Source organism: Reyranella soli (assembly GCF_007992495.1).
In the GTDB taxonomy this organism is placed as follows: domain Bacteria; phylum Pseudomonadota; class Alphaproteobacteria; order Reyranellales; family Reyranellaceae; genus Reyranella; species Reyranella soli.
Genome location: NZ_BKAJ01000065.1, coordinates 55,515 through 109,996 on the forward strand (window position 1 = coordinate 55,515; position 54,482 = coordinate 109,996).

The 54,482-nt window shown below is 66.8% G+C and carries 64 protein-coding genes (2 of these 64 cut by a window edge); 17 read left to right on the plus strand and 47 right to left on the minus strand.

Going from position 1 to position 54,482, the window contains the following annotated elements; translation table 11 throughout:
* On the plus strand, positions 1-691 hold the 3' portion of the coding sequence (locus RSO01_RS17855) for a glutathione S-transferase family protein (protein WP_147150480.1). It extends 107 nt beyond the left edge of the window; the window shows 691 of its 798 coding nt (coding positions 108-798); the start codon falls outside the window, past its left edge; the stop codon is at positions 689-691.
* Positions 692-846: 155 nt separating this feature from the next.
* Here the strand turns inward: RSO01_RS17855 and RSO01_RS17860 are convergent, their stop codons facing one another.
* A complete protein-coding gene (locus tag RSO01_RS17860) occupies positions 847-1,647 on the minus strand; it encodes an SDR family NAD(P)-dependent oxidoreductase (RefSeq protein ID WP_147150482.1) in 801 nt (266 codons plus the stop codon).
* Positions 1,648-1,730: 83 nt separating this feature from the next.
* Here RSO01_RS17860 and RSO01_RS17865 point away from each other — a divergent pair, with 83 nt between their 5' ends.
* Together RSO01_RS17865 and RSO01_RS17870 are read left to right on the plus strand one after the other, a co-directional pair.
* Positions 1,731-2,495, plus strand: coding sequence for an SDR family NAD(P)-dependent oxidoreductase (locus RSO01_RS17865; RefSeq protein ID WP_147150484.1), 765 nt, complete (start codon positions 1,731-1,733; stop codon positions 2,493-2,495).
* A gap of 1 nt (position 2,496) precedes the next feature.
* Entirely contained in the window at positions 2,497-2,985 is a 489-nt protein-coding gene (locus RSO01_RS17870; protein WP_147150485.1) for a hypothetical protein, read from the plus strand.
* Positions 2,986-2,991: 6 nt separating this feature from the next.
* On the opposite strand, the gene RSO01_RS17875 is transcribed toward RSO01_RS17870, so the two are convergent.
* A complete protein-coding gene (locus RSO01_RS17875) occupies positions 2,992-3,576 on the minus strand; it encodes a T6SS effector amidase Tae4 family protein (RefSeq protein ID WP_170303153.1) in 585 nt (194 codons plus the stop codon).
* A 146-nt stretch (positions 3,577-3,722) separates the two neighbouring features.
* Between RSO01_RS17875 and RSO01_RS17880 the strand changes: the two genes are divergently transcribed.
* Together RSO01_RS17880 and RSO01_RS17885 are read left to right on the plus strand one after the other, a co-directional pair.
* Positions 3,723-5,417 carry an AMP-binding protein gene (locus tag RSO01_RS17880; RefSeq protein WP_147150487.1) on the plus strand — a complete coding sequence of 565 codons (1,695 nt, stop codon included), beginning with the start codon at positions 3,723-3,725 and terminating at the stop codon, positions 5,415-5,417.
* Positions 5,418-5,548: 131 nt separating this feature from the next.
* Positions 5,549-6,889, plus strand: a complete 1,341-nt coding sequence (locus tag RSO01_RS17885; protein ID WP_147150488.1) for an MmgE/PrpD family protein — start codon at positions 5,549-5,551, stop codon at positions 6,887-6,889.
* A gap of 61 nt (positions 6,890-6,950) precedes the next feature.
* Here RSO01_RS17885 and RSO01_RS17890 read toward each other — a convergent pair whose 3' ends face one another.
* From RSO01_RS17890 to RSO01_RS17910, 5 genes are read right to left on the minus strand one after another with little or no spacing between them, the layout of a single operon-like run.
* Positions 6,951-7,919 carry a Bug family tripartite tricarboxylate transporter substrate binding protein gene (locus RSO01_RS17890; RefSeq protein ID WP_170303154.1) on the minus strand — a complete coding sequence of 323 codons (969 nt, stop codon included), beginning with the start codon at positions 7,917-7,919 and terminating at the stop codon, positions 6,951-6,953.
* A 13-nt stretch (positions 7,920-7,932) separates the two neighbouring features.
* Complete coding sequence (locus tag RSO01_RS17895) at positions 7,933-8,451, minus strand: cupin domain-containing protein (RefSeq protein WP_147150492.1); 519 nt, start codon at positions 8,449-8,451, stop codon at positions 7,933-7,935.
* Between the two features lie 36 nt (positions 8,452-8,487).
* Positions 8,488-9,792, minus strand: a complete 1,305-nt coding sequence (locus RSO01_RS17900; RefSeq protein ID WP_147150494.1) for a methyltransferase domain-containing protein — start codon at positions 9,790-9,792, stop codon at positions 8,488-8,490.
* Positions 9,793-10,389, minus strand: coding sequence for a glutathione S-transferase family protein (locus RSO01_RS17905; RefSeq protein ID WP_147150495.1), 597 nt, complete (start codon positions 10,387-10,389; stop codon positions 9,793-9,795).
* Entirely contained in the window at positions 10,386-11,114 is a 729-nt protein-coding gene (locus tag RSO01_RS17910) for an SDR family NAD(P)-dependent oxidoreductase (RefSeq protein WP_147150497.1), read from the minus strand. The genes RSO01_RS17905 and RSO01_RS17910 overlap by 4 nt, the downstream gene beginning before the upstream one ends.
* 69 nt (positions 11,115-11,183) lie before the next feature.
* On the opposite strand from RSO01_RS17910, the gene RSO01_RS17915 reads away from it, so the two are divergent.
* Entirely contained in the window at positions 11,184-12,449 is a 1,266-nt protein-coding gene (locus RSO01_RS17915) for an LLM class flavin-dependent oxidoreductase (RefSeq protein WP_147150500.1), read from the plus strand.
* A 25-nt stretch (positions 12,450-12,474) separates the two neighbouring features.
* Here the strand turns inward: RSO01_RS17915 and RSO01_RS17920 are convergent, their stop codons facing one another.
* The 5 genes from RSO01_RS17920 to RSO01_RS17940 form a co-directional block, all read right to left on the minus strand.
* The gene (locus RSO01_RS17920) at positions 12,475-15,456 is read right to left on the minus strand and encodes a tyrosinase family protein (RefSeq protein ID WP_147150501.1); all 2,982 of its coding nucleotides are present in this window, start codon (positions 15,454-15,456) and stop codon (positions 12,475-12,477) included.
* A 346-nt stretch (positions 15,457-15,802) separates the two neighbouring features.
* Positions 15,803-17,857 (minus strand): molybdopterin-containing oxidoreductase family protein, encoded by a 2,055-nt coding sequence (locus RSO01_RS17925; RefSeq protein WP_147150503.1) that lies wholly within the window; start codon positions 17,855-17,857, stop codon positions 15,803-15,805.
* A gap of 185 nt (positions 17,858-18,042) precedes the next feature.
* Entirely contained in the window at positions 18,043-18,501 is a 459-nt protein-coding gene (locus RSO01_RS17930) for a YybH family protein (RefSeq protein ID WP_147150505.1), read from the minus strand.
* Complete coding sequence (locus tag RSO01_RS17935; RefSeq protein ID WP_147150507.1) at positions 18,498-19,670, minus strand: M23 family metallopeptidase; 1,173 nt, start codon at positions 19,668-19,670, stop codon at positions 18,498-18,500. Before RSO01_RS17935 ends, RSO01_RS17930 begins: the two co-directional genes overlap by 4 nt.
* Positions 19,671-19,677: 7 nt before the next feature.
* Entirely contained in the window at positions 19,678-20,523 is an 846-nt protein-coding gene (locus RSO01_RS17940; RefSeq protein ID WP_147150508.1) for an SDR family NAD(P)-dependent oxidoreductase, read from the minus strand.
* A 58-nt stretch (positions 20,524-20,581) separates the two neighbouring features.
* Between RSO01_RS17940 and RSO01_RS17945 the strand changes: the two genes are divergently transcribed.
* Entirely contained in the window at positions 20,582-21,457 is an 876-nt protein-coding gene (locus tag RSO01_RS17945) for an S-methyl-5'-thioadenosine phosphorylase (protein WP_147150509.1), read from the plus strand.
* 65 nt (positions 21,458-21,522) lie between these two features.
* Here RSO01_RS17945 and mtnN read toward each other — a convergent pair whose 3' ends face one another.
* On the minus strand, positions 21,523-22,284 hold the full coding sequence (gene mtnN, locus RSO01_RS17950; RefSeq protein ID WP_147150511.1) for a 5'-methylthioadenosine/S-adenosylhomocysteine nucleosidase: 762 nt from the start codon (positions 22,282-22,284) through the stop codon (positions 21,523-21,525).
* 117 nt (positions 22,285-22,401) lie between these two features.
* On the opposite strand from mtnN, the gene cysQ reads away from it, so the two are divergent.
* The 7 genes from cysQ (at position 22,402) to RSO01_RS17985 (ending at position 29,400) form a co-directional block, all read left to right on the plus strand.
* Positions 22,402-23,121, plus strand: a complete 720-nt coding sequence (cysQ, locus tag RSO01_RS48445) for a 3'(2'),5'-bisphosphate nucleotidase CysQ (RefSeq protein ID WP_373867927.1) — start codon at positions 22,402-22,404, stop codon at positions 23,119-23,121.
* The gene (locus RSO01_RS17960) at positions 23,118-24,071 is read left to right on the plus strand and encodes an L-threonylcarbamoyladenylate synthase (RefSeq protein WP_147150513.1); all 954 of its coding nucleotides are present in this window, start codon (positions 23,118-23,120) and stop codon (positions 24,069-24,071) included. Before cysQ ends, RSO01_RS17960 begins: the two co-directional genes overlap by 4 nt.
* A 24-nt stretch (positions 24,072-24,095) precedes the next feature.
* A complete protein-coding gene (locus tag RSO01_RS17965) occupies positions 24,096-25,565 on the plus strand; it encodes an FAD-binding oxidoreductase (RefSeq protein WP_147150515.1) in 1,470 nt (489 codons plus the stop codon).
* A 157-nt stretch (positions 25,566-25,722) separates the two neighbouring features.
* Positions 25,723-27,159: an FAD-binding oxidoreductase gene (locus RSO01_RS17970; protein ID WP_147150517.1), complete on the plus strand. Its 1,437-nt coding sequence runs from the start codon at positions 25,723-25,725 to the stop codon at positions 27,157-27,159.
* Between the two features lie 13 nt (positions 27,160-27,172).
* Positions 27,173-27,730: a GNAT family N-acetyltransferase gene (locus RSO01_RS17975; RefSeq protein ID WP_170303155.1), complete on the plus strand. Its 558-nt coding sequence runs from the start codon at positions 27,173-27,175 to the stop codon at positions 27,728-27,730.
* A gap of 18 nt (positions 27,731-27,748) precedes the next feature.
* Positions 27,749-28,657 carry a polysaccharide deacetylase family protein gene (locus tag RSO01_RS17980; protein ID WP_147150520.1) on the plus strand — a complete coding sequence of 303 codons (909 nt, stop codon included), beginning with the start codon at positions 27,749-27,751 and terminating at the stop codon, positions 28,655-28,657.
* Entirely contained in the window at positions 28,654-29,400 is a 747-nt protein-coding gene (locus tag RSO01_RS17985) for an SDR family NAD(P)-dependent oxidoreductase (protein WP_147150521.1), read from the plus strand. Before RSO01_RS17980 ends, RSO01_RS17985 begins: the two co-directional genes overlap by 4 nt.
* Before the next feature lie 148 nt (positions 29,401-29,548).
* On the opposite strand, the gene RSO01_RS17990 is transcribed toward RSO01_RS17985, so the two are convergent.
* From RSO01_RS17990 to RSO01_RS18020, 7 genes are read right to left on the minus strand one after another with little or no spacing between them, the layout of a single operon-like run.
* Positions 29,549-29,839 (minus strand): hypothetical protein, encoded by a 291-nt coding sequence (locus RSO01_RS17990; RefSeq protein ID WP_147150523.1) that lies wholly within the window; start codon positions 29,837-29,839, stop codon positions 29,549-29,551.
* The gene (locus tag RSO01_RS17995) at positions 29,836-30,702 is read right to left on the minus strand and encodes an isocitrate lyase/PEP mutase family protein (protein ID WP_147150526.1); all 867 of its coding nucleotides are present in this window, start codon (positions 30,700-30,702) and stop codon (positions 29,836-29,838) included. Before RSO01_RS17995 ends, RSO01_RS17990 begins: the two co-directional genes overlap by 4 nt.
* 26 nt (positions 30,703-30,728) lie before the next feature.
* Positions 30,729-32,816, minus strand: coding sequence for a serine/threonine protein kinase (locus RSO01_RS18000; RefSeq protein ID WP_147150527.1), 2,088 nt, complete (start codon positions 32,814-32,816; stop codon positions 30,729-30,731).
* A gap of 59 nt (positions 32,817-32,875) precedes the next feature.
* A complete protein-coding gene (locus RSO01_RS18005) occupies positions 32,876-33,421 on the minus strand; it encodes a glycine zipper domain-containing protein (RefSeq protein WP_170303156.1) in 546 nt (181 codons plus the stop codon).
* Positions 33,418-35,295 (minus strand): serine/threonine-protein kinase, encoded by a 1,878-nt coding sequence (locus tag RSO01_RS18010; protein ID WP_147150529.1) that lies wholly within the window; start codon positions 35,293-35,295, stop codon positions 33,418-33,420. Before RSO01_RS18010 ends, RSO01_RS18005 begins: the two co-directional genes overlap by 4 nt.
* Before the next feature lie 6 nt (positions 35,296-35,301).
* Positions 35,302-36,207 (minus strand): adenylate/guanylate cyclase domain-containing protein, encoded by a 906-nt coding sequence (locus RSO01_RS18015; protein ID WP_147150530.1) that lies wholly within the window; start codon positions 36,205-36,207, stop codon positions 35,302-35,304.
* A 6-nt stretch (positions 36,208-36,213) separates the two neighbouring features.
* Complete coding sequence (locus RSO01_RS18020) at positions 36,214-36,987, minus strand: enoyl-CoA hydratase/isomerase family protein (RefSeq protein WP_170303157.1); 774 nt, start codon at positions 36,985-36,987, stop codon at positions 36,214-36,216.
* 73 nt (positions 36,988-37,060) lie between these two features.
* Between RSO01_RS18020 and RSO01_RS18025 the strand changes: the two genes are divergently transcribed.
* From RSO01_RS18025 to RSO01_RS18035, 3 genes are all read left to right on the plus strand, one after another.
* A complete protein-coding gene (locus tag RSO01_RS18025) occupies positions 37,061-38,851 on the plus strand; it encodes an acyl-CoA dehydrogenase (RefSeq protein WP_147150532.1) in 1,791 nt (596 codons plus the stop codon).
* A gap of 203 nt (positions 38,852-39,054) precedes the next feature.
* Entirely contained in the window at positions 39,055-40,092 is a 1,038-nt protein-coding gene (locus RSO01_RS18030; RefSeq protein ID WP_373867926.1) for a cytochrome P450, read from the plus strand.
* Between the two features lie 25 nt (positions 40,093-40,117).
* Positions 40,118-40,711 (plus strand): hypothetical protein, encoded by a 594-nt coding sequence (locus RSO01_RS18035; RefSeq protein WP_147150533.1) that lies wholly within the window; start codon positions 40,118-40,120, stop codon positions 40,709-40,711.
* Here the strand turns inward: RSO01_RS18035 and RSO01_RS18040 are convergent.
* From RSO01_RS18040 to rplC, 27 genes are all read right to left on the minus strand, one after another.
* A complete protein-coding gene (locus tag RSO01_RS18040; protein ID WP_147150534.1) occupies positions 40,708-41,193 on the minus strand; it encodes a GNAT family N-acetyltransferase in 486 nt (161 codons plus the stop codon). The genes RSO01_RS18035 and RSO01_RS18040 overlap by 4 nt on opposite strands.
* Positions 41,194-41,265: 72 nt before the next feature.
* Positions 41,266-41,688, minus strand: coding sequence for a 50S ribosomal protein L17 (rplQ, locus tag RSO01_RS18045; RefSeq protein ID WP_147150535.1), 423 nt, complete (start codon positions 41,686-41,688; stop codon positions 41,266-41,268).
* A gap of 21 nt (positions 41,689-41,709) precedes the next feature.
* A complete protein-coding gene (locus tag RSO01_RS18050; protein WP_092829866.1) occupies positions 41,710-42,726 on the minus strand; it encodes a DNA-directed RNA polymerase subunit alpha in 1,017 nt (338 codons plus the stop codon).
* 103 nt (positions 42,727-42,829) lie between these two features.
* Positions 42,830-43,249: a 30S ribosomal protein S11 gene (gene rpsK, locus RSO01_RS18055; RefSeq protein WP_147150536.1), complete on the minus strand. Its 420-nt coding sequence runs from the start codon at positions 43,247-43,249 to the stop codon at positions 42,830-42,832.
* A gap of 18 nt (positions 43,250-43,267) precedes the next feature.
* A complete protein-coding gene (rpsM, locus tag RSO01_RS18060; RefSeq protein WP_147150537.1) occupies positions 43,268-43,645 on the minus strand; it encodes a 30S ribosomal protein S13 in 378 nt (125 codons plus the stop codon).
* 121 nt (positions 43,646-43,766) lie between these two features.
* Positions 43,767-44,417, minus strand: coding sequence for an adenylate kinase (locus tag RSO01_RS18065; RefSeq protein ID WP_147150538.1), 651 nt, complete (start codon positions 44,415-44,417; stop codon positions 43,767-43,769).
* Positions 44,418-44,428: 11 nt separating this feature from the next.
* The gene (secY, locus tag RSO01_RS18070; protein WP_147150539.1) at positions 44,429-45,772 is read right to left on the minus strand and encodes a preprotein translocase subunit SecY; all 1,344 of its coding nucleotides are present in this window, start codon (positions 45,770-45,772) and stop codon (positions 44,429-44,431) included.
* 21 nt (positions 45,773-45,793) lie between these two features.
* Positions 45,794-46,273, minus strand: coding sequence for a 50S ribosomal protein L15 (gene rplO, locus RSO01_RS18075; protein WP_147150540.1), 480 nt, complete (start codon positions 46,271-46,273; stop codon positions 45,794-45,796).
* 24 nt (positions 46,274-46,297) lie between these two features.
* On the minus strand, positions 46,298-46,495 hold the full coding sequence (gene rpmD, locus RSO01_RS18080; RefSeq protein WP_147150541.1) for a 50S ribosomal protein L30: 198 nt from the start codon (positions 46,493-46,495) through the stop codon (positions 46,298-46,300).
* A gap of 11 nt (positions 46,496-46,506) precedes the next feature.
* Complete coding sequence (gene rpsE, locus RSO01_RS18085) at positions 46,507-47,097, minus strand: 30S ribosomal protein S5 (protein WP_147150542.1); 591 nt, start codon at positions 47,095-47,097, stop codon at positions 46,507-46,509.
* Positions 47,098-47,108: 11 nt separating this feature from the next.
* The gene (gene rplR, locus RSO01_RS18090) at positions 47,109-47,471 is read right to left on the minus strand and encodes a 50S ribosomal protein L18 (RefSeq protein ID WP_147150543.1); all 363 of its coding nucleotides are present in this window, start codon (positions 47,469-47,471) and stop codon (positions 47,109-47,111) included.
* A gap of 9 nt (positions 47,472-47,480) precedes the next feature.
* Positions 47,481-48,014, minus strand: a complete 534-nt coding sequence (gene rplF / locus RSO01_RS18095) for a 50S ribosomal protein L6 (protein ID WP_147150544.1) — start codon at positions 48,012-48,014, stop codon at positions 47,481-47,483.
* A gap of 2 nt (positions 48,015-48,016) precedes the next feature.
* Positions 48,017-48,415: a 30S ribosomal protein S8 gene (gene rpsH / locus RSO01_RS18100; protein ID WP_147150545.1), complete on the minus strand. Its 399-nt coding sequence runs from the start codon at positions 48,413-48,415 to the stop codon at positions 48,017-48,019.
* A 15-nt stretch (positions 48,416-48,430) separates the two neighbouring features.
* The gene (rpsN, locus tag RSO01_RS18105; RefSeq protein ID WP_147150546.1) at positions 48,431-48,736 is read right to left on the minus strand and encodes a 30S ribosomal protein S14; all 306 of its coding nucleotides are present in this window, start codon (positions 48,734-48,736) and stop codon (positions 48,431-48,433) included.
* 14 nt (positions 48,737-48,750) lie between these two features.
* Entirely contained in the window at positions 48,751-49,293 is a 543-nt protein-coding gene (gene rplE / locus RSO01_RS18110) for a 50S ribosomal protein L5 (protein WP_147150547.1), read from the minus strand.
* Positions 49,294-49,304: 11 nt separating this feature from the next.
* On the minus strand, positions 49,305-49,628 hold the full coding sequence (gene rplX / locus RSO01_RS18115) for a 50S ribosomal protein L24 (RefSeq protein ID WP_147150548.1): 324 nt from the start codon (positions 49,626-49,628) through the stop codon (positions 49,305-49,307).
* Positions 49,629-49,631: 3 nt separating this feature from the next.
* Complete coding sequence (rplN, locus tag RSO01_RS18120) at positions 49,632-50,000, minus strand: 50S ribosomal protein L14 (protein WP_092829893.1); 369 nt, start codon at positions 49,998-50,000, stop codon at positions 49,632-49,634.
* 15 nt (positions 50,001-50,015) lie between these two features.
* On the minus strand, positions 50,016-50,264 hold the full coding sequence (gene rpsQ, locus RSO01_RS18125) for a 30S ribosomal protein S17 (protein WP_147150549.1): 249 nt from the start codon (positions 50,262-50,264) through the stop codon (positions 50,016-50,018).
* 10 nt (positions 50,265-50,274) lie between these two features.
* The gene (gene rpmC, locus RSO01_RS18130) at positions 50,275-50,466 is read right to left on the minus strand and encodes a 50S ribosomal protein L29 (RefSeq protein ID WP_147150550.1); all 192 of its coding nucleotides are present in this window, start codon (positions 50,464-50,466) and stop codon (positions 50,275-50,277) included.
* A 10-nt stretch (positions 50,467-50,476) separates the two neighbouring features.
* Positions 50,477-50,896 (minus strand): 50S ribosomal protein L16, encoded by a 420-nt coding sequence (rplP, locus tag RSO01_RS18135; RefSeq protein WP_147150551.1) that lies wholly within the window; start codon positions 50,894-50,896, stop codon positions 50,477-50,479.
* Between the two features lie 6 nt (positions 50,897-50,902).
* Positions 50,903-51,622 carry a 30S ribosomal protein S3 gene (rpsC, locus tag RSO01_RS18140; protein WP_147150552.1) on the minus strand — a complete coding sequence of 240 codons (720 nt, stop codon included), beginning with the start codon at positions 51,620-51,622 and terminating at the stop codon, positions 50,903-50,905.
* Entirely contained in the window at positions 51,622-52,008 is a 387-nt protein-coding gene (rplV, locus tag RSO01_RS18145; protein WP_147150553.1) for a 50S ribosomal protein L22, read from the minus strand. Before rplV ends, rpsC begins: the two co-directional genes overlap by 1 nt.
* Positions 52,009-52,011: 3 nt before the next feature.
* Complete coding sequence (gene rpsS / locus RSO01_RS18150; RefSeq protein ID WP_147150554.1) at positions 52,012-52,290, minus strand: 30S ribosomal protein S19; 279 nt, start codon at positions 52,288-52,290, stop codon at positions 52,012-52,014.
* 15 nt (positions 52,291-52,305) lie between these two features.
* A complete protein-coding gene (gene rplB / locus RSO01_RS18155) occupies positions 52,306-53,136 on the minus strand; it encodes a 50S ribosomal protein L2 (RefSeq protein WP_147150555.1) in 831 nt (276 codons plus the stop codon).
* Positions 53,137-53,152: 16 nt separating this feature from the next.
* Positions 53,153-53,485 carry a 50S ribosomal protein L23 gene (locus tag RSO01_RS18160; protein ID WP_092829901.1) on the minus strand — a complete coding sequence of 111 codons (333 nt, stop codon included), beginning with the start codon at positions 53,483-53,485 and terminating at the stop codon, positions 53,153-53,155.
* Positions 53,482-54,102: a 50S ribosomal protein L4 gene (gene rplD / locus RSO01_RS18165; RefSeq protein ID WP_147150556.1), complete on the minus strand. Its 621-nt coding sequence runs from the start codon at positions 54,100-54,102 to the stop codon at positions 53,482-53,484. The genes RSO01_RS18160 and rplD overlap by 4 nt, the downstream gene beginning before the upstream one ends.
* A gap of 10 nt (positions 54,103-54,112) precedes the next feature.
* Positions 54,113-54,482: the final stretch of a 50S ribosomal protein L3 gene (rplC, locus tag RSO01_RS18170; protein WP_147150557.1), read on the minus strand. The gene runs 377 nt beyond the window's last position; the window shows 370 of its 747 coding nt (coding positions 378-747); its start codon lies beyond the right edge, outside the window — the gene reads right to left on this strand; it ends in the stop codon at positions 54,113-54,115.

Here is a 54,482-nt window from a genome sequence, read left to right on the forward strand (position 1 = left end):
TGCCGAGCTGAAGGACTGGCTGTGGGACTTCGACGCCCGTCCCCTCTCCGAAGCCGATCGCCGCAAGACCAAGGCGCGCGCCGGCCGGGTCGGCTTCAAGGGCGGGCAGTTGGTCAAGACCGACGCCTTCCTGGCCGCCCACCCCTTTGCCACGGTGCCCGCGGCCTTCAGCCCGGACGGGACGACCGGCATCTTCGAATCCAACAGCATCATGCGGGCCGTGGCGCGGCTCGACCGCAAGCGGTCGAAGCTCTACGGCAGCACCCCCTACGAGGCCGCGCGCATCGACAGCTTCCTCGACGCCAGCCTGGTCTTCGCCCGCGATTCGCAGATCTACCTACTGGCCCTGCGCGACCCGGACTTCGCCGCCGACATCCATGCGCGGACAGCGGAGGCCTTTGCGATCTATGCCGCGGGTATCGACCAGGCCCTGCAGCCCGACCGCAGCTTCCTGGTCGGCGAGACGCTGTCGCTGGCAGACATCTGCTTCGTGGCCGAGCTCTGCCTGTTCCTGAACGAGCGGCACCATCGCCCGACGCTTGCCAAGCGTGGCCTGACGCCGATCGTGAACGAGCAATGGCGCGAGCAATTCCCGAACGCCTCCAGCCATTTCAACCGGCTGATCGCCCATCCGGCGTTTGCGCCGGATGTCGGCCCCTACCTGCAGAAGCTTTACGCGCGAGCGGCGTAAGGCGCTGACGTTAGGCGCCAAAATCCCGTCATCCCGACCGGAGCCTCGCGAAGCGAGGCGTAGTGGAGGGACCTGTTTTGTTGATGCGACGACAAAACAGGTCCCTCGACTGCGCCGCCCTTCGGGCGGCTCCGCTCGGGATGACGGGAAAGAAGCTACCGCGCCTTCATCGGCAGGCTGGCGAGGTGGATGCCGGCGTCGACGATCAGGAACTCGCCGGTGATGTTTGACGCGCTGGTCAGGAAGAACATCACCGCCTCGGCCATCTGCTCGGGCGTGCCGGCCTGGCGCAGCGGCGCGGTCTGCTCCTGGCTCTGCTTCAGCTTATTGTAGTTCTCCTCACCCATGCCGCCCAGCAGCCAGCGCGTCTGGATGAAGCCCGGGCACACGGTGTTGACGCGCGCCGACGGCGAGAACCAGCGGGCGAGCGTCAGGGTGAGCGTATTGAGCGCGCCCTTGGAGCAGGCATAGGGAATCGAGCTGCCGACGCCCATCACACCCGCGATCGAGGAGATGTTCACGATCGACCCGCGCTCCTGCTTCTCCTCCCACTGCTTCTTCATGGTCGGGAAGACGGCGCGGCTCATCATGTAGGGGCCGGTGACGTTGACCCTGAGGATGCGGTCGAAATCCTCGGGCGTGACGCCGTCGAGGTCGCCCTGGTTCTGGAACTTGGTGGTGCCGGCATTGTTCACCAGGCCGTCGATGCGGTCCCACTTCTTCAGGGTCTCGGCCGCGAGCTTCTTGCAATCGGCGTCCTGGCCCATGTCGGCCTGCACCAGGATCGCCTCGACGCCCTTGGCCTTGACCGCCTCATAGGTCTCGTCGGCTTCCTTTTTGCTCTTGGTGTAGTTGATGGCGACGTTCCAGCCGCGCTCCGCCAGGTCGATCGCACATGAGGCGCCCAACCCGGTCGCCGAGCCCGTCACGATCGCCACCTTGCCCGATTTCGCCATGTCGTCTCTCCCGATATCTACCGGCGCCTTTCATAGGCTAGGATTGGCCCCCAAGGCAAAGAACGGCAGGACACGGACAGGGCATGGCCGACCTCTTTTCGATGAAGAACCGCGTGGTGCTGCTGACCGGCGCCTCGCGCGGGCTGGGCCGCGACATGGCGCTGACCCTGGGGGCTGCCGGCGCCACGGTGCTGTGCGCTGGCCGCACGGTGAAAGAACTGGAGGTGACGGCGCGTGCCATCAAGCGCAAGGGTGGCAAGGCCGAGGTCACGCCGCTCGACATCACCGATGAAGCCGCCGTCCGCGAGCAGGTCGCCAGCATCATCGCCAGGCACCGCCGCATCGACGTGCTGGTCAACAATGCCGGCATCATCTACCGCGAGGCGATCGTCGACACCTCGACCGACACCTTCCGCTCCGCGATCGAGACCGACCTCGTCTCGCAGTTCATGCTGGCGCGCGAGGTCGGCCGCCACATGCTGGCGCGCAAGTACGGCCGCATCGTCAATATTTCCTCGATCATGGGCATCCTGGGGCGCGCCACGGTCGCGGGCTATGTCGCGGCCAAGCACGGCCTGATCGGGCTCACCAAGAACCTGGCGGCCGAGTACGGCCCGAACGTCACCTGCAACGCCATCGCCCCGGGCTATATCCGCACCGAGCTCAACGTCCCGCTGCAGCAGAACAAGGCCTTCAACGCCATGCTCGAGCAGCGCACCGCGCTGCATCGCTGGGGCAAGCCAGAGGACCTGCGCGGCCCCCTGCTGCTGCTGGCCTCCGACGCCGGCGCCTACATGAGCGGCCATACGCTGGTGGTCGATGGCGGCATGACCGTCATCCTGGGCTGACATGCTCTCGATCCCGCGTTGGGCGATCCTGGCTCTGGGCGCGGCCCTCCTGCTGTTCGGCCTTGCCGTGCACATGGGCTGGCTGCGCGATCCCTCGTTCGCCAAGTCCGACTATGTCGGCAGCATCGACGTGTCGGCCGACGACGCCAAGCTCTATCGCGCCGTGCCGTTCGAATGGCGCGTCACCTCCAACGCCGGCTCCTTCACCGGTACCGATACGGCCTACATCCGCATCAACAATTCCGGCGAGCGCCCCACCATCTGCGGCTGGCTGCGGCTCGACAAGGGCGGCAACTCGATCCGCGCCACGCGCTGGCTGAGCGAGGCCCGGCTGTTCGCCGGCGACATGAAGCTGACCGCATTGTTCGTCGCCCCCGTCGACAAGGCGCCGGGCGACGGCCTGACCGCAGGCTGCCTCAGGATCGACGAGCCCACGCGCCCGGCGACCGACGCGCCGTTCAAGCTCGAAGGCAGTCCCGTTCGCGAGTAGCCGCCCTCAGATGTCGATCAGGTTGGGATCGCCGATACTCCAGAACCACACCCTCGGCCGCGTAAGCGAGGCAAAGTTGTTTCGCATGAAGCCCTGATTGAAATTGTCGCCGGTCCAGATCTCGGTATGGATGCCGTAGGTCTGCTGGCCCATGAAGACCACGATGCCCGGCTTGTCCTCGATGTCGGCCCGGCTCGTGATCTCCACGCCTTCTTCGAAGGTGTTGTCGAGAAAATCCTTCATCTCGTCGACGGCGGCGATGTAGCGGAACACCCTGTTCGCTGCCGACCTGATCGCAAACCCATTGGTCCGGCGCCGGTAGCTCTGCTCGCCCACCATCTTCGTCTGATCCTCATGCAGGAAGGATACGTTGATGGCGTGCGACATCTGAATGCAGCACGTCGTGTAGCTGATGTTCTCGTTGATGAGCCCGGTGACCCAGCCATCGAGCTCTCCCGCCAGTGACCCGCCGGGATCCTTCAATTTGAGATCGATCCGGGGGCCGGCCTTGGTGTTTATCGACGTCTTGGTGAAGAGCGGATAGTTGTTCACGAAGGCGTCGATGCGAACAGGAATGGCGAAATGCGTCACGGCACAATCTCCTGTCTGGCCCATCCCCAGCGAAGGGATTTGGCGCCAACAATTTGGCGAATTCGCGACGCGCACTTGAGCTTGGTTGTTCACTCGTAGCGAAATTACAGATTCCCGAGTAACAAGTAGGACGTACGGAGGAACGCATGCCCACCTTTCGCGAATCCCGCGACTTCCTGCTGGCCAACCGCGCCGACTACGCCAAGGCGGTCGCGGGCTTTCGCTGGCCCGATCCTGTGCCGTTCAACTGGGCGATCGACTGGTTCGACGCCGAGCTGGCGAGCGCTGCGAGCAAGGACCGCTGCGGCCTCTGGATCGTCGACGTGGCGAGCGGACGCGAGACCAAGCTCACCTTCGGCGAACTCTCGCAGCGATCGAACCAGGTCGCCAACTGGCTGCGCCAGCAGGGCCTGAAACGCGGCGATCACCTCCTGCTGGTGCTGAACAACGTGGCGCCGCTGTGGGAGATCATGCTGGCCGCCATGAAGCTCGGCGTGGTCGTGATCCCGGCCACGACACTCCTCACAACCGAGGAGCTGGCCGACCGCGTCGAGCGCGGCCGAGCCCGCATGATCGTCACTGACGAGGACCAAGTCGCCAAATGCGCAGGCCTGCCGCGCGATGGTGTGACGTTCGTCACCACCAGCGCCAAGCCCATCGCGGGCTGGCAGCCGTTGAGCGATGCCTATAAGTGCCCGACCGAGTTCAAGGCCGACGGCACGACCAACGCCGACGACCCACTGTTGCTCTATTTCACCTCGGGCACGACAGCCAAGCCCAAGCTGGTGCGCCACAGCCATCGCAGTTACCCGGTCGGCTCGCTCTCGACGATGTACTGGCTCGGCCTGCAGCCCGGCGACGTGCACGTCAACATCTCCTCACCCGGCTGGGCCAAGCATGCCTGGAGCACCTTCTTCGCGCCGTGGAATGCCGGCGCGACGGTGCTGATGGTCAACCAGGCGCCGTTCAACGCCAAAGCGCTTTTAGGCGTGCTGGAGCGCTGCAAGGTCACGACCTTCTGCGCGCCGCCGACCGTGTGGCGCCTCATGATCCAGGAAGATCTCGCCGTTGCAAAAGTCTCCTTGCGTGAAGTCTGCGGCGCGGGCGAACCCTTGAACCCGGAGGTCATCAACAAGGTCCAGGACGCCTGGGGCCTCACCATCCGCGACGGCTACGGCCAGACCGAGACGACGGCGCAGATCGCCAACTCGCCCGGCCAGACGGTCAAGCCAGGCGCGATGGGCCGGCCGATGCCGGGCTATCGCATCCTGGTGCTGGATGCCGACGGCATGCCGACCGATGAGGGCGAGATCTGCCTCGACCTCAACGAGGACCGTCCGGCCGGCCTGATGCAGGGCTATGCCGACGCCGAGGGCAAGCTCTCGGGCGCCAACGACAAGGTCTATCGCACCGGCGACGTCGCGAACCTCGACGCCGACGGCTACCTGACATTCGTCGGCCGCGCCGACGACGTCTTCAAGTCGTCCGACTACCGCATCAGCCCGTTCGAGCTGGAGAGCGTGCTGATCGAGCACGATGCCGTCGCCGAGGCAGCCATCGTGCCGACGCCGGACGACATCCGGCTCAGCATCCCGAAGGCCTATATCCTGCTGACCGCCGGGACGCCGCCCAGCAAGGAAACCGCGCGGTCGATCCTGGAATACACCCATCAGCGGCTGGCGCCGTTCAAGCGCATCCGCCGGCTGGAGTTCGTCACCGAGCTGCCCAAGACGATCTCCGGCAAGATCCGGCGCAACCAGCTGCGCCGCGTCGAGTACCAGGGCAGCGCCGCCGACGTCACGCGCGGCGTGGAGTTTCACGAGAAGGACGTTTTGGGCTGACGCACGACACCGGCCCAAAGCACAACTGTCATCCCGAGCGTAGCGAGGGACCTTTGAGGCAGCAGGAACGGTCCCTCGCTGCGCTCGGGATGACAAGGTCGACTGCAACAACGATCTGCTGAAAGAGTTCCATGATTTCCAAACCCGGCATCACCCAATCGCTCGCCCGCTTCATCGTCGACACGACGTGGGAGGACATCCCCGAGCAGGCGCGCCACGAGGCCAAGCGCGCGCTGCTGAACTTCTTCGCCGTGGCCATCGCCGGCTGCCGGACCGAGCCGGTCGAGCTGGCGCTCGCCACTCTGGCGGATTTCTCCGGCGGCAAGCAGGCGACGGTCGTTGGCCGCAGCGAGCGTATCGACGCGCTGAGTGCCGCCTTCCTGAACGGCGCCGGCGCCAACGTCTTCGACTATTGCGACACGCACCTGCCGACCGTGGTCCATCCGACCGCGCCGCTCGCGCCTGCCCTGCTGGCGATGGCCGAGCTGCGGCGCGTGAGCGGCCCGCAGCTGCTGACGGCCTTCGTGCTGGGCTTCGAGATCGAATGCCGGGTCGGCGCCGCGGTGTCGCCCGGCCACTATCCCCGGGGTTGGCACATCACCTCGACCTGCGGCGTGTTCGGCTCGGCGGCCGGCGCCGCCAAGCTGCTCGGCCTCGCGGCGGACCAGGTCGTATGGGCGCTGGGCAATGCGTCGACCCAATCCGGCGGCCTGTGCGAATGCCTGGGCTGGCCGGCCAAGAGCGTCAGCGTTGGCAATGCCGCGCGCAACGGGCTGTTCTCCGCCCTGCTGGCGGAGAAGGGCTTTTCCGGTCCGGCCGAACCGATCGCCGGCGCCCAGGGCTGGCTGGCCGCCATGGGCGAGCCGCCCAACTGGGAAGCCTTCGACGGCCTCGGCGCGACCTGGGAAGTCTTAGACAATTCGCTGAAACCCTACCCGGCAGGCTTCGTGATCCATCCCCTGCTCGACTGCGCGCTCGACTGGCGCAAGCAGAATCCCGACGCCGTCGTCGAGCGTGTGGCCGTGCGCGGCAATCCGCTGCTGCTGCAGCGGACCGACCGGCCCGAGGTCGCGACCGGCCGCGAGGCGCAGGTGAGCCTGCAGCACGCCACCGCTGCCGCGCTGGTGCTGGGCAAGGCGGGCCCGCAAGAGTTCACCGATGCCTGCGTCAACGATCCCGCGGTCAAGGCGATGCGGCGCAAGATCGAGGTGGCGGAAGATCCCGCCATCTCCACCATCGCCATCGAGGTCGATTTCTTCACGTCCGACGGCAAGAAGCATCACGCCTCGACCGACGCAGCGCGCGGTTCGTCGGCCAATCCCCTGAAGGACGCCGAGATCGAGCAGAAGCTTTTGGACGAGGCGAAGAGCTGGCGGCCGCAGCACGACGTCCGGCCGCTGATCGACGCCGTGTGGGCGCTCGACAAGAGCGGTGACGTCTCGACTTTGGCCGCACTGACCGTCCCGCGTTAATGGGAGCACGGGCCTCCGGCCCGCTCATGATCATGATGCGGGCCAGAGGCCCGCGCTCCCGCTACTCCACCGTCACCTTCGCCGCCTCGGCCACGCCCTTCCACACGGCGATGTCCTTCTGGATGAAGGCGGCGAATTCCTCCGGCGTGTTGCCGACCGGCTGCATGGCCTGGTTTTCCAGCAGCTCGCGGGCGGCCGGGTCCTTGATCGCCTTCACGATCTCCTCGTTTAGCTTCTTGATCACCGCCGGCGGCGTCTTGGCCGGTGCCAGGATGCCGTGCCAGGCCAGCGCCTCGAAGTCCGGATAGCCGCTCTCGGCCACGGTCGGCACCTCGGGCGCCACGGGTGAGCGTTCCAGGCTGGTCACGGCGAGCGCGCGCAGCTTGCCCGACTTGATGTGCGGCAGGACGCTGATCGGATCGCCGAACACCACGGTGAGCTGGCCGCCCAAAAGGTCGCCGACGGCCAGCGCCGTGCCGCGATAGGGCACGTGGGTCATCCTGATGCCGGCCTTGCTGTTGAACAGCTCGGCAACCAGGTGGTTGGCCGCGCCGACGCCCGTCGAGCCGTAGTTCATGGCGTCGGGCTTGCTCTTGGCCAGCGCCACCAGCTCCTGCAGCGTCTTGACCGGCAGCTCGGCATTGACGACCAGGATGTAGGGATAGGCCGTCGTCATGGTGATCGGCGCAAAGTCCTTCACCGGATCGTAGGGCAGGCTTTTGTAGACGGCGGGATTGATCGAGATCGGGCCGGACTGGCCGAGCAGCAGCGTGTAGCCGTCGGGCTCGGCCTTGGCGACCTGGTCGGTGCCCAGGATCGCGCCGGCACCGCCCTTGTTTTCGATCACGATGGTGTAGCCCGTGTTTTCGCTCACCTTGCGGGCGACGATGCGGGCCACCGAGTCCGCGCCGCCGCCCGGCGCATAGGGCACGACGATCTTGATGGGCTTCGTCGGATAGTCGGCGGCGAGCGCCGCACCGCTCGCGCCCGATAGCGCGAGCGCAAGAACAAGCGCTGCGCGCCGCCGCATCCTCATGGCTCTGCTACGCGTCGACCTTGGCCGCGGCCTTGATGTTGGAGCGCTTGATGCGGTCGAGGTTGGCGCCTTCGATGCGCACCAGCTTGGTCAAGCCATCGCGCTTGGGCGAATGCACGACGCCGACATCGTAGAAGTGCGCGTCGCCCGGCCGCAGGACGTAGACCTTCTCCGGCTCGACCAATGACGGCGTCTCGCCGTCGCCCTTCCTGACGATGCGCCAGTCGGTCATCTCGGTGTCGCCGACGGCCAGGCCGTAGATGGCCCAGCTCGAGCCGTGGTCGTGCGGCGCGCCGTGCGCCGGCTTCTCGTAGACATGGCCGCAGACGCAGAAGCCGAGCTCGGGATCCTCGTACAGCACCTTGCGCGGCTTGCAGTCCTCGGCCCGCAGGTGCTTTTCGACGAAGTCCTTGTCGAGCAGGACCTTGGAGACGAGCTTGACGACGGCCTGCTTGCCGCCGACGCCAGGGTCGGCCTTCAGGGCGGCGCGGATGTCGTCGCTCAGCTGCTCGAGCGTATAAGCCATGGGTTCCTCCATAGGACGCGTTGGCGAAAGTCTAGCTCAGCCGGTGGGCTTGTGTCCCATAACGCAGTGCATGGGATGGGCCATGAAAAGGAGACCCTGCCCTGCAGCAACCTCGCGCACGGCCTGCCAGGCGGCCAGTTCCGGCGGCGAAAGCTGCGCCGTCAGGTGATCCTCGCGATAGCGCCAGATCGGCCCCTCGGGGCGATCCAGGGTCACCAGGGCGGGAAAGCAGGTGAGACCGCGCAAGCCTGCCTGCCGGGCGCGCCGGTAGAGACTGGCATCGGCCACGCCCTTGGCGCCGACGGATTGCGGCGGCGTCACCGCCCGCCGGCGCAGCGCTTCCGGCACGTCGACGCTCCACCATTGCGGCAGGTCGATCGACCGCACGATCACGCCGATGCGCCCACCCGGCCGCGCCACGCGCATCATCTCGGCGAGCGCGCGGTCGGCATCGCACTCCTCCAGCACCGTCACCGAGAAGATGCAGTCGAACGAGGCGTCGGCGAACGGCAGCGCCTCCGCGTTGCCAGGCAGGAAGCGGATCAGGCCGTCGAGGCCCTCCGCCTTCGCCAGCGCCTCGGCCTCGCTCAGTAGAAAGCCGTTGGTGTCGATCGCCGTGATCGGGTTGGCCTTGCCCAGACGTCCGGCCAGCAACCGATCGAGCGAACCCGCACCGCAGCCGACATCGAGGATCGTCTCCCCCGGCTTGGGCGCCAAAAGGTCGATCAGGGTCCTGAACATCGCCTGGTAGGTCGGCGCTTGGGCGCGGTCCTCGAGCGTGGCGACGCCGCCGAGATGCGCGCCGCCCAGGGTGATGACCGTGAACTGCCGCGCCAGGCGCTCGACCGCGGGCGCCCATTGCGACGGCGCCAGGAAGAACGGCAGCAGCATCAGGGCCGGCCCAGAGCCGTCGATGCTATAGGAGATGCCGGCGTGACTGCCCTCGCGTGACGGCCTCGCCGGAGCGTCGGCCTCGAGCTTGCCCAGGAAGCCCGACATCGCCTCGACGATCTCGTCGGTGCGGTCGGCGACAACGTCGGCCCAGCCGGGCGCGTCGTAACCGGCAAGCACGATCCGCCGCGACCCGGACAGCCGCGCCTCGGCCCGGGCAGTCACGTCGGCGGTGAGGCCGCCCTCGCCGCTGATCATCAGCAGGCGCTCAGGCATGACGCCGAAGGAAACCGGATCGAGGCGCGTTGGCACACAGAGCACGATACCGCCCAGCCGCGAGCCGAAGCCCGAGGCAAGACCCGCGATGTCGCCGGGCATTTGGGTGGCGACATGTGCGGCGCCGATGCCGAGATGATCCCACAGCGCGAGCAGTCGTTCGGTCGGCGTCATCTACGCGATCCCGTTACGGCCATGCTTGAGGAAAGCGGGCCGCGCACTTAGCCGCTCATAGTAGGCTCCGACATGAGCGAACGCCGGCCGCTCGAACGGCGTCATGAACCAGCGGTTGACCGACAGACCGATCGGGATGTCGGCCAGGGTGAACGCCGCGCCCGCGACGTGGGCGCCGGTGCGGGCAAGCTGGCTGTCGAGAATCTCCATCATGCGCGACCACTGCTTCTTCGAGGCCTCGATGTCGCGCGGATCGTTGAAAGCCGGATTGCGCCGCACGATCGCCGAGAAGGCATAGCGCCAGGCGCTGTTGAACTCCGTCGCCTGCCAGTCGATCCAGCGGTCGACCTCGGCGCGCGCCCTCGGCTCGGTCGGCTGCAACGTGTGCGCCGACCATTTGTTGGCGAGATAGCGGATGATGCTGTTGCTCTCCCACAGCACGAAGTCGTCGTCGACGATCACCGGCACCAGCCCGTTGGGATTCTGCGCCATCTCCGGGCCGTCGTCGGCGCGGCTGTAGGCGATGCCGATCTCCTCGCAGGCCCACGGGACCTTGCGCACGTTGATCGACGAGGCCTTGCCGAGAATGCGGATCACAGGAAGGAAAGCCCGCCGCTCAGCGCCACCGTCTGGCCGGTCATGTACTCGTTCTCGATCAGCATCATGACGATCAACGAGCATTCTTCCGGCTTGCCGAAGCGGCCGAGCGGGATGCGCGACGCCGACGAGGCGACGGCGCCCACCATGTCGGTCTGGATCAGCGACGGCGCCACCGCGTTGACCGTGATGCCGTCCTTCACCAGCCGCGCCGCGTAGCCGCGAGTCATGCCCTCCATGCCGGCCTTGGAGGTGTTGTAGTGCGGGCCGACGCCGCCCGCGCCACGCGCCGCACCCGAGGAGATGTTGACGATGCGGCCCCAGCGGCGCTTGCGCATGCCCGGCAGCACGGCCTGGGTGCAGAGGAACACCGACTTGAGATTGACCGCCATGGTGCGGTCGAAGTCGTCCTCGGTCAGTTCGTCGACGGGACGGTTGATGGCGATGCCGGCGTTGTTGATCAGGATGTCCACGGGACCCAGCTCGCGCTCGACGCCGGCCACCATGCCCTTCACCGCCGCGGCCTGGGAGACGTCCGCGCCGACCGAAACCGCCCGACCACCCTGGCCGTGGATGGCCTCGACCACGGCCTGGGCTTCGGCCGACTTGCTGAGATAGTTCACCGCCACCGCGGCGCCGGCTTCGGCCAGCGAAATCGCGATGGCGCGGCCGATGCCGCGCGACCCGCCCGTTACCAGCGCAACCCTGCCTTTCAACGCCGCCATTCGTCCCTCCGGTTGTCGACCCCGTTGGCCCGGCATGTTACCCGTTTACCAACGAACAGGAGCATAGACATGCCTCGCATGGGTTTCGGCGCGTTTCTCGCGCCCCATCATCCGATCGGCGAAAATCCCACCCTGCAGTTCCGCCGCGACCTCAAGTTCGTCGAGCACCTGGACGAGCTGGGCTATGACGAGTTCTGGTGCGGCGAGCACCATTCCTCGGGCTGGGAGATGATCGCCTCGCCCGAGATGTTCCTGGCCGCCGCCGGCGAGCGCACCAAGCGCATCAAGCTCGGCACCGGCGTGATCTCGCTGCCCTATCACCATCCCTACAACGTGGCCCAGCGCATGGTGCAGCTCGACCACATGACGGGTGGGCGCGCCATCTTCGGCTCGGGCCCGGGCGCACTCCCGTCCGACGCCCACACGCTCGGCATCGACCCGATGACCCAGCGCGACCGCCAGGACGACGCGATCGACGTGATCCGCCGCCTGTTCAAGGGTGAGCGCATCACCAAGAAGACCGAGTGGTACACCTTGCAGGACGCGGCCCTGCAGCTCCTGCCCTTGCAGGAGGACATGGAGTTCGTCGTCGCCTCGCAGGTCAGCCCCTCGGGCATGACCTTGGCCGGCAAGTACGGCATCGGCATCATCTCGCTGGGCTCGATGTCGAGCCAGGGCCTGCTGTCGCTGCCGACGCAATGGGGCTTCGCCGAGCAGGCGGCCGTCAAGCACGGCACCAAGGTCGACCGCAAGAACTGGCGCGTGCTGCTCAGCTGGCACGTCGCCGAAACGCGCGAGAAGGCACGCGAGGAGGCCCGGCACGGGCTGATGCGCTGGCACAACGAATACATCGTCGGCACCCTGCAGCGGCCGGGCGACCAGCCCTTCACGTCGCCCGACGAGGCCGTGGACAAGACAGCCTTCGAGGACGGCGCGGCCTCGGTGATCGGCACGCCCGACGACCTCGTGAAGGTGATCAAGTCGGTCTATGCCCAGAGCGGCGGTTTCGGCACGGTGATCGGCTTCGTGCACGACTGGGCGAATCCCGAGAACACCATGCGCAGCTGGGACATGGTGGCGCGCTACGTCATCCCCGAGATCAATGGCTACGTGACCAAGCTGCGCGAATCGCAGAAGTTCCTGATCGAGAATCGCGACGTGTTCGTGCGCGCGGGCCAGGCCATCATGGCCAAGATCATGGAGAACAAGGACGCGGTCGAGGCGCTCAAGGTCACCGAGTCGCCGCGCTTCGCCGCCGCCAACGCCGCCCTGCCCCGTCTCCTCAAGGAGAAGGAGGATGAGGAGAAGAAGGGCAAGCAGCAGGCGGCCGAGTAACCAGAGCGGCCGCCTGCCGTATCGATCAGGAGCAAGTCGGAGGCTCTTGGCCAGGCTTGTGCGTCATGATCTCGGACGCTTGCGCCAGCCCGCCGCCGGTTTGCTGCAGCCGTCGGACGATGTCCGTCAGCACCGCGATTTGCTCGGTCGTGAAAGCCGCCGTCAGCGCCGGAGGCGCGCCGGCCGCGGTCGGTGCCGCGATGCCCTCGCGCCTGCGGATCTCATCCGGCGACAGCTCGCGCCCCTTGCACCACTGCTCGATGCATTTGCGGACGGCGTCGACGTCGATCTTGTGCTCAGCCAGGAGACGTCCGAACGCCTCCGGCTTCAGCAGGCACTCGAGCAGATCGCACATCTCATGCCCACGCTTGGGATCCCCAACCGGCGACGGGTTGTTGCCGCCGAGCACGACCGAGCCAGTCAGCAGCTGCTCGCGCGTGAAGGGGACTTTCCGCAACGTGCCCCCCTGGGCGATTAACCGGAAGCGGTACACGCCGGCGATGGCAGCGACCATGCTCGCCTCGAAGCGGCCAGGCTCGCCTTCCATCAGCAGGATGGTCGTGGACGATCCATCCGGCCTTTCCACCTCGGCATAGACGCCGGCTCGGTGGTCCACCGGAACGCCGTACTCGGCGAGCGATGCCCTGATCGTCATCGTCGCACCTGGTTCGAGGCTGTTCTGCGACAGGTTCGCTGCCATCCGCAGGTTCGAGTAGGCCTGCACGCTCACGTTGTAGCGGATGCCATGAACCAGCCACGAGCGCAGGGCCGAGATCGCCTTGTCGTTGCCATGGGCCAGTCGCTTCAGCGTCGCTTCGTCGACCTCGAGCAGCGCATGCCAAGTCCCGGCATGTGCCGGTTGCGGACCCAGCGGCAAGGGTAGCGTGTAGCGGTAGTAGGCGAGATTGGTGCCGGTCCCATAGGTCGCCCCCAGCGCCGCCGCCCCTGCCGGGTCCATCACGACGCCCGCCGGAGTTTCGACCATGAAGCGGATCGCCCTGAGGTCGGTCAGGAGAATGACCGTGCTGTCGATGTCAGTGTCGCTCAGCACAAATGGGATGCGGACCTTCATGCCCGGCGTGATGTAACCTGACGGGTCGGTGACGATCTCGGTGTTCTGCACGCCGGCCAGCACCTGCATAAAGAACTTGCTGAGCCGGAAGTAGTCGTCAATGGCCGGGCTGAGGCGGCCGCTCAGCAGCAGGCGTCCGCCGGTGTTATTGGCCAGCGCCGTCAGCGCGCCGGCACTGACCTGCTGGGCGGTGCCAAGACCGATGGCGAAGGTCCGGTCGTTGATGCTGCCCATCACGTCGGAGATCATCAATGGTGTGTTCTCGAGGCCGTCGGTGAAGATCACCATCGCCTTGCGGTCGTAGCCCGCAACCGGATCGAGTGTGCTTCGGCCGAGGGCCACGCCGTTGCCGATCGACGTGGCGCCGGCTGGGTGAAGGTTCTGGATCGCCGTGGCGACCGGCCCGAGATCGAAGCCCGTCCCGTTGTTGCGGGTAACGCCAATGCCTGGGTAGGCATTATGATCGAAGCTGACCATGCCGACGCCGTCGCCGACGCGGCTGCTGTCCTGCGCGAGCTGGACGAACTGCGTGGCCGCTTGGTGCAGCACGTCGATCCTCTTGGTCGTAGCGTCGATCCCGGCTGTCCAATCCATGCTACCGGATTGATCCAGCACCAGCATCACGGCCACCGAGAGCCGCGCGATGGTGTTTGCGGCGATGTTGACGACGAAATCCTGGCCTGTCTCGGTGCAGTGCACGGTGACCGTGCCTGTCGCCATGTCACCGTCGGCGGTGCCCTTGTAGCTGATCCAGAGACGTCCCTTGGGCGGCGTTACGCTCGAGATATGGGGGATCGACATGGACGTGCCAAGCGGCGCGGGGAAGGTCCCGAAGACAGTGCCCGGCGGCCCGGTCAGTACGGCCGGTCCCGAGGTGATTGAGAAGTGCAGGTCGTCGCAGGAGAGCGCGGTAAAGACGATGGCGCGCGCCGCCGTCTCCCCGACCGGCACATCGTTGAAATTGATGCTCATCGTTTCGAGCGTGATCAACGGCGGGGAGATCGGCAGTGTGTCGTAACACGGTGGACGCACCACTGTCGGATGCTTGCTCGTCTTGGTAAACTGCTGGCTGTCCGGCGTGTACCAGGGCCGCGTCGGCCAGGGGCCGGTGCCCGCCCAGGGCTGCAGGGGCTCGTTGATCTCGGGATCCGCTCCCAACCCACCGTAGACCAAGTTCGGATCGAGGCGGTCGGTGTGCCCCGCCTGCGTCTGCCACATGGCCCATAGCCGATCGACGTTGGAGTGCAGCAGGAAGACCAGGGGATCGCGGAACGACGTATGGGCATTGCCGAGCCCGAGCCAGCTGTGCGCGTTGGAGTGCGCATTGCCCGCCGGACCCTGCATCAGGCTGTCGAAGGAGGCGTAGTCCGCCGCATTGACGAAGTCGGAGTCGCTTGGCCAGTCGCCACTGCCGACCGGCGGCATGCCGGTCTGCACGGCACGCACCCGCGCCTTGGGAGGATCGGCAGGATTGCCGTGCAGGTCGTAGTGTCCCTGCCATGGCGAAAACGGGTTGCCGTGGATGATTTCATCGCGCCAGTTGTCGCCCGGCGCGGCCGGGTCGTAGAACTTGGCGCTCAGCCAGGGCTCCCCTGCGTCGCCGCTCGTATTGCCGAACAGAGGGAACAGCGGCGCGATCGATTGGTTCCAGTCCCAATAGTGCAGCGACAGGTCGGGATCGACCTCGCGCAGCAGCGATTCGAAGAGGTTACACATCTCGCGGTGCCACGGCAGGAAAGCCGGCCCGCCGTGGACGTGAGTGGCCTGATGGATCTCGTCCATCTTGAACCAGTACGACACGCCGCCGGCCGGGAAGTCGGTGCGGCTGCCAGGATACTTACGGTTGTTGAGCTCAACGATCGCGTTCACGAACCGTTGGCGTTCCGAGGCAGAAACGGAAAGGATGTTCCTGCGAATGCCATCGCCGAGTGCCATGGTCCCCTCCTGTCGGTGCTGACCGGTTACGGTCGATCACGATCGAGCCAGGGTGTACCGGCTGCCTATTTGGTCCTGCCCGATCTTCGAAAACTCGATGAAAGGCGGGAGCAAGAAGTGTTGGGCGACAATCTTGGCCCGCCACATCCTGCGAGAGCCAACGCCACACTAATAAATTGTATGAAAGTGAATTTATTCTACCATATAGTCGATGGCGATGTCAGCATCAAATGCGCACATCTGCCCGATGCCTTGAGCCAAGCATATGTGACGTTGTTGCTACACGACTCCATCACAAGCATATCGCGACGGTCGGGCCACCAGCCCTTGGGCTCCCTCGATCGGGCTAGGCCACCTTGAGCCAGATCGCAGTGTCATGGAACGCAGCGCCGCCGTTCGGCGGCACAGGATCGGCGCCGATCAACGTATTGATCCCAACGCCATCGAGATAGGCGCCGCTCGGCCAGTTGCCTTCGACGATGACGACGCCCTGCCGCGCGGTGAGCGACGGGCGCGCCTTCACGCGCACCTCGCCTCGGGCGTTACCCAGCCGCACCACAGCTCCCTCCGTCACGCCGAGCCGCGTCGCATCGTCCTCGTGGATCAGCGCCCGCGGCTCGCCCTCGCGGCTGATCGAGCCCGGCGTTTCGGTGAAGGTGGTGTTGAGGAAGGCGCGGGCCGGCGGCACGACCAGCCGGAACGGCATGTCCTCGCTCTCGCGCTCATAGTTCTCGAGGTGGTCGGGCAGCGGCTTGAGGCCGGCATGGTACGGGCCGACGGCGCTCCAGTCGGGCTTGAAGTGGAAGCGGCCATCGCTCGACGGGAAGCCGTCGAGGAAGTGCGACGACTGGAAGTCCTCGGCAAAGTCGATCCAGCCCTTCGCCACCGCCTCGTCCCAGGTGCCGCGGCCCGAGGCGCGCAGCGTCGCGTCCAGAAGCTCGACGGCGCTCATGCGGAAGCTCGGCTGGTTGGAGCCCAGCCGCTGCGCCAAGCCGCAGATCAGCTCGTGGTTGGTGTGGCAGTCCTCGTAGCGGTCGAGCACGGCCGGCCCGACCGTCAGATGGGTATGGCCCAGCCCGTAATAGAGGTCGTCGTATTCGAGGAACATCGCGGCCGGCAGCAGGATGTCGGCGTATTTCGCCGTCGCCGTTATGAACTGCTCGTGCACGCAGGTGAACAGATCCTCGCGGCCGAGCCCGCGCGCCACGGCGGCACTGTCGGGCGCGACGTTGGCCGAGTTGGCGTTCTGCATGAGCATGGCCATGACCGGCGGGCCGCCGGCCAGCGCATCCTTGTCGCCGCACAGGATCGGGCCGATGCGCGACTGGTCGATGATCCGGGTCTTGGGATCGATCATATCGAGCCCGTGCGCCAGCGTGGTGTCGAGCCGCCAGTTGTCCCAGCTCAGGAAGAAGGCGCCGCCGCCCTGGTGCCGCCAGGCGCCGGTGATCGCCGGCAGGCAGGTCACGGCGTGCATGGCGGCCGAGCCGTTGCGCGAGCGCGTGAAGCCGAAACCCAGGCGCAGGAAGGAGCGTTGCGTCCGGCCATAGAGCCGCGCGAAGTCTTCGATCTCGGCCGCCGCCAGCCCGGTGATGGCCGATGCCCATTGCGGCGTCTTGTCGGCGATATGCTGCTCGATGTCGGCCCCGAAGTCGGTATAGCGCGCGAGGTAATCGCGGTCGGCGAAGCCCTCCTTCAGCAGCACATGCATCATGGCGAGCGCCAGGGCGGCGTCGGTCCCCGGCCGCAGCACCAGGCCGATGTCGGCGGTCTCGACCGTCGGCGTGCGGTAGACGTCGATCACCGCCAGCTTGGCGCCGCGCTGCTTGCGTGCCTTGGCGATGTGGGTCATCGCATTGACCTGAGTCGACACCGGATTGCCGCCCCAGACGACGATCAGGTCCGACTGCGCCATCTCGCGCGGATCGGGCCCCCACAGCTTGCCGACTCCGGCGCGCCAGCCCGAATCGGCCGGCGTCACGCAGATCGTGCTCTTCTGCCGCGAGTAGCCGAAAGCATGGCGCAGTCGGTCGATGCCCCAACGCTGCACGACGCCCATGGTGCCGCCGGAATGATACGGCCAGACCGCCTCGGGCCCATGCGTTCGCGCGGCGCGCGTGAACGCCTCGGCGACCTCGTTCAGGGCGTCGTCCCAGGAGATCGGCCGGAACTCGCCCTTGCCCTTCTCGCCCACCCGCTGCAGCGGCTGCTTCAGCCGGTCGGGATGGTGAACCCGCTCGGCGTAGCGCGCGACCTTGGCGCAGACGACGCCGTCGGTGTAGGTGTTCGCCGCAGCGCCGCGGATGCGGCCGATGCGCGTCGACGACAGGCGCTCGACTTCCAGCGAGCAGGCGCTGGGGCAATCGTGCGGACAGGCCGACTTCCAGAATTCCTTGCCCATCGTGCTCCTCGGCGTTCGGGGACGTTCGAGCCCCGGAGCCGAAGTCTACAAGGAACTGCTACTCGAACGCCAACCGCTGCCTGCTTTAGCGCGATACGGCGCGTTGTCGCCCTCGCCGTGATAGGCCTCCAACGTCACCCCAAGCCGGACAGCGAAAAACATCCCCAAATGGAAGGGCTGGAGCCTTATGGCGCCTCGTAAGCCATGTAACGCGATATTCGCCACATGCCATCGGGCTGCCGACGGAAGACGTCGAGGCCCGGTTCCTTGGTCTCGATCACCTGGCCAGAGTCCGAACGTGAAAGCTTCGAGGTCCAGACCAGGCGCACGATCGCCATGTCACCCGAGACGATAATCTCCTTGATGTCGAACGCGTAGCTCAGCGTCTTCGACCGGTCAGCGAGCGCCTGCTTGAGCCCGCTGCACATCGCGTTGAAGTCGCGCTCGGGCTGGCCGCGGAAATCGTAGCGCAGGTCCGGCGCGAAAAGATCGCAGATGCGCGAAGCATCGCGCGCATTGAAGTCGGCGGTCCATCGCGTCAAGGCATCGCGAATGGCCTTCTCGGCCGTCGTGTCCGCTATCGCAGGCGATCCGGTCAGGGCCCAACTGCCCATCAACAAGGTCGCGAGCGCGCGGCCCTTCATCGCGCGAATTCCACCACCGAAAGATCCAGCGGCAGGACCCGCGACAGGACCTGCGGCGGCGATACCGGCGTCAGGGTGAGCGGTGAGCCGGTCGCCTCGGCCTTGTCGAAATCGGCGGTGCCTGCCTTGTCGACGGCGGTCAGCTTGAACGAGTCGAAGACGTAGGGAAGGCCGTTCGATGCCAGCGGCGACGGGCCGTCCATCACATGCAGGTGGAGGTGCGGCGCCTGGGTGTTGCCGGTGTTGCCCACCTTCCCCAGCACGTCGCCGCGCTTCACCCTGGCCCCGGCCTTCACCGTCACGCTGCCGGGCTGCATGTGGGCGTACAGCACGTAGTTGCCGCCGCCGATGTCGAGCACCACGAAGTTGCCGTCGGCCTGGTCGATGGTCATGCCCTGCGGCAGCGCGCCCGGCACCTGCTCCGGCAGGTCGTTGCGCGAGGACACCACGGTGCCGTCGGCGACGGCCAGGACGTCGCGTCCATAGATGACGTAGTTCGACAACGTCTTGGTGTCCCCCTTGACCACACGGTTCTCGGAGTCGATCTGTTCCCAATCGATCGCGAAACGCTGCGCCAGGGTGAAGTGCCCGTTCAGCGCCAACAGGGCGCGCACGTGACGGATGGAATCGCAGCAGCCGTCGGCGGCAACGTAGCCCGTGCCGAGGAGCGGCGGCCCCAGCACGACCTCAGGGCGACCGACGACGGGCGTGCGGGCAACCGTCGCGGAGAAGTCGATGTCGGGCTGCACGAGACGCAGCGAGAGGCGGTGCGCGATCGCGCGCGGCAGGTCGCCTGGCTCGAGCGCCACGTGCAGGAACAGCACACCGAACTGACCGACGCCGAGGTCGGCCGATTCCGAGCCGCGCCGGCCGCCGATCGAGAAGCGCGTGCCAAGGCCGTCACGATCCAGGCTCAGCAACAGCTTGCCGGACGGCTCGTCCAGCACCTCGACCTTGTTGAGCGCGAGGCCGCTTGCGGTCGTGTTGGCAACGCGCAGCTCGTAGACCAGGTGGCGCCGCCCGTCCGATCCGGAGGCGGGATTGGGCGCCCACAACACGTCGGCGACGAACGGCGTGAGCACGGGTTCCTGGCCCACGGCGGGAACCGCTGCCAGCGCCAGGCACCAGGCGAAGGCGACGGCAAGGGCTGCAAGGGCGCGCGCCGGCATCGTACCCTCAGACTTCGTCGACGCCGAATGCCTGGCGCATCGCCTTGACGCCCTCCTGATGCGGCGTCCACAGGCGGCCGCCGACGACGCCGCCATCGACCACCAGATCATGGCCGTTGATGAAGCTCGATTCGTCGGACGCCAGGAACACGGCGGCGTTGGCGATGTCGTCGACGCTGCCGGCACGTGGGATGGGCTGCAGCTTGGCCATCATGGCCTTCATCGACTCGGCGAAGGCGTCGGCCTTGTCGGGCGCCAGGCCGAGCGCCTTGGCGAAGATGCCGGTGGCGATGCCGCCCGGCGAGATCGAGTTGCAGCGCACACCCTGCTCGCCGAGCTGCATGGAGGCACAGACCGTCAGATGGTTCACGGCGGCCTTGGCGGCGCCGTAGATCATCGAGGTCGAGTAGCCGGCACGGCGACCGGCCACGCTGCCGTTGTTGATGATGCTGCCGGAACCCTGCTTCATCATGATCGGCGCGGCGTGCTTCATGCCCAGCATCACCGAGCGCACCAGCGTCGCCATGGCGGCGTCGAAGCCCTCGACCGGAATGGTTTCGATGCCGCCCACCGGCGCCGGGCCGCCGGCATTGTTGAACAGGCAGTCAAGGCGGCCCCACTTCGATAGGCAGGCGTCGACCATCGCCTGGACGTCGGCTTCCTCGGTGGCGTCGGCTTTGACGAACAGGCACTTGTCCTTGCCGACCGAGGCCTCGAGCGAGCGACCCAGCTCCTCGCGCCGGCCAGTCGCCACGACCTTGGCGCCCTCGCGGGCGAAAACCTCGACGGTCCGCCGGCCGATGCCGCTGGTCGCGCCGGTGACAATGGTGATCTTGCCGTCGAGCCTGCCCATGGATTACTCCCAATTCGTGCGGCAGTGATGATACACCACCGCCCGTAAGGAGAAGCAAATGACGGTGTTGGGAATCATGGGCGGCAGCGGGGTCTATGACATCGCCGGCCTGAAAGACGCGAAATGGCAGCGAATCGCCTCGCCGTTCGGCGAGACCTCGGACGAGTTCCTGTTCGGCGTGCTGGACGGGCTCGACGTGGTGTTCGTGCCGCGCCACGGCCGCGGCCATCGCCATTCGCCGACCTCGATCAACTACCGCGCCAACATCGACGCCCTGAAGCGCATCGGCGTCACCGATATCCTTTCACTGTCAGCCTGCGGCTCGCTGCGCGAGGACCTGCCGCCCGGTTATTTCGTGGTGGTCGACCAGTTCATCGATCGCACCTTCGCGCGCGACAAGAGCTTCTTCGGCGAGGGCTTCGTCGCCCATGTGTCGATGGCCCATCCGACCTGCAATCGCCTCGCCCACGCCGTGCACGACTGCGCGCGACAGGCAGGCTTCCCCATCAAGTTCGGCGGCACGTACCTCGCCATGGAAGGCCCGCAATTCTCCAGCCTGGCCGAATCGCGGCTCTATCGGAGCTGGGGCTGCGACGTGATCGGCATGACCAACATGCCCGAGGCCAAGCTCGCCCGTGAAGCGGAGATCTGTTACGTCACCGTCGCCATGGTCACCGACTTCGACTGCTGGCATCCCGATCACGACCATGTGCAGGTCGCCGACATCGTGCGCGTCCTGCTCGACAACGCCGAGAAGGCCAAGACGCTGGTCACGATGGTGGCGCCGCTCCTGAAGGAGTCGCGACCCACCCCCTGCCCGCACGGCTGCGACCGCGCGCTGGAGCATGCGCTGATCACTGCGCCGGCCGCGCGGTCGGCGGAGGTGGCGAAGAAGCTCGACGCCGTCGCCGGGCGTGTCTTGAAGGCAAGCTGATCTGGGAGCGCGGGCCTCTGGCCCGCTCATGATCATGATGCGGGCCAGAGGCCCGCGCTCCCAGATCAGATCACCGGCGCTAGCCGGTGCGCGACCTGCGAGGCGAGCCGAGAGGCGACGGGCAGGAAGGCGCGAAAGTCGAGATGGCTTTCGCTGCTGGCGAGATCGCTCAGGCAGCGCACATTGACGAATGGAATGTCCTCGCCCCAGCGGCGCGCCACCTGCGCCACGGCGCCGCCCTCCATCTCGACCGCCTGCGCCTGGAACGTCGCGCGCAGCCGCTCGCGCAGTGAATCGGCGTTGACGAAGGCATCGCCCGTCAGGATGCCGCCGAAATGCACGGCAGGCACGCGCCGCCCCACGCCGACCGCTTCCGGCAGCGGCTCCAATGCGAGCCCCATCACGGCCGCGCGCAAACGCGCCACAACCGCGTCGGCCACCGCATAGCCCGGCTTCCATTCCTCGCCCTTGGACGGCCGGCTGCCCGGCTGGATGGTGTGAAAGCCTGCTTCGCGGTGCATGCCGAAATCGTGCTGGGTGTTGCTGGTGCCGACCACGATGTCGCCCACGCCCAGCGCCGGATCGAGGCCGCCCGCCACGCCGCACATCAGGAGCGCACGGCAGTCGAAACGATCCAGCAGCAACGACGCCGCCACGCCGGCATTGACCTTGCCGGCGCCCGATTCGACGAATACCGCCTCGCGGCCGGCGATCTCACTCTGCCAGAACGCGAAGCCGCCGATTTCCCGCACCTGGCCCGAACGGTCGCTGAGATGGGCGAGTTCCTCGGGCAGGGCCGATATGACGCCGAGGGGCCTTTCTGCCATGCAGGGATGGGTTATAAGGTCGGCGCCATCAACGCAACGGATTCCGTGACCCTGCCCTCCCGCGAGACGCTCCGCCAGTCCTGCACCGAATTTGCCGAAGAAGCGGCGCGCGAGATCATGCGCATCTATGCCGGCGATCTCGGCGTGCGCAACAAGGCCGACAAGAGCCCGGTGACCGACGCCGACAACGCCGCCGAGGCGATCATCGTCAAGGGCCTGCGCGCCCTCACGCCCGACACACCCGTGGTGGCCGAAGAGGAGATGGCGGGCGGCCGCGTGCCCGTGCTGAAGAACGGCGGGCCGTTCTGGCTGGTCGACCCGCTCGACGGCACCAAGGAATTCATCAAGAGGAACGGCGAGTTCACCGTGAACATCGCGTTGATCGAGGACGGCAAGCCGACACTCGGCATCGTGCTGGCGCCGGCCAGCGGCACGCTGTGGCGCGGCATCGTCGGCGAGGGCGCCGACAAGCGCGAAGGTGATGGTCCCTTCACGCCGATCCATACCCGGCCGGCGCCGGCCAACGGCCTCACCGCCTGTGCCAGCCGCAGCCACGCCATCTACAGCGATCTCGACATCTGGTTCCGCAGCAACAATCTCACCGTCGCCGATCGCGTGCAGGCAGGCTCGTCGCTGAAATTCTGCCTGATCGCCGAGGGCAAGGCCGACATCTACCCGCGCTTCGGGCCGACCAACGAATGGGACACTGCGGCGGGCCATGCCGTGCTCGAGGCGGCCGGCGGCGAAGTCGTGACGACCGACGGTCGGCAGCTCGGCTACGGCAAGCCGACCTTCAAGAATCCGCACTTCATCGCCCGCAGCAAGGACGCCAGGTGAGCATCGCCGACGCCGCGCGGCTGATCCGCGAGGGCGAGCTGGTGGCCTTCCCGACCGAGACGGTCTACGGCCTGGGCGGCGACGCCACCAACGAACGCGCGGTCGCGAAGATCTTCGAGGCCAAGGGCCGGCCGCAGTTCAATCCGCTGATCTCCCATGTGCTCGATGCCGGTGAGGCCAAGCGGCTGGTCCAGTGGAACGAGACCGCCGACAAGCTCGCCGCGCGCTTCTGGCCGGGGCCGCTGACGCTGGTCCTGCCGCGAATCAAGGGCTCGCCGATCGCCCTGCTGGCGACAGCCGGCCTCGACACCGCGGCGATCCGAGCGCCGGCCCATCCCATGGCCCAGGCGCTGATCCGCGCCGCCGGCCGGCCGATCGCCGGGCCCTCGGCCAATCGCAGCGGCGCCGTCAGCCCGACGCGCGCCGAGCACGTCGCGGAGTCGCTGGGCGATCGGGTGAAGCTGATCCTCGATGGCGGGCCGTGCGAGGTCGGACTGGAATCGACCGTGCTCGATCTCTCGACCTCGACGCCGACGCTGCTGCGGCCCGGCGGCGCCACGCGCGAGGCGATCGAGGCCGTGATCGGCCCCATCGCTGTGAGCGACGCCATTCCGAGCGGCGACTCCGCTCGCAAGTCGCCCGGACAACTCGCCAGTCATTATGCTCCGGCGCGGCCTGTGCGATTGAACGCGACAAATATTGCCGCTGATGAGGCCCTGCTTGCCTTCGGTCCGCAGTCGCCGTCCGGTGCTCGCCAAACGCTCAATCTCAGCCCCAATGGCGATCTCACCGAAGCAGCCGCCAACCTGTTCACCTACCTGCGCGCCCTGGACCAGGCGGGCAACGTGCGTATCGCGGTCATGCCCATTCCGCAAACCGGACTTGGTCTTGCGATCAACGACCGCCTGCGCCGCGCGGCCGCGGATGACGGCACGGATGGGCGGCGGTAGGCTCCAATCAAGGAGAGGAAATCGATGCCCGACACGTTCGCCCCGCCCAGCATCCCCACTGTCCCCGTGACGCCGGCCGTGCTCGACGGCCTGCGCGCCATCGTCGGCGACAAGGGCCTGATCCTGGACGAGCAGGGCAAGGAGCCGTTCGTGCGCGACTGGCGCGGCTCGCTGGTGGGCACCGCCGCCGTCGTGGTGCGGCCGGGCACGACCGAGGAAGTCTCGAAAGTCGTGAAGCTTTGCTACCAGCACGGCATCGCCATCGTGCCGCAGGGCGGCAACACCGGGCTGATGGGCGGCGCTACGCCCTACCCTACGCATAGCGGCATCGTCCTCTCGCTCGGCCGCATGAACAAAGTGATCGAGGTCGATCCGGTCGGCTATTCGATGACCGTCGAGGCCGGCTGCATTCTGCAGACGCTGCAGGAGACCGCGGCGAGCCACGATCGCTTCTTTCCGCTGAGCCTGGGCGCCCAGGGCTCCTGCCTCATCGGCGGTAACCTGTCGACCAATGCCGGCGGCGTGCAGGTGCTGCGCTATGGCAATGCGCGCAACCTGGTGATGGGTCTCGAAGTCGTGCTGCCCAACGGCGACGTGTGGAACGGCCTGCGTTCGCTCAAGAAGGACAACACGGGCTACGACCTGAAACACCTGTTCATGGGCGCCGAGGGCACGCTCGGCATCATCACCAAGGCGGTGCTGAAGCTGTGGCCCGCGCCCAAGGACGTGGCGACGGCCTGGCTCGCCGTGCGCGATCCGCAGGCTGCCATCGAAATCCTGTCGGAGGCGCATGCCGCGTCGGACGACAATGTCGGGTCGTGCGAGCTGATGAGCCGCGCCGGCACCGACGTGGTGCTGCGCCACATTCCCGGCGTGCAGGATCCGCTCAAGGCCGACACCAACTGGTACCTGCTGCTCGAATGGTCGTCGTCGCGGCCCAAGGCCGACGGCGCCGAGGGCATGTCGGAAAAGTTGGAGCATTTCCTCGCCGAGCAGTTCGAGACAGGCCGCGTGCGCGACGCCGTGATCGCCCAGAACGAAGCGCAGGCGCGCAACATGTGGACCATCCGCGAATCGGTGGCGCCGGCCTCGCGCGCCGAGGGCGGAGGCTTGAGCTTCGACATCTCGGTGTCGACCTCCAAGGTACCGAGCTTCATCGACAAGGGCCTGAAGGCGGTGCTAGAGATCCTGCCCAGCATCCGGCCCTATCCGCTGGGCCATATCGGCGACGGCAACATCCACTTCTCCTTCATGTCCCCGGTCGGCATGGACCGCGAGACGCTGCGCCAGTATGCGCCCGCCATCACGCGCGCGGTGAACGACCTGGTGCGCGACATGGCGGGCTCGATCTCGGCCGAGCACGGCATCGGTGTCGACAAGATCGACGAGCTGGCGCACTACCGCAGCAAGATCGAGCTCGACACCATGCGCTCGCTGAAGCGCGCGCTCGATCCGAAGAACATCATGAACCCCGGCAAGATTTTGCGGCTCTAACTCATCACCTCCCCCGTCATAAGGGGAAGGCAGGGAGGGGGAAAGCCCCGGTCGCGATGCCTGCCAATTTCAGATCTGAAACTTTCAAGAACCTGCTTTGGGGCCTTCCCCCTCCCTACCCTCCCCCGTATGACGGGGGAGGAGGTTGAGAGTTGAGATGACCGACTTCATTTCCAAGCTTCAGGCCATCGTCGGCGAGCGTGGGCTGATCCTCGACGAGCCGGGCAAGCACCCCTACCTCACCGACTGGCGCGAGAACTATCTCGGCGCCGCATTGGCCGTGGTGCGGCCAGCAACCACCGAGGAAGTGGCGGCCGTCGTAAAGCTCTGCATCGCCGAGAAGGTCGCGATCGTGCCGCAAGGCGGCAACACTGGCATGATGGGTGGCGGCACACCGCACCCACAGGGCCGCGAGATCGTGCTGTCGCTCAACCGCATGAACCGCATCGTCGAGGTCGATACCATCGGCTACACCATGACGGTCGAGGCGGGCGTGGTGCTCAAGATCATCCAGGAGACGGCGGCCCAGCACGACCGGCTGTTTCCGCTGAGCCTTGCCGCCGAGGGCAGCTGCACCATCGGCGGCAACCTTTCGACCAATGCCGGCGGCGTCCAGGTGCTGCACTACGGCAATGCCCGCCAGCTTGTGCTGGGCCTGGAAGTCGTGACGCCGCAGGGCGAGGTGTGGAACGGCCTGCGCGCGCTCAAGAAAGACAATACCGGCTACGACCTGCGCGATCTCTACCTTGGCGCCGAAGGCACGCTCGGCATCATCACCAAGGCAGTGCTGAAGCTCTGGCCCAAGCCCAAGGACATCGCGACCTCGTGGATCGCCGTGCCCTCGCCTGAGGCCGCCGTGGCATTGCTGAGCGGCGCCCATGCCGCCAGCGAGGACAACGTCACCTCCTGCGAGCTGATGGCCCGCCAGGGCGTCGATCTGGTGCTGCAGCACATCCCGGGCTCGGCCGATCCGCTCAGCGAGCGTCACGACTGGTACGTGCTGCTGGAATGGTCATCGACCCGGCCGCGCCGCGCCGGCGCCAACGAGACCGGACTCCTGGAGAAGATGGAAGCCTATCTCGGCGAAGCCATGGAACAAGGCCTGGTGCTCGATGCGGCGCTGGCTCAGAACGAGGCGCAGGCCAAAGCCTTCTGGGCCCTGCGCGAGAACCACTCCGAATCCCAAAAGCGCGAGGGTCCGTCGATCAAGCACGACATCTCGGTGTCGGTGAGCAAGATCCCGGCCTTCATGAGCGAAGGGCTGACGGCCATGAAGAAGGTCCTGCCCGAGTGCCGGCCGGTGCCGTTCGGCCATGTCGGCGACGGCAACCTGCATTTCAACTGCCAGGCGCCGGCGGGCTGGGACAAGCCGCGTTTCATGGCGCACGCCCATGACATCAGCACGGCGGTCTACGACATCGTCGTGCGCTACGGCGGCTCGATCTCGGCCGAGCACGGCATTGGCCAGATGAAGGTCGAGGAGCTCGCGCACTATCGCAGCAAGATCGAGCTCGACACCATGCGCGCCATCAAGCGCGCGCTCGATCCGCAGAACCTGATGAACCCGGGCAAGATCCTGGATCTGTCGGTGTAAGCTGCACTCGCGATTGATCCGCCAGGACGACATCGAAACGCCGCGATTGCTGTTGCGGCTCATCGCCCCCTCTGCCCTTCGTGCCGGCCTTGACGGTGATCGACGGGCGGTCGAGCTCAGCCTCGACGCCACCGTTCCCTCCGACCTGATCGACGAGCCCGACGTGCTGCGGTACGCCGAGGCGCGGCTGGCGGAGGACATCGACTATCTGCCGTGGTCGGCGCGCGCGATCCTTCTCAAGGAGTCCAGGCGCATGGTCGGGCACGTCCGGTTCCACAGCCGCCCCGACCCGGACTACCTGCACCCCTATGCGCGGCACGCCGTCGAGTTCGGCTATGTCGTCTTCGCCGACTGCCGGCGGCGCGGCTATGCCGAGGAGGCGGTCGGCGGCCTGATGCGCTGGGCCGGCGAGACGCACGGCGTTGGCCGCTTCGTCGCCACGATAGCGCCCGACAACCAGCCATCGATAGGACTGGCCGCGAAGCTCGGTTTCAAAAGGATCGGCGAGCATGTCGATCCAGTCGACGGGATCGAATATGTCTATCTTCTGGACCTGAGCGGAAGACCCTAAACGGATACGGAGGTCGTGATGCCCGATACCCATGCCGCGGAACAGCTCGAACCCTGGCAGTGGAGCGAGGAGCACTGGCGCAAGCTGGTAAAGCAAGTCCGCGCCGGCAAACGCTACCGACCCGATGCCTGGCCCGGCGGCGCGCGCTGCGCCATGGCGCTCAGCTTCGATTCCGACCATGAGACCAACGAGCTGCGCGACGGCGGCAAGTCGATCGGCCGGCTGTGCTGGGGCGAGTACGGCAGCCGGGTCGGCGTGCCGCGCATCCGCGCCCTGCTCGAGCGCCACGACGTCAAGGCGACGTTCTACGTGCCCGCGGTCTCCGCCCTGTTGCATCCCGAGGAGCAGCGCGCCTTGATTGCCGAAGGCCACGAGATCGGCATCCACGGCTGGATCCACGAGCTCAACTCGGTGCTGCCCTACGAGGCCGAACGCGACCTGATGCTGCGCTCGGCCGACACGCTGGAGAAGGTCACCGGCAAGCGCGCCGTCGGGATGCGCACGCCGTCGTGGGACTTCAGCCCCAATACGCTCGCCATCGAGAAGGAGATGGGGCTGTTCTACGACTCCTCGCTGATGGCCGACGAGGATTGCTACGAGCTGCTGCTGCACGGCGAGCCGACCGGCGTGCTCGAACTGCCCGTCGAATGGGTGCGCGACGATGCGGTCTACTTCTCCATGCACCGCTTCTCCTCGCTCCGGCCCTACACGCCGCCGACCGACGTGCTGGAAACCTTCAGGCGCGAGCTCGACGCGGCATGGGACGAGGGCGGCATCTTCCAGCTCACCATGCATCCGCACATCATCGGCTACCGCTCGCGCATCTGGATCGTCGACGAGCTGATCCGCCACGCCAAGGCGAAGGGCAAGGTGTGGTTCGCCACCCACGAGCAGGTCGCACGCTACGCCAAGGAACACGCGGCATGAGCAAGACGGCTATCGTTACCGGCGGCGCGCGCGGCATCGGCCGCGGCTGCGCCCTGGAACTGGCAAGGCGCGGCTACGACATCGCCCTGGTCGATCTTCTCGAGCCCGAGATGAAGCGCACCGCGGGCGAGATCGAAGCGCTCGGCCGCAAGGCGCTCACCTACCAGGCCGACGTCGCCTCGTTCGCACGCGCCCACGACGTGGTGGACGATGTCGCCCGGCAGTGGGGCGCCATCGACTTCCTGCTGAACGACGCCGGCGCCTCCAACGCCAAGGGCATCCTGGAGATCAAGGAGGAGGAATTCGACCGCACCATCGCGGTCAACCTGAAGAGCTGCTTCAACTACATCCATGCCGTGGCGCCGATCATGCTGAAGCAGGATGGCGGCGGGCGCATCGCCAGCATGTCGTCGCTCAACGCGCTGTCGGGCGGCGTCACCAGCGCCGTCAGCAAGCACGCCTATGCCACGGCCAAGGCCGGCATCCTGGGGCTGACGCGGTCGCTGGCCAAGGAACTCGGGCCCAAGATCATGATCAACGCCATCTGCCCCGGCGTGATCGAGACCGAGCTCGGCAACAGCCTGACCCGTTCGCGCGGCGAGGAGATGAAGAAGGGCATCATGCTGAACCGCCTCGGCACACCCGCCGACGTCGCCCAGCTCGTGGCCTTTCTCGCCACCTCCGAGCCCTGCTTCATCACCGGCCAGCACTTCGTGATCGACGGCTTCCAGTGGTCGTGTTGAGGCTGGGGGCGCGCCACTCCAGTGGCGCGTCATGGTCTTCCGGACCGCGAGCTTCCAGCTCGCTCATGATTCATGAGCGCGCAAGATGCGCGCGGTCCGGAAGAGCATGAGAAGACGCGCCACTGGAGTGGCGCGCCCCCAGCAAAGACTAACGCTTCACATCATCCTTGGAGCGGTCGACGATCTCGTACTGGACGTCGATCACCTTGCGGTCCTGACGGGCCGGCGGCTCGGGCATCGGGCTGCCGGTGAAGAGGCTCGCCAGCCACTGGCGCGCCTTGAAGATCAGGATCGCCACCAGCACGACGGCCGCCACGCCCGCGATCACGGCGAAGCCCAGCACCGCCAGCACGACGAAGCCGATCAGGCCCAGGATGGCCTGCAGCCAGACCCGCGCCGGCAGGCGCGCCAGCATTTCAAGGAACTGCTTGCCGTTCATGACACCCAGCGCTTTTCGAAGTCCCACACTTCGGGGAACCCCATCAGCTCGTGCATGCCGCGATATTGTGGCACTTCGATGCCCGCGCTGGTGCCCTTGTCCTTCAAATAAGACCAGGCTTCGCGCATGGCCTCTGCAGCAACGCTGAAGCCCAGCCCGGGATAGATGGCGATGTCGAAGCCCCACTTCTTCAGCCGGTCGGCCTCGACCCGCGGCGTTTTGCCGAACTCGACCATGTTGGCGAGCAGGGGCTTGCTCACTTCCTTACCGATGCGTTCCAGCTCAGCCTCGGTCTCGGGCGATTCGACAAAGATCACGTCGGCACCCGCCTCCTCGTAGAGCCGGGCGCGGCGCAGCGCCTCGTCGAGACCGTGCGCGGTGCGCGCGTCGGTGCGCGCCACGATCATGGTCTCGGCATGGCGCCGCGCGTCGGCGGCGACGCGGATCTTCATCACCATCTCCTCGGCCGGCACGACGCGCCGGCCGGGCGTATGGCCGCACTTCTTGGGCATCTCCTGATCCTCGATCTGAATCGCCGCGACGCCCGCCGCCTCGTAGCCGCGCACCGTGCGCTGCACGTTCAGCAATCCGCCGTAGCCGGTGTCGGCATCGGCGATCAGCGGCGTCTTCACCACCGAGCAGATCATCTCGGCGCGACCCACCATGTCAGAGTATGTCGCGAGGCCGGCGTCGGGCAGCCCCAGCATCGAGGCCGTGGCGCCATAACCCGTCATGTAGAGCGCCGGGAAACCCATACTGTCGGCGACGCGCGCCGAGATGCCGTCATAGATGCCAGGGGCCAGGATGAACTCGCCCTGCGCCAGCAGCCGGCGCAGCTCCGCCGCCTTGAGATTGCCTGCCATGATCCGTCCTTGTGTATGTGCTGCCGCTATTGCGCCCGACTGAGCGAGATATCGCAAGTGCGACCGCCACTATTGTGCTCGGGACCCGAGCCCGTGATGCTGTTGCCTTCGAAGCGTCCCGCCATCGTCGCGGTCTGGAACACGCCGACGCGGTTGCCCGGCGTGTAGACGCGCGAGACCACGACGTGCGCGCCCGTGATCCGGATCGAGATCGACTGGTTGCCGACCATCGTACCGCCTTCGGAACCCGGCCGGACCCAGGTGCCGGTGTCGCCCGATAGCGTAATGTGGAACCGTGCCGAGAATTCGCCGCCGCCGGCCCGTGACGGCGAGCAATGATAAGTCCCGGTCCACAGGCCGTCGGGCCCTGACCTGGGGACTGCGGCCGCGACATTGGGCGCGGCTGGCGGGGGCGCAAGTGGTGGCGGCGCAGGCGCGGCGGCCGGCGCAGGCGTCCGGGCTGCCGCTTCGGCCGTGGCCTTGTCCTCTTCGGCCTTCTTGCGCGCCTCCTCGAGCTTCCTTTCCTCGTCGAAGCGCGCGACCGCCGGCGAGGCGTCGCGCAGAAGGGCCTGGTTCTGGGCGCCTGTCAGATAACCCGTTGCCGGCTCGTTCCGCGATTTCTGCCAACTCGCAATCATCTCGCGCGTGCGGTTGCCGAAGGTCCCGTTGGTGTTGTTGGGCGAAAAGCCCAGGGCCGTCAGCGCGACCTGGACGTGCTGGCGGTCGAGCATCGACAATCGCAAGCCGGCCTCGCCCGCCTCGGCAAGTTTCTTCGCTGCCTCCTCGGCCTGGCGTTGCGCCGTGGCATCGGCTTCGGCCTTTTGCCGCGCCTCGTCCTCCTGACGCTTCTTCTCCGCCGTCTCGTCCTCGAGCCGTTTCTTCTCGGCCATTTCGGCTTCGGCCTTGCGCCTTGCCTCGTCGGCGCGCAAACGGGCCAGTTCCTCCTGATCCTTGAGCCGTTGGGCCTCGGCCGCCAGCAGCGTGTCCTGCGCTGCCGTCTGCGGCGCGCGCTTGTCGCCGACCAGGGCATAGTAGCCTCCGGCCAGCAGAAGGACAGCCGCAACGGCACCGCCGAGCCACAGGCCGATGCCGCGCTTCTTCGATGGCGCAGGCGCCGCTGCGGGCGGCGACGCAACGGCGGGCGATGACGCAACGGCGGGCTGCGCCATCGGCGGCGACGACGCCATCACCGCCGTCACTGCGGCGTCGGGCGCCGCAACCTGGCCCAGGATCGGCCGCCATCCGGCGATGTTCTGCGGCCGGTCGCTGGCGCGCACGGCCAGGCCGGCATCGAGGCCGGCCAGCAGGCCGCGGCCGAAGCCTGTCAGCCCCACCTTGCCCAATGGCTCGTAGGCATCATCGAGCATGCGGTCGAAGGCGCTTGGCGGCGCCCTGCCGGTAATGGCGTGATAGAGCGTGGCGGACAGGCTGTAGATATCCGTCCACGGCCCCTGCTTCGCCGATGTCATCTGCTCGGCCGCCGCGTAGCCCGGCGTGAAGACAGCGGTGAGCGCCGTGCTGCGCCCCGCCATTGCCGCACGCGAGGCGCCGAAATCGATCAGTGTCGGATGTCCCGCCGCGTCGAGCAGGATGTTGGCGGGCTTGATGTCACGATGCAGGAAGCCCGCGCCGTGCACCTGCTCCAGGCCGTCGAGCAGCGGCCATAGGATGCGATCGATGGCGGCCGGCGGCAGGGTGCCCTGCTTCAGGCGGCTCTCCAGGGTCTCGCCCTGGATGAGCTGCATGACGATGTAGGCCGTGCCATTGGCCTCGAGGAAATCGAACACCCGCACGATGCCGGGCGCATTCTGCAGGCTGGCGAGCGTGCGGCCTTCGGCGACGAAGCGGTCGCGACCCCAGGCGAAGTCCTGCGCTGCCGTCGTCGAGCGCGGCAGCACCGTCGTGCCGTCCTGGCGCACGGCGAGCGCCAGCGGCAGGTATTCCTTGATCGCGACCTCGCGCCCGAGCTGGCCATCACGGGCGCGATAGGTAATGCCGAAGCCGCCCTGCCCCAGGACAGAGACGACCTCGTAGCGGCCGATCATGCGACCGGCCGCCAAAGCCACAAGATCGATCGGCGTGGCGGCCTGCGTCTGGCCAGTCGAATCGCTCATGAGCCCCTGCCCGGTGCAGAGGCTGCCACGAAGCGATGGTTGCGGCCAGACGACGTTGGCTACACCGAAACCGGCTTCAGCTCGTTGGAGCCCGCCGACTTGCAGAAGGTCGTGGTCTCGGTCGTGGTCTGACCGTTCTTGGTGGCGGTGAGCTCCATCGGACGGCAGGTGCTGCCGTCGGCGCGCGTCGTCGCCGGCGCTACCGGCTTGGCGGCCACCACCGTAGGCGGCGCCGTAGTCTGCGTCGTCGGCTCGACCGTGTAGGTGGTCGGCTGGTTGGTCTCGGCGGTGAAGGCGTTCTGCGTCGCCTGCGCCAGGCGCGCGCGCTCCTGGTTGTCGAGCGCGCGGCCGACCAGGTTGCCCGCCAGCGCGCCGACCAGGGCGCCGCCAACGACACCGCCCGCCGAACCGAAGGCGAGACCGCCCACCGCTCCGCCGACTGCAGCGCCCATGAAGGTGCCCATCGCCTGGTTGGAAGGCCCGCCGCTCTCACTGGTCGTGCACGCCGTCGCCAAGCCGAGGGCGGCGACGATGCCGACCGCTTGCATCGCGAGCTTCCGGCCAGCCATGCGCACGGTCGTCGTCTGGGCAATCAATGCAGTCATCTGGTGCATCTCCGTTTGTATTCCTGAACCGTTACTCTACCCCATAGGGCCTGTTTGCGACCACGCGCATCGTCTTCAGCGTCAGCGTAAGAACGCGGCGCATCGCATGAAGCGAGCACCAGGCCGTTCTTCACCAACTGCAGAGCAAGGTCGACGCGGTCGGTATCGGGAATGTCGTTCAGCGGCTGCTTGGCATTGAGCTGGGTGATCAGGCAGCGATAGAGCGGCGTGCCGTCGGTCAACCGGTCGGTCTGCCGGCAGTGCAGGTCACGCGGCTGGGCGGCCAGCGCCTGGGCGGCGACCGCGTGCAGGTCCGGATCGTTGACGACGTCGACGCCCTGCAGGCGGACCTCATCCGGGCGACCCTTGATGCCGATCACCATCAGCGTCTTGCCGAAATGATCGAAGGCGCCTGACACGAACTCGACGGCCTTGCGGGCGTCCTCGACTGCCTTGCGGCGTGCCTCGGCCTCCTCGTCGGCCTTGCGCTTGGCCTCCTCCTCGGCCTTCTTCTGGGCGGCCATCTCGGCCTCCAGCTTGCGCCGGGTCTCTTCCTCGAATTGCTTCTTGGCCGCGGCCTCGGCCGCCTGCTGGCGCTCGCGCGCAGCGGCGATCTCGGCAGCTTTCTGGCGCTCCGCCTCGTCCTTCTGGCGCTGCTCATTCTCAGCGCGCAGCTTGGCTGATTCCTCCTCCGCCTTGAGGCGACGCGCCTCGGCCTCCTCGGCCGCCTGGCGCGCCTTGACGGTCTCCGGATCAGGACCGCGCATGGCGTAGTAGTAGCCGCCACCGCCCAGGAGAACGAGCAAGACAGCCGCCAGCGCGAGCCACAGGCCGGTCCGGCTGGTCCGGCCGGACGTGCCGGGCGCCTCGGGCGTCGGCAGGGTGGAGACATGCCGTACTTGCGGTGGTGGCAGCGACGGCGGCGCGCCGATGGCGACCGTGGAATCGGCTGCCGGCGCCTCGGCCATGGCGAGGATCGGCCGCCAACCGGCGATGCTCTGCGGCCGGTCGCTCGCCACCACGGCAAGGCCCGCATCGACGCCAGCCAGCACGCCCGGCGGGAATCCGGTCAGCTTCATCTGCGACAGCGGTTCGTACGTGTCGCTCAGCATGCGATCGAAGGCGCCGGGCGGCCTCTTGCCGGCAATGGCGTGATAGAGCGTGGCCGACAGGCCGTAGATGTCCGTCCACGGTCCCTGCTTGGCCGAGGTCATCTGCTCGGCGGCGGCATAGCCCGGGGTGAAGATGGCCGTGAGCGCCGTGCTGCGTCCGGCCATCGCCGCGCGCGAGGCGCCGAAGTCGATCAGCGTCGGATTGCCGGGCGCATCGAGCAGGATATTGGCGGGCTTGATGTCGCGATGCAGGAAGCCCGCATTGTGCACCTGCTCCAGGCCGTCGAGCAGCGGCCACAGGATGCGGTCGACTGCTTCAGCCGAGAGCTTGCCGTTCTTGGCGATGCGGTCCTCGAGCGTCTCGCCGCTCAGGAGCTCCATCACGATGTAGGCGGTGCCGTTGGCCTCGAGGTAGTCGAAGACGTGAACGATCGCCGTCGCGCGATGCAGGCTCGCCAGCGTGCGGCCCTCGGTGACGAAGCGATCGCGGCCCCAACCAAAATCGTCGGCCATCTTGGTGCTGCGCGGCAGCACGGTCGTGCCGTCCTGGCGGATGGCCAGAGCGGACGGCAGGTATTCCTTGATCGCCACCTCGCGGCCGAGCTGCACGTCTCGCGCGCGGTAGGTGATGCCGAAGCCGCCCTGTCCCAGCACCGAGACGATCTCGTAACGGCCGATCGTCTGTCCCGGCTGCAGGGCCTCGTAGTCGACCTCGGGAACGACGTCCGTCGGTTGGCCGGTTATGTGTGTCGGCTCGCTCATGATTCGCTACAGATGGCGCAGCATCATGTCGACATCGCCGATGCGCAGCTTGGTGCCCACATGCAGCGACACGGGTTCGCCGGCCTTCAGCGCCTGCTCGCCCACCTTGGTGCCGTTGGTCGAGCCGAGATCCTCGACCTGCAGCGCTTCACCCGCCACACGCAGCCGGGCATGCCGGCGCGACACGGTCGGATGGGCGAGGACGAAGTCGCACTGGTCGGCGGCGCGGCCGATCACCATGCCGTCCGAGCGGCTCATCAGCTTCTCGAGCGTGACCTCGAAACTGTGCTTGGTCTTGGCCGAATCGGTGCCTTCGAAGCGCAAGGTGATCTGCGGCACCATGCGCGTCGTGGTGTTGGCCAGCGCGGCCGTGTTGGCCGGCACGGCCGTCTTGGTGTGGTGGACGTGGAAGATCTGCACCGTGCGGCTGACATTCTTCAGCGATTGCTCGCCGCCGTCGACGAAGGCGTATTCGACGCGCAGCTCGACCAGGTCGCGCACGGCGCGCGACACGGCGATGCCGCCGGGCTCCGCCATCGCCTGGATACGGGCGGCCAGGTTCACACCGTCGCCGAAGATGTTCTGGTCCTCGTCGTCGACGATGACCTCGCCGAGGTGCACGCCGATGCGGAAGTTCATCCGCTGCTCGGGCTCGATCGTGTCGTTGAACTTCGCCATGCGCTCCTGGATGTCGAGCGCGGCGCTGACGGCGGTCACGGCCGAGCCGAACTCGGCCAGCATGGCATCACCCGCCGTGCCGACCAGGCGGCCGTTCGACGCCTGGATCGCCGGCCGCCAGACCTCGATCTGGGCCGTCTTCAGATGCCGGAAGGTGCGCGTCTCCGAGCCCTCCATCATACGGGTAAAGCCCGCGATGTCGGCATGGACGATGGCGGCTAGGCGTCGTTGCATGATCGATCAGCGGCCCTTGAAGTCAGGCTGCCGCCGCTCTCGCAGCGCAGCCAGACCTTCGCGGAGGTCTTCGGAGGTGGCGCACTCGCGCATGTTCTGGCGGATTGCCGGGATGTCGGGTTCAGCCTGGGCAAACTGCTCGATGGCACGCTTCATGTTCACCATGGAAAGCGGCGCCAACGTGGCAAGCCGGTTGGATATCTCGTCGATTTTTCCCTTGAACTCGCTTCGTTCCACCAACCAGTCCAGGTAACCCACAGCCAGCAGGTCGGCGTCGCCAAAATTCTCCGACAGCAGGAAGGCGCGCTTGGCAAAGCTCGGGCTGACCTTCTGGGTATAGCGGCGCAGTCCGCTCGGATAGTAGTGCAGGCCAAAGCGCGCCGCCGGCATGAAGAACTTCATGCCCTTGACGCCGAGGCGGAAGTCGCAGGCCAGCGCCATGTCGGTCGCCCCGCCATAGACGCCGCCGTTCAGGGCGCACAGGGTCGGCATGCGCATCGCCTCGATGCGGTCCATGACGTTCTCGAAGGCCGAGTCCTTGTGGGCGGTCTGCTTCTGGCTGCTGGCCGGGATCGAGCCGAGATCGTAGCCCGAGCAGAAAGTCTTATCGCCCGCCCCGGTGATCACCGTGACGCGCACGTCGGGGTTGGCATCGGCCGTCTCGACCGCCGCCATCAGAAGGTCGAGCCCCTCCGGATCGAGGCGATTGTGCTTGGCTGGATCGTTCAGCGTGATGGTGGCCCGCGGGCCGTCGATGGCGAGAAGAACGGTGTCGGACATGATGCCTGGAAAATACCTGAGCCGGTCGCCAAAAGCGACCGAGCGCGGCATATTGCGGCCCGGAGGAAAGCAGATGACCTATACCGCACCACTCGCCGATATGCGTTTCGCGCTGCGCGAAGTGGCAGGATTGCAACAGATTTCCGCGCTGCCGGGCTACGAGCATGCCACGGACGACACGGTCGACGCGGTCCTGGAGGAAGCGGCCAAGCTTGCCGGCAACGGCCTGGCGCCGCTCAACCGAGACGGCGACAAGGTCGGCGCCAAGCTCGAGAACGGCGTGGTGCGCACAGCGCCCGGCTTCGCCGGAATCTACAAGGAATTCGTCGAGGGCGGCTGGAACTCGCTGCCCTTCGATCCCGAGTTCGGCGGTCAGGGAATGCCATGGCTGCTTGCGGCGACAGTGCAAGAGATGTGGCAGGCGGCCAACATGGGCTTCGGCCTGGTGCTGCTGCTGAACCAGGGCGCGATCGACGCCATCCACCATCACGGCTCGGCCGACCAGAAGTCGACCTTCCTGCCCCGGATGATCTCGGGCGAATGGACGGGGACCATGAACCTGACCGAGCCGCAGGCGGGGTCGGACCTGGCGCAGCTCAAGAGCCGCGCGGTCAAGAACGGCGACCATTACCTCGTCACCGGCCAGAAGATCTTCATCACCTACGGCGAGCACGACATGGCCGAGAACATCGTGCACCTCGTGCTGGCGCGCACACCCGATGCGCCGGCCGGCGTGCGCGGCATCTCGCTGTTCATCGTGCCGAAGTTCCTGGTCGGCGCCGACGGCAAGCTTGCTGCGCGCAACGACCTGCGCTGCGTGTCGCTGGAGCACAAGCTCGGCATCCACGCCAGCCCGACCTGCGTGATGTCGTTCGGCGACGACGGCGGCGCCGTGGGCTACCTCGTGGGCGAGGAAGGCCGCGGGCTTTCCTACATGTTCACCATGATGAACAACGCGCGGCTCTCGGTCGGCATCCAGGGCCTGGCGATCGCCGAGCGCGCCTATCAACAGGCCGCCGCCTTCGCCAAGCAGCGCGTGCAATCCAAGGACGACGGCAGCGACAAGGCGCAGCCGGTGTCGATCGTCCATCACGCCGACGTGCGCCGCATGCTGATGACCATGCGCGCCCAGATCGAGGCGATGCGCGCTCTGGGCTACTACACGGCGGCGGGCATCGACGGCGCGCTGAAGCATCCCGACCGGGGTGCCGCGAAAAAGATCCAGGACCGCGTCGATCTCCTGATCCCCATCGTCAAGGCGTGGTTCACCGACCTCGGCAACGAGATCGCCTCGACCGGCGTGCAGATCCATGGCGGCATGGGCTTCATCGAGGAGACGGGTGCCGCCCAGCACCTGCGCGACGCCCGCATCCTGCCGATCTACGAGGGCACCAACGGCATCCAGGCGCGCGACCTGGTGGGCCGCAAGGTCGCCAAGGACGGCGGCGAGACCATGCTGGCCCTGGTGGCCGAGATGCGCTCCACGGCCGAGGAGCTCAAGGCGGCGCCGGGAGACGACCTGGCGGCCATCCGCACGGCCCTGGAGGCCGCCGCGGACGCCCTGGAGGACGCCACCAAGTGGGTGGCCCAGTCGGTCAAGGCCGACCTCGTCGCCGCCCTGGCGGGCTCTGTGCCCTTCCTGAGGCTGGCCGGGACGGCCCTGGGTGGCTGGCTGCTGGCCAGGAGCGCCCTCGCGGCCCAGGCCAAGCTGGCCGGCCGCGACGGCGACCCCGACTTCCTCGAAGCCAAGGTCGTGACCGCCCGCTTCTACGCCGAGGTCATCCTGCCGCCGGCCCTGGCCCAGCTCGGGCCGCTCAAGGCTGCCGGCCGTACGGTGTTTGCCCTTTCGGAGGCGCAGCTCTGAGCGCTGGTCTGATCGAGCTGCCGGCGGACGAGGCGGAGGCCTTCGCCCGCCGGTTCGACCTCGCCAGTCTCGAACGTGCCTTCCTCGACGATCCCTTCCCCTACTATCACGCGCTGCGCCGGTTCGCGCCGCTGAAGCGCCTGCCCGACGGCAGCGTGTTCCTGTCGCGCTATGCCGACGTCGCGGTCTGCTATCGAGACCCAGTGATGCGGTCCGACAAGAAAGCCGAGTTCGGTCCCAAGTTCGGCGTCGGCACGCCCCTCTACAGGCATCACACCACGAGCCTGGTGTTCAACGACCCGCCCTTGCACACGCGCGTGCGCAAGCTTTTGGCCGCGGCCTTCACGCCACGCGCGCTGGCGGCCCTGCAGCCGCGCATCGAGGCCGTGGTCGACGGGCTGCTGGCCGAGCATGCCGACAAGGGCCGCATGGACCTGATCGAGGACTTCGCCTTCCGGCTGCCCGTCGAGGTGATCTGCGACATGCTGGGCGTGCGGTCGGGCGAACGGGCGCCGTTCCGGCGCTATTCGCTCGCCATCCTCGGAGCGCTCGAACCGGTGGCCGGACCCGAGCGCCAGGCGGCGGGCAATGCCGCCGTCGCCGAGTTCTCGGCCTACCTCGACGATCTCGTCGCCGAGCGGCGCAAGCGGCCGGCCGACGACCGCGATGTGCTGGGCACGCTGATCCACGGCGAGGTCGACAGCGAGCGGCTGACGCATGACGAGCTGGTGCAGAACTGCATCTTCCTGCTGAACGCCGGCCACGAGACCACGACCAACCTGATCGGCAACACGATCGATGCCCTGCTGCGCTTTCCCGATGAGCTGCGGCGATTGCAGGAGAACCCGGCGCTGCTCAAGAGCTGCGTCGAGGAAGGGCTGCGCTTCGAGAGCTCCAACCAGCTCGGCAATCGCCGCCTCGCCTCCGACCTCGAAATCGGCGGCGAAAAGCTTGCCGCCGGCACCTACATCCATATCGGCATTGGCGCCGCCAACCGAGATCCGGCGCAGTTCGCCGAACCCGACCGTTTCGACGCCGGCCGCGAGCCCAACCGCCACTTCGCCTTCGGCTCGGGGGTGCACATGTGCCTGGGCGCCGTGCTGGCGCGCATGGAGGGCACGATCGCCATCGGCCGGCTGGTCGACCGCTTCGACGGTCTTCACCGTGACGGCACGCCCGAGCGCGGCGGCCGCGCCCGCTTCCGCGGCTTCAACCGCTATCCCATCGCCTGGGACGCGTGATGCTCGTTTTCCCGGGTGCGCCAGCATGACTTCCGGTCAATCAAGGCACTTTGGCCGCCGGCTGGCAGCCGCCTTCGGAAACGGTCGTCGCGCCTGCGGACGGGCGATGAATCACTGGCCGGTGAGGCTTCTCGTCGTGCTCACGGGCATCGTGGTGTCCGATGCCACCGTTCATTGGACGGCCACCCACCATACGATCCATGACTACTATCTGACCATCAAGGAGCACAACATATTCGGGGAGCTTTGCCGGATCTCACTCTGGTTCCTTCGTGGCATCTTCATTGCAATCTTCTTTGCAAGATACCTTCCTCGGATGATCGTGATTTTTCTCCTGGTATTTTCCTGTGCTTCCTATGCGATTTTCCTGATGGGCCACTTTCCAGCTTTCCACGCGGAGCTGCGGGGGTATCGGGACGTTGTTGCAGCTGCCCCGGTCTTCATCCTGGTGAACTTGCCGGTGGGATACATTGCCATCGATTACGGATTGCTGCCCCTGAAAATCTATTCTCCCTTGGTTCTTCTGATTTCTTTTTTTCTACGCCACGTCATTTCCATACTGATCATATCGTTCCTTTACGAACTCGCCTTCGGCGCCCGTAAAACTCGGCCGAGCTAGAACACCTTCGCCATATGGACGCGCATGTGCGCATCCAGGCCGTGGTCGGGTGGGCGACGGTCCACGATCTCGAAGCCGTGCCGCCGGTAGAGGCGAATGTTGGCCTCGGCCATCTCGGCGGTCTCGAGCGTCAGGCCGCCAAGGCCGCGCGATCGGGCCAGCTCATCGATCCGCGCCAGCAGCCAGCTGCCGACGCCGGTGCCCTGTCGGGGCGGATCGACGGCGATCTGGTCGATGTAGAGCGCGTTCTCCTGCGGTTTCGTCCTGACGGCGCCGACGATCTGCTCGCCGTCCAAAGCGACATAGACGTCGCCGCGCTCGAGTTCCGCCACAAATCGCGCCAACGCTTCGGCAAACCCAGCAGATCCGGCGGTAGGCCACTCGCGCCCCAGGGCGCGGACATAGGGCGTGAAGGCCGCGCGTATGACACGCCCGACCTCTTCGCTCTCGGACAGCATCGCCGTTCTGAAGGTCAGCATCATGGACGCAGACTACCAAACAAAACGCCCGCCGGCGCGGCCGGCGGGCGTGTCGTGCAATCCGTGGAAAGAGGCTTACGCCGCTTCCTGCTGCTCGGCCTGCTCGGCCGACGGACCGGAGTCCTGGCCCTTGGCGGCGGTGTCGCGCTCGACGAACTCGATCACGGCCATCGGCGCGGCGTCGCCGAAGCGGAAGCCCGCCTTCAGCACACGCAGGTAGCCGCCGGAGCGCTTGGCGTAGCGCGGGCCCAGCGTGGTGAACAGCTTGTCGGCGATATAGGGATCGCGCAGGAAGCCGATCGCCTGGCGGCGGGCGTGCAGGCCGCCCCGCTTGCCGAGCGTGACCAGCTTCTCGACGATCGGACGCAGGTCCTTCGCCTTGTGCAGCGTGGTCGTGATCTGCTCGTGCTTGATGAGAGCACCGGCCAGATTCATGAACATCGCCTTGCGATGCTCCGCCGTGCGGTGGAACTTCCGACCGCGATTGTTGTGACGCATGACTAAATCCCTTCTGCCGGCCTAGTACGGCTCTTCCAGCCGCTTTGCCATCTCTTCGATGTTGTCCGGCGGCCAGCCCGGGATTTCCATGCCCAGGTGGAGGCCCATGCCGGCCAGCACTTCCTTGATCTCGTTCAGCGACTTGCGGCCGAAGTTCGGCGTGCGCAGCATCTCCGCCTCGGTCTTCTGCACCAGATCGCCGATGTAGATGATGTTGTCGTTCTTCAGGCAGTTGGCCGAACGCACCGACAGCTCGAGCTCGTCGACCTTGCGCAGCAGGTTGCGGTTGAACGGGAAGTCGTCCTGCTGCTCTTCCTTGCGGACCTCGCGCGGCTCCTCGAAGTTGATGAAGAGCTGCAGCTGGTCCTGCAGGATGCGCGCGGCGAGCGCCACGGCATCGTCCGGACGGGTCGTCCCGTTGGTCTCGACCGTCATCGACAGCTTGTCGTAGTCGGTGACCTGGCCGACGCGGCTGTTCTCGATCTTGTAGGAGACGCGCTTGACCGGGCTGAACACCGAATCGACCGGGATCAGGCCGATCGGCGCATCCTCTGGCCGGTTGGCCGAGGCCGGGATGTAGCCCTTGCCGGTGGCGACCATCAGCTCCATCGAGATCGAGGCGCCGTCGTCGAGCGTGCAGATCAGGTGCTTGGGATCCATGATCTGGACGTCGCCCGGCAGCTCGATCATGCCGGCCGTGACCTCTCCGGGACCAACGGCGCGCAGGTATAGACGCTGCGGGCGATCGCCCTGCATCTTCACGGCCATGGCCTTGATGTTGAGCACGATGTCGACCACGTCCTCGCGGACGCCGGGAATCGACGAAAACTCATGCAGCACGTTGTCGATCTTGATCGACGTGACGGCCGCACCCTGCAGCGAGGAGAGCAACACGCGACGCAGCGCGTTGCCGAGCGTGAGACCGAAGCCGCGCTCGAGCGGCTCGGCGACGATGGTCGCGGTACGACCTGAATCGACGCCGGCTTCGGTGACAAGCTTCTCCGGCTTGATCAGGTCCTGCCAGTTCTTCTGAAGCACGTGGGCTACCCCTCTAGACCGGTTGGTTCAGGCGCGCCCGGTGGGCACGCCGCAACGTTCTCAAAAGCGGGCGGCGCAAGAAGCGCGCCGCCACGGCAAAAACTCAGACGCGACGACGCTTCGGCGGACGGCAGCCGTTATGCGGGATCGGCGTCACGTCGCGGATGGCGGTGACGGCAAGGCCGACCGCCTGCAGCGCGCGCAGCGCCGACTCGCGTCCCGAACCCGGGCCGCGCACTTCGATCTCGAGCGTGCGCATGCCGTGCTCCATGGCCTTGCGGCCGGCATTCTCGGCGGCCATCTGGGCGGCGAACGGCGTCGACTTGCGCGAGCCCTTGAAGCCCTGCTGGCCCGACGACGACCAGGCGATGGTGTTGCCCTGCGCGTCGGTGATCGTGACGATCGTGTTGTTGAACGAGGCGTTCACGTGAGCGACGCCGGCGATGATGTTCTTGCGCTCCTTGCGGCGGGGGCGCGCGCCGGAGGCGGCGCCGCCGGTCGCGGCGGCTGCAGGCTTGGCCATGATCCGGATCCCTTCGACTTACTTCGTGACTTTCTTCTTGCCGGCGATCGGCTTGGCCGGGCCCTTGCGGGTGCGCGCATTGGTATGCGTGCGCTGGCCACGGACGGGCAACCCGCGGCGGTGCCGCAGGCCGCGGTAGCAGGCGAGGTCCATCAGACGCTTGATGTTCATCGACACTTCGCGCCGCAGATCACCCTCGACCGTGTAGTCGCGGTCGATGGTCTCGCGGATGCGGATGACCTCGTCGTCGGTCAGCGTATTCACACGCCGCGACACGTCGATCCCCACTTTCCCCAGGATCTCCTTGGCTTTCGCCTCGCCGATCCCGTGGATGTATTGCAGCCCCACCACGACGCGCTTGGCGGTGGGAATGTTCACGCCGGCTATACGAGCCAAAGTTCCAACTCCTTCAAAGACTTACGGCGCGCTAATGCGCGCCCGTCACACGTTCCGCTGGCCCCGGAAAAGCGCGCGATTATAGGGATGCGCGCGGCCGAGTCAACGGAACTCAAACTTGTCAAGCCCCCGATAAAACCCCGGAGATTTGACGGTAAACTTCGTCCATGGCGGCCATGCCATCGACCTTCCTGAGCACCCCGCGGGCCCCGTAATAGGGCAGCAGAGGCTCGGTCTGGGCGCGATAGGCCACCATACGTGTCTTCATGGTCTCTGCATTATCATCCTTGCGGCGGGTGAATTCCTTCGACCCGCAGACGTCGCAGACCCCATCGACCTTGGGCCGCTTGAACTTGTCGTGGTAGCCCGTGCCGCACTTGGCGCAGGTAAAGCGGCCGACGATGCGCTCGGTCAGGGCCTGCTCGTCGACTTCCATCTCGACCACGCGATCGAGCTTCTTGCCGGCCTTGGCCAGCATGTCGTCCAGCGCCTTGGCCTGGGCCTCGGTGCGCGGGAAGCCGTCCAGGATGAAGCCCTTGGCGGCGTCGGGCTGGGCGATGCGGTCCTGGATCAGGCCGACCATCAGCGAATCGGGCACCAGCTCGCCCCGCTCCATGATGCCCTTGGCCTTCATGCCGAGCTCACTGCCCGAGGCCACCGCGGCACGCAGCATGTCGCCGGTCGAGAGCTGGACCATGCCCTTCTCGGCCTGCAGGCGCTGCGCCTGGGTGCCCTTTCCGGCGCCCGGCGGTCCCAGAAGGATGATGTTCATCGACCCGCTGCTCACCGGCGACCCCGCAAGCGAGCCTTCTTGATGAGGCCCTCGTACTGATGCGCCAGCAGGTGCGCCTGGATCTGGGTCACCGTGTCGAGCGTCACCGAGACCACGATCAGGAGGCTGGTGCCGCCGAAGTAGAACGGCACGCCGCCGCGGGCGATCAGCAGCTCGGGCAGGATGCAGACCGCCGAGAGGTAGAGGGCGCCGATCACGGTCAGGCGATTCAGGATGTATTCCAGGTACTCGGCGGTGTTCTTGCCCGGACGGATGCCCGGCACGAAGCCGCCGTTCTTCTTCAGGTTGTCGGCCGTGTCGGTCGGGTTGAAGACGACGGTCGTATAGAAGAAGCAGAAGAAGACGATCAAGCCGACATAGGCAAGCAGGTAGAGCGGCTGGCCGTGGCCGAGATAGGTCGAAATCCACTGGACCCAGCCGGGCTCGCCGGCATTGCCCTGGATGCCGGCGATGGTCGCCGGGAAGAGCAGCAGCGAAGACGCGAAGATCGGCGGGATGACGCCCGAGGTGTTGATCTTGAGCGGCAGGTGCGAGGCCTCGCCGCCATACATGCGGTTGCCGACCTGGCGTTTGGGATATTGGACGATGATGCGCCGCTGCGCCGTCTCCATGAACACCACGACCGCCACGACGACCACGACGCCGACCATCAGCGCAATGATGAACAGCGCCGACAAGGCGCCGGTACGGCCGAGCTCGAGGGTCTGGATCATGGCGCCCGGCAGTGCGGCCACGATGCCGGCGAAGATGATCAATGAAACGCCGTTGCCGACGCCGCGGGCGGTGATCTGCTCGCCGAGCCACATCAGGAACAGCGTGCCGCCGACCAGGGTGACCACGGTGACGAAGCGGAAGAACAGTCCGGGATCGATCACGACCGGCCCCATCGAGGCCGACTGGCTCTCCAGCCCGACCGCGATACCGTAAGCCTGGAAGGCCGCCAGGATCACCGTGCCGTAGCGCGTGTACTGGTTGATCTTCTTGCGGCCGGCCTCACCTTCCTTTTTCAGCGCTTCGAGCGACGGCACGACCGTCGTCAGGATCTGCATGATGATGGAGGCCGAGATGTACGGCATGATCGAGAGCGCCAGCACCGACATGCGGCCGATCGAGCCGCCCGAGAACACGTCGAGCATGCCGGCGATGCCGCCGGCGTTCTGCTGGAAGATCTCGGCCAGGGCGTGCGGATCGACGCCGGGCACCGGCACGTAGGCGCCGATGCGAAAGACAACCAGCGCGGCCACGGTGAACCACAGGCGCTTCTTGAGCTCGGTCGCCTTACCGATCGCGCCCCAGTTCAGGTTGGATGCAAGTTGCTCAGCCGCGGACGCCATGGAACCTCACGCGTGAAGGGTTCAGGCCGCCTCGGCTTGGGCCTTGGGCGGCAGCTCGACCTTGCCGCCGGCCTTCTCGACCGCGGCGATCGCCGACGCCGAGGCGCCCGCGACCTTCACTTCGATCTTGGTCTTGATCTCGCCTTTTCCAAGGAGGCGCACGCCATCGAACGCCCTCTTGAACAGGCCGGCCGCCAGCATGGCGGCAGCGTCGATCGGCTTGGTGGCATCGAGCTTGTTCTCGTCGATCGCCTTCTGCAGCGTGCCGAGGTTGACCACCTGCCAGGACTTCTGATTCGGCGGCAGGAAGCCGCGCTTGGGGATGCGGCGGTAGAGCGGCATCTGGCCGCCTTCGAAGCCCTTGATGGCCACGCCCGTACGCGACTTCTGGCCCTTCACGCCACGACCGGCGGTCTTGCCCTTGCCCGAGCCGATGCCGCGGCCGACGCGCATGCGCGCCTTGCGGGCTCCGGCGTTGTCGGCGATTTCGTTGAGTTTCATCGTCGATCCCTTCAAGCCACCGACTTAGGCGGCCTTGTCGTCTTCAACGCGCACCAAGTGGCGCACCTTGTTGATCATGCCGCGCACCTCGGGGCTGTCCACGAGCTCGCGGGTGCGATGGCGCTTGTTCAGCCCCAGGCCGATCAGCGTGGCGCGCTGGTCGTCCGTGCGGCCGATGTGGCTGCCGGTCTGGGTGATCCTGATCTTCTTGCCTTCGGCCATGACCGTGCTCCTTAAGCCGTCGCCTCGGCGGCGCCGGTCGTCTCGTCACGACGGCCCAGCAGGTCGCCGACCTTCTTGCCGCGGCGGGTGGCGACCATGCGCGGCGAGTTGAGCTGCTGCAGGGCCACGAACGTCGCCTTGATCATGTTGTGCGGGTTCGATGTGCCGACCGACTTGGCGACGATGTCCTTGATACCGAGCGTCTCGAACACGGCGCGCATCGGGCCACCGGCGATGATGCCGGTACCGGCCGGAGCCGCGCGCAGCGTCACCTTGCCGGCGCCGAAGCGCCCCTTGACGTCGTGATGCAGCGTGCGGCCGTCGCGCAGCGGCACGCGGATCAGGCCGCGCTTGGCGGCTTCCGTCGCCTTGCGGATCGCCTCGGGAACCTCACGCGCCTTGCCGGCGCCGTGGCCGACACGGCCGCGCTGGTCGCCGACCACCACGATCGCCGCGAAGGCGAAGCGCCGGCCGCCCTTCACCACCTTCGCCACGCGATTGATGGTGACCAGCTTGTCCTTCAGTTCGTTTTCCTCGTCGCGGTCGCGGTCACGACCACGATCGCGCGGGCCACGGCCGGAACCACCGGGTGAACGAGCCATGTGCTAACTCCTCAGAACGACAGGCCGCCCTCACGGGCGGCAGTGGCCAGCGCAGCAACGCGGCCGTGATACATGTAACCGCCGCGGTCGAAGACCACTTCCTTGACGCCGGCGGCGATGGCGCGGGCGGCGATAAGCTTGCCGACCTCGGCCGCCGCCGACTTGTCGGCGCCGGTCTTGATCTTGCCCTTGACGTCGGCATCGAGCGACGAGGCGGAGGCGAGCGTCGCCCCCTTCTTGTCGTCGATGACCTGGGCGTAGATGTGCTTGCCCGAGCGGAAGACGCTGAGGCGTGGGCGGCCACCGGCAGCCTGGCGCAGCGCGTAACGCGTGCGCCGCTGGCGGCGAGCAAAAAGAGCGTTGGTCTTGGACATGATCGGCCTCTACTTCTTCTTGCCTTCCTTGCGCCGGATCGTCTCGGTCGAGTATTTGATGCCCTTGCCCTTGTAGGGCTCGGGCGGACGCAGGCTGCGGATCTCGGCCGCGAGCTGGCCCACCTTCTGACGATCTGCGCCGGTGATCTCGATCTCGGTCGGCTTCAGCGCCTTGATCTGGATGCCGGCGGGAATCGGCACCTCGACGTCATGGCTGAAGCCGAGCTGCAGCTTCAGGTTCTTGGCATCGGCCTGGGCGCGATAGCCGACGCCGTTGATCTCGAGGTTGATGGTGAAGCCATCCGACACGCCCTTCACCAGATTGCTGGCGAGGTTGCGTGCCGTGCCCCACTGCATGCGGGCGCGGCGGCTATCGTTGCGCGGCTTGAAGCTGAGCGCATCGCCGTCACGGGTGACCTCGACATCGTCGTGCACCGTGAACTGCAGCTCACCACGCTTGCCCTTGGCCTTGAGATGCTGGCCCTTAAGATCGACAGTCACCCCTGCGGGGACGACGACCGGATTCTTGCCGACGCGCGACATGGCTAGAACACCTTGCAGATGACTTCGCCGCCGACATTGGCGGCACGCGCCTCGGCGTCGGACATGACGCCGCGCGGCGTGGACAGGATCGAGATGCCAAGCCCGTTGAAGTGGCGCGGCAGCTCGCGGATCTTCGAATAGACGCGGCGACCCGGGGTGGAGACGCGCTTGATCTCCTTGATGACCGGACGGCCGTTGTCGTACTTCAGCTCGACGCGAATCTCCTTCACGCCTGGACGAAGCTCCTCCTCGAACCAGCCGCGGATGTAGCCTTCGCGCTGCAGCACATCGAGAACGTTCGACCGGAGCCGCGAGGCCGGCACGGTCACGCTGTCGAGGCGCGCCGACTGGCCGTTGCGGATGCGTGTCAGCAAATCACCGACAGGATCTGTCATAGACATGGTCTACGGCCCCCGTTACCAGCTCGACTTCACGACGCCGGGCAGAGCGCCCAGCGAGGCCAGCTGACGCAGCGCCAGGCGCGACAGCTTGAACTTGCGATAAACGGCGCGCGGGCGCCCGGTTATCTCGCACCGATTGCGAACGCGCGTCGGCGACGAATTGCGCGGCAGCTTGGCAAGCTTGAGCCGCGCGCCGAAGCGCTCCTCCGGAGTCAGCCTGTCGTCGACAGCCATCTCTTTCAGCTTGGCGCGCTTGGCGGCGTACTGCTCCACCATCTTGGCGCGCCGGTTGTTCTTCTCGACTGAACTCGTCTTGGCCATTTTGTTCTCCGGCCTCAGTTCACGAACGGGAAGTCGAAAGCACGGAGAAGCGCCTTGGCTTCCGCGTCCGTCTTCGCTGTCGTGCAGATGATGATGTCCATGCCGCGCACCTGGTCGACCTTGTCGTAGTCGATCTCTGGGAACACGATCTGCTCCTTGAGGCCCATGGCGAAGTTGCCACGGCCGTCGAACGACTTGCCGTTCAGGCCGCGGAAGTCGCGGACGCGCGGCAGGGCGATGTTGATCAGGCGATCGATGAACTCGTACATGCGGTCGCGACGCAGCGTGACCTTGGCGCCGATTGCCATGCCTTCGCGCAGCTTGAAGGTCGCGATCGATGTGCGCGACTTGGTCACCACCGGCTTCTGACCGGTGATGGCGGCAAGCTCCGCCGCGGCACCGTCGACGGCCTTGCGGTCGTTGACCGCCTCGCCGACGCCCATGTTGATGACGATCTTGTCGAGCTTCGGCACCTCGAAGGCGTTCTTGTAGGAGAACTCCTTCGTGAGCGCCTCACGAACGGTCTTGGTGTAGTGTTCTTGCAGTCGCGCGGGCATGGCCCGTTCTCCTAGCGGTCGATTGTTTCGCCGGAACCGCGCGCGAAGCGCACCTTCCGACCATCTTCGAGGAACTTGAAGCCGATCTTGGTCGGCTTGTCGGTCTTTGGATCAAGCAGGGCCACGTTCGACACGTGGATCGCGGCCTCGCGTTCGATGATGCCGCCCTGCTCGCTACGGCTGGGCTTGGTGTGGCGCTTGATGACGTTGACGCCCGACACGACCACGCGCTGGTCAGCGGCGTTCACGCGCAGGACGTCGCCGATCTTGCCCTTGCTGCGGCCGGCGATGACCTTCACGCGGTCGCCCTTGCGGATCTTGAGCTTGTTGGCCATGGCTCAGAGCACCTCCGGCGCGAGCGAGATGATCTTCATGAACTTCTTGGCGCGCAGCTCGCGCGTCACCGGTCCGAAGATACGGGTGCCGATCGGCTCGTCCTGCTTGCTGATCAGGACGGCAGCGTTGCGGTCGAAGCGGATGGCGCTGCCATCGACGCGGCGCAGCGGGAACGACGTGCGCACGACGACGGCGCGATGCACCTCGCCCTTCTTCACGCGGCCGCGCGGGATCGCCTCCTTGATGGAGACGACGATGACATCACCGACGCTGGCATACTTGCGGCGCGAGCCGCCCAGCACCTTGATGCACTGCACTCGACGGGCGCCGGAATTGTCGGCGACCTCGAGGTTCGTACGCATCTGGATCATGACTGTTGCTCCGTCCTAGGCCTTGGCTGCCTCGACCAGAACTTCCCAGCTCTTGGTCTTGGACAGCGGGCGGCACTCGCGGATGCGCACGAGCTCGCCGACCTTGCCCTTGTAGGCATTGGCCTCGTCGTGCGCGTGATACTTCTTCGAGCGGCGAATGAACTTCTTGTAGATCGGATGCTGAACGCGCCGCTCGACCTTGACGACGATGGTCTTGTCCATCTTGTCGCTGACGATGACGCCTTCCAGAACTCGCTTCGGCATGTCTTGCTCCTTAACCCGCGGCCTTCTCGCCCAGCACCGTCTTGATGCGGGCGATGTCGCGGCGCACCTGGCGCACGCGACCCGTCTTGCCGAGCTGTCCGCCGGCCTTCTGGAAACGCAGGTTGAATGCTTCCTTGCGCAGGCTGCCGAGCTCTTCCTTGAGCTGGTCCTGGGTCTTGGGGCGCAGATCGCTGGCCTTCATGACTATCTCCTCAGCCTTCGGCGCCGACGCGGGCGACGAAGCGCGTCTTGATCGGCAGCTTGGCGGCGGCCAGCTCGAGCGCCTCGCGGGCGACCTGGACCGACACGCCATCGAGCTCGAACAGCACGCGGCCGGGCTTGACGCGGGCCGCCCAGAATTCCGGCGCGCCCTTGCCCGAGCCCATGCGGACCTCGGCCGGCTTCTTGGACACCGGCACGTCCGGGAAAACGCGGATCCACACACGACCGGCGCGCTTCATGTGGCGCGTGATGGCGCGGCGGGCGGCCTCGATCTGGCGCGCCGTCAGGCGGTCGGGCTCCATCGCCTTCAGGCCGAAGGCGCCGAAGTCGAGGTTGAAACCGCCCTTGGCGGCGCCGCGAATACGGCCCTTGAAGGCCTTGCGGTACTTGGTGCGCTTGGGTTGCAGCATGATGTCTTACGCGTCCCTCTGCTCCGAACGCTCGACCCGGGCGGGCGTGCGCTGCGGGGCGGCTTCCTCGGCGCGCTTGTCGTGCGCCATCGGGTCGTGGGCCATGATCTCGCCCTTGAACACCCAGACCTTGACGCCGCAGGTGCCGAAGGTGGTGAAGGCGGTAGCGGTGCCGTAGTCGATGTCGGCGCGCAGCGTGTGCAGCGGCACGCGACCCTCGCGGTACCATTCCATGCGGGCGATTTCGGCGCCGCCCAGGCGACCCGAGCAGTTGATGCGGATGCCCTGGGCGCCCAGACGCATGGCCGACTGCACGGCGCGCTTCATGGCGCGACGGAAGGCGACGCGGCGCTCGAGCTGCTGGGCGATGTTCTCGGCGATCAGCGTGGCGTCGATCTCGGGCTTGCGGATCTCGACGATGTTCAGGGCCACTTCGCCCTTGGTCATCTTGGCGAGGTCGCCGCGCAGCTTCTCGATGTCGGCGCCCTTCTTGCCGATCACCACGCCCGGACGGGCCGTATGGATGGTGACGCGGGCGCGCTTGGCCGGACGCTCGATGACGATCTTGGCCACGCCCGCCTGGGCCAGGCGCTCGCGCAGCACCTTGCGGATGTGGATGTCCTCATGGAGCATCTTGGAGTATTCGCCGCCCTCGGCGTACCAGCGGGAGTCCCAGGTGCGGTTGATGCCGAGCCTGAGGCCGATGGGATTGACCTTCTGACCCATTACTTTTCCTCCGCCTCGGCGCGCTCACGCACCACGATGGTGAGATGGCTGAACGGCTTGACGATGCCGGCCGCGCGGCCGCGGCCACGGGTGTGGAAGCGCTTCATGACGAGGCCCTTGCCGACCGAAGCCTCGGCCACGATCAGGCGATCGACGTCGAGGTTGTGGTTGTTCTCGGCGTTGGCGATGGCCGAGTTCAGCGCCTTCTTCACGTCCTGCGCGATGCGCTTCTTGGAGAAGGTGAGCTCGTTGACGGCATAGGCCGCCTTCTTGCCGCGGATGGTGGCGGCCACGAGGTCGAGCTTGCGCGGGCTGATGCGGATGGTGCGCAGCACGACCTTGGCCTCGTTGTCCGCCTCGCGGCGGGGATTGGATGCCTTGCTCATCGGTTAGTCCTTCGAGACCTTCTTGTCGCCCGAGTGGTTATGGAAGGTCCGCGTCGGCGAGAACTCGCCGAGCTTGTGACCGACCATTTCCTCGGTGACGTTCACCGGGATGAACTTCTTGCCGTTGTAGACGCCGAACGTCAGGCCGACGAACTGCGGCAGGATCGTCGAGCGCCGCGACCAGGTCTTGATGACCTCGCTGCGCACGGTCTGCCGCGACTTCTCGGCCTTCTTGATGAGGCTCCCCTCGACGAAGGGACCCTTCCAAACGGAACGTGCCACTGTGCTGTCTCCTCGTCAGCGCGTCGCGCTACGGCGGCGGATGATGAACTTGTCCGTCGCCTTGTTCTTGCGGGTCTTCTTGCCCTTGGTCGGCTTGCCCCACGGGGTGACCGGGTGGCGGCCGCCCGAGGTGCGGCCTTCGCCGCCGCCGTGCGGGTGATCGACCGGGTTCATGGCGACGCCGCGAACGACCGGGCGACGGCCCAGCCAACGCTGGCGGCCGGCCTTGCCGATCACGATGTTCTGGTTGTCGGGGTTCGACACCGCGCCGACGGTGGCCAGGCAGTCGCCCGGCACCAGGCGCAGCTCGCCCGAGTTGAGCTTGATCTGGGCGTAGCCCGCGTCCTTGCCGACGAGCTGGGCGTAGGTGCCGGCCGAACGCGCCAGCTGGCCGCCCTTGCCGATCTTCAGCTCGACGTTATGCACGATGGTGCCCACCGGCATGTTGCCAAGCGGCATGGCGTTGCCCGGCTTGATGTCGACGCGCTGGCCCGACACGACCTCGTCGCCCGCCTTGAGGCGCTGCGGCGCCAGGATGTAGGCGAGCTCGCCGTCGGCATACTTGATCAGGGCGATGAAGGCCGACCGGTTGGGGTCGTACTCCAGGCGCTCGACGGTCGCGGCAACATCGAACTTGCGGCGCTTGAAGTCGACCAGGCGCAGGCGCTGCTTGTGCCCGCCGCCCATGTGGTTGCTGGTGATTCGGCCGTGGTTGTTGCGGCCGCCGGTCTTCTTCTTACCGCGCGTCAGCGCCTTGACCGGCTTGCCCTTCCACAGGCCCGTACGGTCGACGATGACCAGCTGTCGCAGCGACGGCGTGATCGGCTTGTAAGTCTTAAGAGCCATACTTCTGTCCCCCGTCCTACAGGCCCGTGGTCACGTCGATCTTGTGACCCTCGACCAGCGAGACGATCGCTTTCTTCCAGTCGCTCCGCACGCCGGGACGGCCGCGGAAGATCTTCTTCTTGCCCTTCACGGTGACGGTGTTGATCGCCTTCACCTTGACCTTGAACAGGCCTTCGACGGCCTGCTTGATCTCGGGCTTGGTGGCGTCCGACGCCACACGGAAGGTCACCTGGCCGTGCTCGGAGCCGTTGGTGGTCTTTTCCGTGATCAGCGGCGAGCGGATCACTTCGTACATGCGGGCGCGGGAAACGGTGGCTCCCACAGCGGCCCTGTTCGCCTTGACGCTCATTGCAGGCGCTCCTCGAGATGCTTCACGGCATCCTTGGTCAGCACCAGCGTGTCGCGGCGCAGGATGTCGTAGACGTTGGCGCCCTGCTGCGGCAGCACATCGACGTGGGCGATGTTGGCCGCGGCGCGCGCGAAGTTGGTGTCGACCTCAGCGCCGGCGATGACCAGCACGCTCGACACGCCGAGCTTGCCGAAGTGGGTCTTGAGCTGGGCCGTCTTGGGCTCGGCGAGCGTCGCGGCCTCGACCACGATCAGCTTGCCCTCGGCCGCCTTGGCCGACAGCGCCGTGCGCAGCGCGAGCTTGCGCACCTTCTTCGGCAGGTCGGAGGCATGGCTGCGCACCACCGGACCGAAGGCCTTGCCGCCGCCGCGGAACTGCGGCGCCGCCTCGTTGCCGTGGCGGGCGCGGCCGGTACCCTTCTGGGCGTACATCTTCTTGGCCGTCGCCGTCACTTCGGCGCGCCCCTTGGTCTTGTGCGTGCCCTGCTGGCGACGCGACAGCTGCCACACGATGCAGCGCTGCAGGATGTCCTTGCGGACGGGGACGGCGAACACGCCGTCGGCGAGTTCGATCTCGCCGGCACTGCCGCCCTCGATGGTCTTGACTGCGATCTTCATGGTTCCGTCCTTAAGCCGCAGGCCCGGTGGCTTCCGGGGCCGCCGCCGGCGCTTCCGCCGCGGGAGCCGCCGCCTCGCCAGCAGCCTTGCGCAGGCCGGCCGGATACGGGGCATCCTTGGGGCGGGCGCGCTTGGAGGCGTCCTTGACGATGATGTAGCCGCCACGCGGGCCGGGGACGGCGCCGGAGACCAGCAGCAGGCCCTTCTCGTCGTCGGCGGCGACGATCTTGAGGTTCTGCGTGGTCACGCGCTCGTGGCCGTAGTGGCCGGCCATCTTCTTGCCGGGGAAGGTGCGGCCAGGATCCTGGCGGTTACCAGTCGAGCCGTGGCTGCGGTGCGAGACCGACACGCCGTGGCTGGCTTCCAGGCCGTGGAAGTTC

Coding starts and splice junctions, on each gene's coding strand:
- rplF (WP_147150544.1), bottom strand. CDS start 48,014: ATGTCGCGCGTCGGCAAGAATCCGGTCGTCGTCCCCGCAGGGGTGACT.
- rplB (WP_147150555.1), bottom strand. CDS start 53,136: ATGGCTCTTAAGACTTACAAGCCGATCACGCCGTCGCTGCGACAGCTG.
- RSO01_RS18020 (WP_170303157.1), bottom strand. CDS start 36,987: ATGTCCGACACCGTTCTTCTCGCCATCGACGGCCCGCGGGCCACCATC.
- rplE (WP_147150547.1), bottom strand. CDS start 49,293: ATGCCCGCGCGACTGCAAGAACACTACACCAAGACCGTTCGTGAGGCG.
- rplV (WP_147150553.1), bottom strand. CDS start 52,008: ATGAGCAAGGCATCCAATCCCCGCCGCGAGGCGGACAACGAGGCCAAG.
- RSO01_RS18035 (WP_147150533.1), top strand. CDS start 40,118: ATGACTTCCGGTCAATCAAGGCACTTTGGCCGCCGGCTGGCAGCCGCC.
- cysQ (WP_373867927.1), top strand. CDS start 22,402: ATGCGCATCTATGCCGGCGATCTCGGCGTGCGCAACAAGGCCGACAAG.
- rpsC (WP_147150552.1), bottom strand. CDS start 51,622: ATGGGTCAGAAGGTCAATCCCATCGGCCTCAGGCTCGGCATCAACCGC.
- RSO01_RS18015 (WP_147150530.1), bottom strand. CDS start 36,207: ATGCAACGACGCCTAGCCGCCATCGTCCATGCCGACATCGCGGGCTTT.
- RSO01_RS17910 (WP_147150497.1), bottom strand. CDS start 11,114: ATGGCGGCGTTGAAAGGCAGGGTTGCGCTGGTAACGGGCGGGTCGCGC.
- RSO01_RS18065 (WP_147150538.1), bottom strand. CDS start 44,417: ATGAACATCATCCTTCTGGGACCGCCGGGCGCCGGAAAGGGCACCCAG.
- rplD (WP_147150556.1), bottom strand. CDS start 54,102: ATGAAGATCGCAGTCAAGACCATCGAGGGCGGCAGTGCCGGCGAGATC.
- RSO01_RS18000 (WP_147150527.1), bottom strand. CDS start 32,816: ATGAGCGATTCGACTGGCCAGACGCAGGCCGCCACGCCGATCGATCTT.
- RSO01_RS17900 (WP_147150494.1), bottom strand. CDS start 9,792: ATGACGCCGACCGAACGACTGCTCGCGCTGTGGGATCATCTCGGCATC.
- mtnN (WP_147150511.1), bottom strand. CDS start 22,284: ATGGCAGAAAGGCCCCTCGGCGTCATATCGGCCCTGCCCGAGGAACTC.
- RSO01_RS17920 (WP_147150501.1), bottom strand. CDS start 15,456: ATGGCACTCGGCGATGGCATTCGCAGGAACATCCTTTCCGTTTCTGCC.
- rplR (WP_147150543.1), bottom strand. CDS start 47,471: ATGTCCAAGACCAACGCTCTTTTTGCTCGCCGCCAGCGGCGCACGCGT.
- rpsN (WP_147150546.1), bottom strand. CDS start 48,736: ATGGCCAAGACGAGTTCAGTCGAGAAGAACAACCGGCGCGCCAAGATG.
- RSO01_RS17945 (WP_147150509.1), top strand. CDS start 20,582: ATGACGGTGTTGGGAATCATGGGCGGCAGCGGGGTCTATGACATCGCC.
- rpsE (WP_147150542.1), bottom strand. CDS start 47,097: ATGGCTCGTTCACCCGGTGGTTCCGGCCGTGGCCCGCGCGATCGTGGT.
- RSO01_RS17980 (WP_147150520.1), top strand. CDS start 27,749: ATGCCCGATACCCATGCCGCGGAACAGCTCGAACCCTGGCAGTGGAGC.
- rpsQ (WP_147150549.1), bottom strand. CDS start 50,264: ATGCCGAAGCGAGTTCTGGAAGGCGTCATCGTCAGCGACAAGATGGAC.
- secY (WP_147150539.1), bottom strand. CDS start 45,772: ATGGCGTCCGCGGCTGAGCAACTTGCATCCAACCTGAACTGGGGCGCG.
- rplP (WP_147150551.1), bottom strand. CDS start 50,896: ATGCTGCAACCCAAGCGCACCAAGTACCGCAAGGCCTTCAAGGGCCGT.
- RSO01_RS17860 (WP_147150482.1), bottom strand. CDS start 1,647: ATGGCGAAATCGGGCAAGGTGGCGATCGTGACGGGCTCGGCGACCGGG.
- RSO01_RS18025 (WP_147150532.1), top strand. CDS start 37,061: ATGACCTATACCGCACCACTCGCCGATATGCGTTTCGCGCTGCGCGAA.
- RSO01_RS18040 (WP_147150534.1), bottom strand. CDS start 41,193: ATGATGCTGACCTTCAGAACGGCGATGCTGTCCGAGAGCGAAGAGGTC.
- rpsH (WP_147150545.1), bottom strand. CDS start 48,415: ATGTCTATGACAGATCCTGTCGGTGATTTGCTGACACGCATCCGCAAC.
- rplO (WP_147150540.1), bottom strand. CDS start 46,273: ATGAAACTCAACGAAATCGCCGACAACGCCGGAGCCCGCAAGGCGCGC.
- RSO01_RS17995 (WP_147150526.1), bottom strand. CDS start 30,702: ATGGCAGGCAATCTCAAGGCGGCGGAGCTGCGCCGGCTGCTGGCGCAG.
- RSO01_RS17915 (WP_147150500.1), top strand. CDS start 11,184: ATGCCTCGCATGGGTTTCGGCGCGTTTCTCGCGCCCCATCATCCGATC.
- RSO01_RS17970 (WP_147150517.1), top strand. CDS start 25,723: ATGACCGACTTCATTTCCAAGCTTCAGGCCATCGTCGGCGAGCGTGGG.
- RSO01_RS17985 (WP_147150521.1), top strand. CDS start 28,654: ATGAGCAAGACGGCTATCGTTACCGGCGGCGCGCGCGGCATCGGCCGC.
- RSO01_RS17865 (WP_147150484.1), top strand. CDS start 1,731: ATGGCCGACCTCTTTTCGATGAAGAACCGCGTGGTGCTGCTGACCGGC.
- RSO01_RS17935 (WP_147150507.1), bottom strand. CDS start 19,670: ATGCCGGCGCGCGCCCTTGCAGCCCTTGCCGTCGCCTTCGCCTGGTGC.
- RSO01_RS17990 (WP_147150523.1), bottom strand. CDS start 29,839: ATGAACGGCAAGCAGTTCCTTGAAATGCTGGCGCGCCTGCCGGCGCGG.
- rplQ (WP_147150535.1), bottom strand. CDS start 41,688: ATGCGTCACAACAATCGCGGTCGGAAGTTCCACCGCACGGCGGAGCAT.
- RSO01_RS17925 (WP_147150503.1), bottom strand. CDS start 17,857: ATGGGCAAGGAATTCTGGAAGTCGGCCTGTCCGCACGATTGCCCCAGC.
- RSO01_RS17890 (WP_170303154.1), bottom strand. CDS start 7,919: ATGCGGCGGCGCGCAGCGCTTGTTCTTGCGCTCGCGCTATCGGGCGCG.
- rplN (WP_092829893.1), bottom strand. CDS start 50,000: ATGATCCAGATGCGTACGAACCTCGAGGTCGCCGACAATTCCGGCGCC.
- RSO01_RS17930 (WP_147150505.1), bottom strand. CDS start 18,501: ATGAAGGGCCGCGCGCTCGCGACCTTGTTGATGGGCAGTTGGGCCCTG.
- rplX (WP_147150548.1), bottom strand. CDS start 49,628: ATGGCCAACAAGCTCAAGATCCGCAAGGGCGACCGCGTGAAGGTCATC.
- RSO01_RS17895 (WP_147150492.1), bottom strand. CDS start 8,451: ATGGCTTATACGCTCGAGCAGCTGAGCGACGACATCCGCGCCGCCCTG.
- rpmD (WP_147150541.1), bottom strand. CDS start 46,495: ATGGCCGAAGGCAAGAAGATCAGGATCACCCAGACCGGCAGCCACATC.
- RSO01_RS17870 (WP_147150485.1), top strand. CDS start 2,497: ATGCTCTCGATCCCGCGTTGGGCGATCCTGGCTCTGGGCGCGGCCCTC.
- rpsK (WP_147150536.1), bottom strand. CDS start 43,249: ATGGCCAAGCCTGCAGCCGCCGCGACCGGCGGCGCCGCCTCCGGCGCG.
- rpmC (WP_147150550.1), bottom strand. CDS start 50,466: ATGAAGGCCAGCGATCTGCGCCCCAAGACCCAGGACCAGCTCAAGGAA.
- RSO01_RS18010 (WP_147150529.1), bottom strand. CDS start 35,295: ATGAGCGAGCCGACACACATAACCGGCCAACCGACGGACGTCGTTCCC.
- RSO01_RS17965 (WP_147150515.1), top strand. CDS start 24,096: ATGCCCGACACGTTCGCCCCGCCCAGCATCCCCACTGTCCCCGTGACG.
- RSO01_RS17940 (WP_147150508.1), bottom strand. CDS start 20,523: ATGGGCAGGCTCGACGGCAAGATCACCATTGTCACCGGCGCGACCAGC.
- RSO01_RS18005 (WP_170303156.1), bottom strand. CDS start 33,421: ATGACTGCATTGATTGCCCAGACGACGACCGTGCGCATGGCTGGCCGG.
- RSO01_RS18160 (WP_092829901.1), bottom strand. CDS start 53,485: ATGAGCGTCAAGGCGAACAGGGCCGCTGTGGGAGCCACCGTTTCCCGC.
- RSO01_RS17885 (WP_147150488.1), top strand. CDS start 5,549: ATGATTTCCAAACCCGGCATCACCCAATCGCTCGCCCGCTTCATCGTC.
- RSO01_RS17880 (WP_147150487.1), top strand. CDS start 3,723: ATGCCCACCTTTCGCGAATCCCGCGACTTCCTGCTGGCCAACCGCGCC.